Here is a 40,522-nt window from a genome sequence, read left to right as displayed (position 1 = left end):
TGCGACTATATTGCCATAAGYGCGATTAAGACGCTCACCGAGCTAGGCTATCGCATTCCAGAGGACGTGTCCATCGTCRGCTTCGACAATATTTCGGAAGCGCGGATCGTCATGCCGGAGCTGACAACCGTCCATGTCGCCAAGGAACGACTCGCTTACTTGGCAGTCGACTTGCTCGTTCAATCCATCGGCTCCAAAGATCAGATCAAGACAAAGATCACGGTGGACACGGAGTTCATCCAGAGACTCTCTTCAACCAAGCAACGGGAAAAGAGTATGGCTGGATTAGAATCATAAACGTACAAAAGAAAAAGCCCCGTTTGGGGCTTTTTCTTTTGGGGACATACCTTTACCCGCACGAATCATTTTAGACTTATTTTAGAATTGGTTTATGAATGGTTAACGGTTAACGATTACAATGGGATGGAAAGGAGTTATGCCACATGTTGATTCGAACCAAATTGCTTTTATCCTATATAGCGATGATTGTCGTACCCGTTGTGTTGATTGGCGTTACGGCCGCGCTAGCCTATGGAGCTTACATGCGAGACTTAACGCCTGGCTCGGTTGAAGAAACGTCGCAGCAGCGTTCAATTCCGTTCATTGCGCTGCGCGACCTGTTCGGTGGACGCAATGAACTCGCCTCCGGCTTGCGGTTTATCGCGAAGCATGATCCTCGCCTGTTCAGCGAACCCGCATTTATTAAGGAGACGGAATCCGAGCTTGCGAAAGTCGATGCGGGTATCCTGCTGCTCTCCGGTGATTCGCACGTGAACTATATCTCCCCCGGGTTATCGGAAGCTGACATTGTGGCACAACTGAATAAAGGGAGCAAACAATATCAGACAGCAATCCGTCACCCTGGCCCGTCTAGCGGCGGATTCAATCACAGCTTGGACCGCATTTCGTACATAGACCCAAGTGGTGAATCCGGCACACTTGTCATCGTATCGGATATGGAGCCGGTAGCCCGCTTCTTCCGAAGGTTTATGCCAACCGTTCTGATCACGCTGTTTGGGGCGCTTGTGCTGACCAACGGCGTCTTGACGTATTTTGTCTCGCGCAGCTTTATCAAGCCGCTTTACGCGCTTAAGGCAGCAGCAGGACAAATCCGTGAAGGCCATTTGGACCGACCGGTTCATCTGCGGCGGCAGGATGAGATCGGGCAGCTCGGCCTTGCATTCGAAGAGATGCGCATCCGCCTGAAGGATTCCATTGGCGATCAGGTGCAGTTGGAGACGAATCGCAAGGAGCTGCTAGCGAACATCTCCCATGATTTGAAAACACCAATTACGGCGATCCAAGGCTGCGTTGAATGTCTGCAGGATGGAATCGCGGACTCGGAGGAGAAGCGGCAGAAGTACGTTACGATGATTGCAAATAAAACAACCGACATGAACCGGATGATCGAAGAGCTGCTTCTATACTCCACGCTGGATATAGGGAAACTGCCATTCCACTTCGTAACAATGGACATTGCGGCATTCTTGCAGCAAATTGTATACGAGCTGCGGCATAACCCCCGCATGAGCGGCGTTGATGTTTCTTACAGCAGAAGTTCGAGTAGCGTTGGGAGCAGCAATGAACATCTGCTCATTCAAGCAGATCGAGAGAAGCTGCATCGCGCGATGCTCAACATTGTTGATAACAGCCTCAAACATATGGTAATTCAACCAGGGATGCTTCATTTTGAACTCACAAATGACTCAAGCGGAGCTGTCACGATCCGAGTGACAGATAACGGGTCAGGCATTCCTGAAGCTGCGCTCCCCTATGTGTTCGATCAATTTTTCCGAGCGGAGACGGCGCGCCGTTCGGAAGCAGGCAGCAGCGGTTTAGGGCTCGCCATCGTGAAGCAAATTGTTGAAGGTCACGGCGGTTCGGTTATCGCGCTTAGCACGCCAATCGCGGGAACGTCGATTGTGATGACGTTTCCGGCTCTGCAATCCGCATCAACTAAGAAAGGAGTCCAGCTATGAAACGGATATTGATTGTCGAGGATGATCCGGTTATTGCCGAAGTGCAGAAGGACTATCTAGATGCGAGCGGCTTCATATCGGATATAGCTAGCGAGGGCGAGATCGGCCTTAAGATGGCGCTTCAGCATCCATACGATCTCATTCTGCTGGACTTGATGCTCCCAGGTACGGACGGCTACGAAATTTGCCGGCGTGTGCGGGAAGCGAGCAACGTGCCCATACTGATCGTCTCGGCAAAGAATGAGGAAATTGATAAAATTCGCGGCTTTGGGCTCGGAGCCGATGACTACATCTTGAAACCATTCGGGCTTGGCGAGCTTGTCGCCAGGGTGAAAGCTCATCTTGCACGTTACGACCGGCTCGTGGGAAGCGGCGAATGGCGCAGGGACGAACTTCAGCTCCACGGTATACGCATCGATCGGCAATCGCGCAGAGTATTCGTGAACGATGTTGAAGTTCCTTTTACGGCCAAAGAATTCGAGCTGCTCCTCTTCCTCATGACGAATCCGAACCGGGTATTCCGCAAAGAGGAATTATTCGAACGGCTATGGGGCATGGACGCGCTCGGTGATTATGCAACCGTTACGGTACATATCAGCAAGCTTCGTGAGAAGATTGAACGCGACCCTTCCAGGCCGCAATACGTCGAGACGATATGGGGTATCGGCTATCGATTCAATCTCTAATTCAGCAGCACTTCAGGAGGTTCTATCACGGATGAAGAAACTAAACGCAAAACAAAGAAAAACACTGTTGCTGCTCCATCTTATATTTGCCTCCATCATGCTGGGAGGCCAAGCGACATTCATCATTCTGGCTCTAACGGCTTCCGTAACTGACACAGCTTCCGTGCTGCAGGCCTGTTACACCATTATGCATCTACTTGCTGATTCAAGCGTTCGAGCTTCTACGATCGGCACAACCGTAACCGGCATTCTCTTATCGGTCCTTACATCTTGGGGATTATTCCGCTACTATTGGCTCATCGCCAAACAACTGCTAACGCTCTTGTCGATCGGAATTGGCTTGATCGGGATCTACGAATGGACGTTGAAGGGCGTTATGCTAACCGAGACTTCGGGAATTCATGCATGGGCTGAGCCTGGTTTTACAGTGAATCACACCTGGTTATGGATCGGGATAGCGATACAAACCCTTTCATTGCTTGCGATGTTTATTCTATCGGTATGGAAACCTGGCGGTAAGCGCAAGTAGCAGCTCAGTAAACAAGCCCCCGATCGCCACCTCGGAGATCGGGGGCTTGTCGCATCACTTATTCAATATACAATTTTGAAAGTTGCGTCCCGCTTCTCCACCGTCGTCGAGATCGGATCAAGTCGCACTCTGTGACCGCGACGATCGTCGGGTGCTTCGCATTGAGCGGTTGATTGTAGTCCCGCTTATTGAACCTTTTGCTAAGCTAGGATAACGGCCACAGCAATCTCGATTAAAAAATAAAATACCACGTCCAGCGGACGTGGTATTCTCACACCTTAGCTATGAGCTTACCCAAAAAGATAGGACAGTTCATCTGCATATAAGATGACTACTGCAATAGAAATCACGAGGTTCAATAAAGCCGGTATCATTTTTCCAATCGCATGTTTAACTCTAAGATGCGAGAGTAACGCGAAGAGCATCTTAATGCCTATCATTATTGCTGCCCATGCGGCAATCTCCGGGTACCAGTAGCCGATAATGAGTCCTACACATCCAATAATTTGAACGTAACCCGTAATGACGCGAAACCATTGAGGAAGTTTAATTGAATCAAACAGTTCGACCTGATGAGCAGCTCCTGCAAGCTTGCTCCCGCCAAAAAAAGCCATGGAGAAAAGCAGCCAACTTTGAAGAACGATGGTTAGTATATGCACCGAATCAACACCCTTTTTCGTCTATTATGATCCGACACCAATCAGTGTCCTAATTCATAATATAACACCATATGGTGTCCTGTAAAGATGTATTTGATGCAAAATTTATCCATCGGTCGATTTGGATTCAATCAGATTTGAACAATCGTGTAGCTGTGGCCAGCTTCGGCCGTGAACGCGATCACTCCTTCTTCTACCTTCTCCCAATCTGCGACTTCAACCGCAATCGGCACTGAGGTGCGCACTCGGCAGCATCCAGATTGTGAAGCTCGGATAGCCGCGCTTTGAAGCTTCCCGTCTGCCCAGGCTAGATCGAGTTCGTAGCCGCCGCGGGCGCGGATGCCGATTATCCGGCCGGATGGCCAAGCCTTCGGCAGCGCAGGCAGCAAATGCAGTTCGCCGGCATGGCTCTGCATGAGCAATTCGGCAATGCCCGCCGAAGCCGCGAAGTTGGCTTCGATTGTGAGCGGATAGAACGTAATTTTTGGATGGCGGTGCGCATTGAACAGGTTCGGGAATGGATTTCCCAGCAGCTTCGTCAAATAGGAGTGCGCCATTTCCGCATCCTCTAGGCGCGCATATATGCTAATATTCCACGAATAGCACCAGCCGATTGTATCCTCGCCTTCGTACACGCGGCGGCGATCGAGGCTGACACGGGCGGCTTTAGCCAGTTCTGGCGTACCGCGAACCGTAATCTGATTTCCCGGATGCAACGGGTACAGATGGGCGGTATGTCGATGGCCCGGCTCCGCTTCGTCGAAGTCGCGATACCACTCCTGCAATTGACCGTGCCGACCGATACGCAGCGGTAGCAGCCGCAACAAAGCAGCCTGAAGCGATTGACTGAACTCAGCATCCGTTCCCAAAATACGCGCAGCCTCGATACAGTTCGTGAACAGCTCGCGCATAAGAGCGATATCCATCGTTGAACTCATACTTACCGCTGCCCGTTGTCCATCTGGCGTTAGGAATGTATTCTCCGGAGAGGTCGACGGAACCGACACGAGATTGCCTTCACCATCCGACACCAAGTAGTCGAGGCAGAACAGCGCCGCTTCTCTCATAATTGGATATGCCTTGTCCTGTAGGAAGTTCTGATCGCCGCCGTATGCGTAGTGCTCCCACAAATGCTGGCACAGCCATACGCCGCCCATCGGCCAGTAAGCCCAGCTTGCCGAGCCTTGGGAAGGACTCGTATTGCGCCACAAATCGACGTTGTGATGCGAAGCCCAGCCCCGACAACTATAGTAAGCCTCTGCCATACGCGCTCCGGCGATTCGCAGATCTTCCAGCAAATCGAATAGCGGTTCATGAAACTCCGCAAGATTGCACACCTCAGCCGGCCAATAGTTCATCTGAGTATTGATATTTGTCGTATAGTTGCAAGACCATGGCGGCTTCGTCATGTTATTCCAAATGCCCTGCAGCGTCGTCGCCTGCGTCCCCGGACGGGAAGCGCTTATCATCAGATATCGGCCGAACTGGAAAAACAGCTCAACGAGCCGCTCGTCCGCTTGGCCGGCCCGTACTGCCGCAATCCGTTCGTCGGTCGGGATGTCATCGCGGAATGGCGAATCAAGCTCCAGTGTCACGCGATCGAAGTAAGGCGTGATGTCAGCTATATGGCGTTCACGCAGCTCGGCGTAGCTCAGCTTCGCCGCATCGTTCAGCCATGCATCGCAACGCGGCCGAGGGTCCAGCCCTTCTAGTGCGGGATCATGATCGAAACCATTAAAGCTGGTCGCAGCGGTTAGCAGCAGCGTTACCGCATCCGCCCCTTTTACGACAAGCCTTCCTCCATGCGTCTCGACAATACCACCCTCAGGGAGTGCCTGAAGATGAATCTGAAACCGGATTCCTTTATTTTCCTCGTAAACGACCGTATCTTCCGATTGCTCTTTCTCGTGATCCAGCAGGCTTGGCGCTGCGCCAGTCAGAATAATGCGATCGTTTCCGGATTTATTTACACCGTAATTAAGACGGCTGGTTAGCGCCGCCTCCAGTCCGATTGCCCCTGGTCGATCGGCTTCGATTCGCACTACCATCACCTGATCGACTGCCGACACGAACACCTCCCGTGTTACGCGCATGCCGCCTGATACATATTCCGTCCGGAACAGTCCCGTGCGAAGATCAAGCTCGCACCGGTATTTTTCCGCTGTGGAGGGATGGCTCATCTCCAGTTCCAGATCGCCCATCGCCTGGAACGCATGGCCCGCCGGCCCCAGCATATGCTCTTCGATCACCGCTTGAGCATCGCTGAAGCGGCCAGCGAAGATAAGACTGCGGCTCTCCTCCAAATACCGCAACGGCTCCTCGCGCTCCGCGCCCCGCTTCGTGCCAGACCACAGCGTGTCCTCGTTGAGCGCAATCCGCTCGCGCTTGATGCCGCCATAGATCATGCCGCCCAAGCGGCCGTTACCGACCGGCAGCGCCTCGACCCATTCATCAGCCGGCTTGCGGTACCACAGCTTCATAGGTTTGCCGCCTGTATTGTCTTTCATTGGTTCAGCTCCCCTGTTGTTGTATTTGATCAACCATTCGTGCTTTACCCATTAACGGCAGCCAAAATTCGGACATCCAGCGCGGCAAGCGCCAGACTGCCTTCGTACGTCGTGCCGCTTAGCAAATCGACATAGGCGTCCTCACCTAGCTGAACTTCCGCCGCAGCTTCGTTATGATTTAACAAGAACAGGAAAGCTTTGCCGTCTTTGACTCGAACGGACACTTCTACGCCGGAAGGCGTATCCAGCAATGGCCGTATACCGCATTTGTCACACAAATAACCGATCAGTCCGCTGAGCATGGACGGCTCCGGCGAGGTCGCTACGTACCATGCCTCGCCTAATCCGCGTCGGTTGCGCGTAAGCGCAGGGAAGCCTTGGTAGAAGTCGCGTTCGAATACGGCGAACGGCTCTGCTCCTTCGGAATGAACGACATCGCACAGCACGCCGCAATCGTACGCGCCTTCCAGCTCTCCAAGCTGCGCTGTCATGACGACTCGATTTCTTTGATGCGCCATCGGCGCGTCGATCTCCTCCACCCATATGCCAAGCAGCTCGCGAAGCTCGCCCGGATAACCGCCAGGCGTAACCAGATCCGACTCGCCTACGATACCGCTGAACGTCGTGGACACAAGCGTGCCGCCCTGCTCTACGAAATGCTCCAACCGTGCTGCATAGCCCGGATGGAGCAAATACAGAACCGGTGCAACCACAATGTCGTAATCAGCCAGATCGGCTTCCACGCCGATCATATCAACCGGAATATTCCGGCTGTAGAAGGCCTCATAATACTTCTCAACTTCCTTGACATAGCGCAGATCCACGGTAAGCCCGCTGGAATGCTCTATCGCCCACCAGTTATCCCAGTCGAACACGATCGCCGCCCGCGCATCTGATCGCGCGCCAAGCAAAGTATCGCCTAGCTGCTGAAGATCGCTGCCGATCTGGGCGCATTCCCGGAAGACTCGAGTGTTCTCATGGCMGGCATGATCGATCAGGGCTCCGTGGAACTTCTCGAATGCGCCGAGCGAGCGCCGCAGCTGGAAGTACATAACCGCATCGGCGCCGCGGGCGATTGCATGATAACTCCATAGACGGTTTACGCCGGGACGCTTCAGCGCATTGCGAGGACGCCAGTTCAGCTGGGTAGGGCACGATTCCATCAGCATGAACGGGTCTCCCCCTTTCAAGCCGCGCATCAAGTCATAGCGCATCGCCATCTGGCTCGGGGTCATATCGTCTGCGGGATACATATCGAGCGCAACGACATCCAGTTCCTTTGCCCACTTGAAGTAATCAAGCGGCTTATAGGTCCCGTTGCTTTGAAAGTTCGTAGTCACTACCGCATCCGGAGTTACGTCCTTGATGGCGTCACGCTCCAGTTTGTAGCATGCTAGAATGGAATCCGAATTAAAGCGGTCATAGTCGAGCGAGATGCCTTGGAAGGYGGTATCATCCGGATTGCTCGAGCTTATGTGCTCGCTGAGCGCGCTCGGCAGCACGATTTCGTTCCAAGCGTAGAACGTATGGCCCCAGAACCTTGTATACCAGGCGCGGTTCAGCTCCTGGAGTGTGCCGTAACGATCTTGCAGCCAAACGCGAAACGCCTTCTCGCAGTTGTCGCAATAACATCTCAAACCGTATTCATTATTGACATGCCATAGCAGCAATGCAGGATGATCCTTGTAGCGCTCCGCGAGCTTGCGCGCCATCCGCTCCGAATAGAGCCGGAAAGTCGGGCTGTTCGGGCAAGAATTATGCCTGCGCCCGAACTTGCGCTTGCGGCCGTCATATTCAACCAAAGTGACATCTGGATAGCGCGTCGCCATCCATGCTGGATGAGCTGCCGTCGACGTGCCAAGGCAAACCTTGATCCCTTGTTCATGAAGCAAATCCATCATCTCGTCCAGCCAGTCGAAGCAGTACGTGTTCTCATCCGGCTGATTAAGCGCCCACGAGAATACGTTGATCGTGGCAATATCAACGCCGGCGATCTGGAACATCCGCATATCCTCATCCCATATCTCGCGCGGCCATTGCTCCGGGTTATAGTCTCCTCCGTACAATATTTTCGGCAAGTTGTCCGTAAACATCAGCTGTTCGCCCTCATGCCTTCAAGCAACTTCTTAATTTCCATCACGCTGCGGCGCGGACTCGACAGAACAGGCTTGCCGATCCGATCCGCAAGCTGCGCTTCCATGCGCGCCATCGAGCCCTGTGCAAGCACGAGCGCATCGGCGTGCTCCGCGACTCGGATCGCGGTCTCCATAAGGATGCGATCATGCTCATCGGGGCGGCCGCTAACGAGAGCGTCATAGGCTCCCGCAGCAAGGCCGTCGATCAACCGCACCGACTTGCCGCGCAACTTCGCTTGCTGCTGCAACAGCCGCATCGTCGGCTGTAGAGTCGTTGGCAGCGTCGCCAATACGCCGATTGCGCCGTACGACTCTACCGCCTCCACGGCCATGCTCTCATCGATTTTGACAAGCGGAATGTTGAAAAAAGGCCTTGCATCAGTAGCAACTTCGCCAACGGAAGAGCAAGTATTGAGAATAATCGACGCGCCCAGGTCGGCGCCGTTCTGATAATATTGCATTAGACGCCGCTTCACGCCTGGAGTCACTTCTCCCTCGCGCACAACCTCGGCGATCAAACTGTCATCGATAATGTTGACAAGCCTAACGCCCGGCAGCAGCTCATCGAATTGCTTCTTGAGCGGTTCAGCTAGCCCTTGGCCTGTATATACCGCAACGACTGTATCCATTTCCTAGTTCCCCCTTAGTAAATGCAAGGTAAGCGCTGTCTTTTCTATTCATTGTAGTCATTGACCTGCCACAATACAGCGTTCAATATTAATGAAATTGCTTTAAATTATGGACCAACTACTACTGGATTAGCGCAAAAGAGGGAGACCCGGCGCCGCAAATCCTTGATCGGCATCGTCAAGCACCAGTACCCAGTCGGTGCCCGGCGCGCTCGCCGCTGGAGGAACGAACTCATGCGTTCCCTCGTTGTCCATCTCGCCGACGAATTCACTTTCGCCTGTTCGCGGATTGAACCACCAAATCGCGGCCCGCTTCCCAGAGAATTGACCCAGCCGCAAAGTGATCGCCCGGCCCGTATAGGTGTACGCCATCATGTAGCTTCTACCCAGGTTCACGAATAAACGATCGTAACGGAATCCCGGATCGCCGCAAATCGCCTTCTCGTCAGGCGTCCGCTCATCAAAAGGCCTTGATAGAATCAGATGTTTCAAATGGACCATCTGCTTCGCGCCGTCATCATTGAGCGCATCGGTCCAACTCCGCGTGCATCCGTACGCCCCGACGCCCCGATCCTCTGTATGAAACTGCATGACCGCATTATGTCCATAAGTATGTCCGAACGCGCCTGCGAACACCGCCCAATAGGCATAACGCCTCACATCATCCGCCTTCCATCTTGGAGCGTCCAGATTATGCAAGCCATGTGGAATATCCTCGTATGAAGGCTCGCCATCTATCGTCGGCTTCGCCGGCACTTTGGCCCAATCCGTATTCACAAAACGCCAGTTGTCTTCACCGACTAACGTGTCCGGATTGGTCTCCTCCATCTGGTCATAGCTGCGATGCCCCGACTGGAACATATTAAAGTCGAGCCAATCTTCGTTATGGAACCACTTCGACGATTGTGTCCGTCCGTATGGATGGAACGTCATTAGGTGCTCCGGAGCAGCCTTGCGTAACGCTCGGCCCATCTTGAGCCATACATCCGTATTGTCACTTCCGCGGATATCGCCACCGTTCAGCCAGATCACGTTCGGACGATCCTTGTAGCGGTTGCCGAGCCAATCGCCGTAACGCTCCGCTGTCTCGGCATCGGTCCGATAATACTCCACAACGCTGCCCCATACGGGGACAAGCGCGACGTACAGCCCTTCGCGCTCCGCCATGCCAATCACCTCGTCGGCAAATGACCAATAGCTTGTATACTCAGCCGATTGTTCCGCATCGGGCTCGTCCAGATCGAGATCCCGGAACGGCGTTCTCCCGTAAGCGTTTGGAGTAGTCAGATCATGCACAAGCATAATCTGGATGACGTTGTACCCCTTGTTTTTCCGGTCATGCAGATAGGTTAGAGCCTCTTCCCTCGTCGTCCGCTTTAGAAGCAGCCATGCCGTGTCTCCAAGCCAAAAAAACGTAGTGCCGTCAGCATGCTGCAAATATCGTCCGTTCTCCGAAACAATAAGTTTTCCATTATCCCAAGGCATTGCATTACTCATTCCTATTCCCTCCCGTTTCATTGCATACAAACAAAAGCTTGACGCGCAATTACGCTCAAGCTCTCACTTCATGCCTAATGCATTTTGTAGTGTTGCCGGTATTCGCTCGGCGTGACGCCGCAATATTTTTTGAAAACGCTGAAGAAGTGTCGGACGCTTTCGTACCCGACTTGCTCGGATATGCGATGCAAGGAATCATCTGAATCGCCTAATATCAATACCTTCGCTTTCTTAATGCGATAAAGATGCAAATAATGGATCAGAGTCAGTCCTGTCTCCTTCCGAAAGAGCGAGCTGATATAATTCGGATGCAAGTATACATGCTCGGCAATTTGATCGAGTGAAATATTTTCCCTATAATGCGTTTCGATATGCCGAATAATTTTTTTGACGTTTCTGGACATTTGATCGTAGTCGACGCCCGGGACAGAGTCCTCCCAATCTGACGAAGCTTGAGAGGAATCCTCATCATCGCCGCCCAGCAGCTCAAGCGACAAATTCGACATCACATCGTAAAGCTCTGTCTTATTGATCGGCTTCAACAGATAATCGATCACTTTGCAGCGTATCGCTTGATGCAGATAGGTGGGATCATCGTATCCGGTCAAAATGATAAAGCGGTTGCACAATCCTCGCTCGCGCACTTTTCGAATCAGTTCCAGCCCGTTCATCTCCGGCATCTGAATATCCGTAATAAGCAAATCGGGACGGAAGTTCTCCAGCTTCTCAAGCGCATCGAATCCATCATGCGCACTGACGATCTCCGAGCATGGGGTCTGCCCTTTCTCAATGATATTAATCAGCCCCTTCAGCATGAAGGGCTCGTCATCTACGATCATCAGGTTAAGCATGCTAAACCCCTCCTTGAACTTTGAGCTTTAGTGTGAACATCGTGCCTTCCCCCGCCTGGCTTTCTACCATAAGAGCCGAGTGATCGCCATAAAAGATACGGATGCGTTCGCTGACATTGTATAGCCCTTGACCTGAATTCTCCTTCTGCAGCTCTTGCCGGTCGAGCACGTTGCCGAGTACGCCGCGAATGACATCAAGGCGTTCTGGCGGTATGCCCGGACCATTATCGGCTATTACAATGATCAACGCATCGTTCTCCCGTTTGACGACAATATCGATTCGGCCGTTTCTGCGGCTGCGTCCAACGCCATGATGAATGCAATTTTCCACCAATGGCTGCAAAATAAACCGAGGACAGCTTACATGTTCGATAGGAGTTAATACTTCAATCGAGTAGTGGAATCTATCCAGCAAGCGCAGCTTATGCATATCCAAGTAATGCTGGACATTCGTTAGTTCATGCTGCAGCATCGTCTCGTTGTCTTTGGAAGTTAGCGTATAACGCAACAGCTTGCCGAACGTGAACGTCGCGTCAACGACCTCCTGATCGTCATTGATTTCCGCCAGCATACGAATCGATTCCAGCGTATTGTACAAAAAGTGAGGCTTGATTTGCGCTTGAAGCACGAGGTAATCAGCCTCCTTCTTCATCAGCTCGGCCTTATGGACATTAGTCAGCAGTTCATCGATTCGGCGAATAAGAGAATTATAGGATCGGGTTAGGAAATCGATCTCGTCTCGGGAGCCGCCTCCCTCGTAATAAGTCAATTTGTTCTCGTCGACCTTTCGCATATGCTTCGCCAATCCAAGAATACGCCTGACAATCGTGGAGGCTGTCGCATAATAAATGCCTGTAAGGATAAGAAGCGATAAGAGCAGCGAGATCCCGAGAAAAACGGCTTTCTTGCGAATATCGACAAACACATCGTCCATCTGGCTGTAGAAGTAGAAGCTTGTCGACAGCTCCGGCACGGAAAGTGAATTCACGAGCAGCTTCTGACTGCGCTTATAGGCGAAGCCTTTTCCGCTCTCTTCTGCAAGCGCTTGCATCTCGATTGTTTGCTCATCGCTCAAATCATACCCGTCGCGGTAAACAGTCTCACCGTTATAAATGATCTGTACATGTATATTTTGATCGACATCGATCGCTTTCAATAAATTTCTGACCAAGGAATCGTCGACGATGATCTCCATTGCGGCTAATGACTGCGTATAGCTGTTATTAAAGATTCGCTGGTAATAGCTTAAGTACGGGAGCCCTGCGCCTTCTTTGCCGGCGGGATACGAAGCGTTCAACCATACGCCTTTATCCACATTTACAGCGTTCAGCAGCTCGATTGCTTTCGCATCAATCCGGCTCAAATCCTCCAGCTCACCGGCAACCGATTGAACGGATTGGTGGTTCTTGTACAATTTAATGGACGCAACTTCCTTATTGCCCGTTATCGCATAAACATAAATCGGCCGGATATCTTTTAGATAGGTGTACACCTGATTGAGCTCCGATGGATACATTCCGCCAAGGTAATCGATTAGCTGCTGATTATACTGAAACTGCGAATGGATAGACTCGATTTGCTTCAGTCTCGCCCGAAATCCTTCACCCGCTTGCACGACCAGCTCCTGCTTGCCTTCCGAGAACTCGGAAATGACATCCATATAGAATTGATTGTACAAGTAGACGCCAAACACAAGAATCGGCAGCAGCACTAGCATGAGATAACCTAATGCCATTTTCTGAACAATACGCATCGTTTTCATCGCATCGGCCTTTCTTCGCATTAGGCATCCTGCATGAAAGCATTTCATCCATGTTTGTTATTTCATACGATCTATACAATCATATCATTATACTGAAAATTCCATCAATATGTCTTGGTGTCTACAGCTCCGCCGGCGGCATATAACCGAACGGGACCATACAGGCCGCCAGCCGCGAACGCCGTCTCCCAATGCTCAGGCATTGTATTCGGCTGCCAGTAAGACACCTTCGGATTCGTGGATCCTCCGACATTGCTAGAAGGGCGGCCGACTTCATAATGGGTACCCAGCGTGTTCGTCACCCGAATACGAAGATGATGTGATCCCGGGCCGACATCAAGCTTGAACCGATACGGGCCCCATGCGCGCACACCGAGCGGCCTTCCGTTCAGCCATACCTCGGCCGTGCCGCGAACATGCCCCAGCTCAAGCACCGCGCCATTGTCTTCTTTCCATTCGGCCATCGATTCATATTCGACAACGCCGCTATGATGCGGCAAACCCAGCGCAGATCTCCAATCGCCAAGTTTGCCTTCTACCTTCGCCACCTCGAACCGGATCGGCGCAAGCAGGACGTCCGTTTCCGTGCTCATATCGCTTGGCACGATGCGAAGCGCAGCCACTGTCCCCGCCGGCTGCGGATCGAAGCCGGCTTGGCCGTCACGCATTAGCTGCCTCTGGCCGTCTATCCAGCATTCACATTCGCCCGCGCTGACGACCTGAAGCGCCGTGGCACCCGCCGGTAGCGGAAAGCGCAGCCAAATCGGCTTTCCAGGCTGAGACGCATCGCGAACGAACGGCAGCGGCTGGGACTTTGGCTTGGCATCCGGCATAAGCCAGTCGATGTTCGGCAGCGGATGCGTGCGGCCGGGAAGCCACATCGTCTCCGTCTCGGCGAACTGCAGCACCGCTTCATGAAGCACCTCTGAGCGCTGTCCCTGTTCATTCAACCACGATGGGCCGGTGCAGAACATTTGGCTGCTTCCATCCACACGCTCGATCACGCCGTCCACCATTGCCACCCCTTCACCCTCCGGCATGACAAGCTCGATGGTATTGTCGCCGCCCTGCCAATACGGGGTCAGTTCAATCTCTTCTTGACCTTGCCGGATATACGGATTGAAATCGCCGTGCTCGGTCATAGGTTTGCCGTTCACATAGAGCGCCACGCGCTCCTTCGCGCAGAAGATGACGCGTACGCGACTGACGTCAATGCTCTCCTGCTCAGGTATCGTATACGACAGCCGGGTTTTCAGATTGGGGCTCGGGGAATAAATCCACTTCGGAAGCTGCTCCTGTTCTTCCGCGCACACTGTAATCCCAATACGGATCATCCCTTCGGCCAGCGCCTCCGCACGCAACAGCAGCGTATTGGCTCCATCCTTCAGGTTCACGTAAGCTGTCTGCTCCTCCGGACCTCCATTCCATACGATCCGTTCTCCATTCACCCACAGACCTATTGCCGCATTGCTTTCCGTGCGCACCCAGTAAGTCCCGGCCTCCGGGGCTGCCACATTCGTCCTCGCCCATACCTTATCGCCAAGACCCGCCATTCCCAAACTCAAAAATTTGCGCGGAACTCTGCCCATCCGGCCGGCCCATGTCTTAAACGACAGATCCCCCAGCGTGTTGCTATAGACGACAGGCCATACGCTGCCTTCTTCAAACCTCTGATCCCGGGACGCTTCCCAGTATGCAGCCTCGCTCCACAGCCGCTTCATCCAGTCCGAATCGTCAAGGACGCTCGCTTGCCAGTTAGCGGCAACGCCGTCCGCTTCGGTCTCCTCTCGCGCAACTAGCAGCTCGCGGCGCTCGATCGGCGCAAAAGCCGTTTGACCGCCATGCAGATCAAAATCGCCATATCGGTTATCTAGCGTCGGTACAGCTAATACCTTCCATTCGTTAAGCTCGGCCACCGAATCTTGCTCGGCCCGAAGCACGGGTACTTCCGCCGGCTGCGCCAGACCGTCTGACGCGAGCGGGGATGTGCTTAACGCGTCAGCCTCTACCTGATTCCATGGGCATACGACGAATGCCGCCGGCCAGCTGTCGAACGTCGCCTCCAGCGTGACCCACTCACCGTCCCTGCTATAGGAAAGCGGGTAGACCCGCCCGCTCACCGGATCCCAAAGCTGCGGATGCCCAGCGGTGCGAAGCCGATAACGCGCGCTCCGCGGCGGCCGCGTCGTCTCGCCCGACGGTTCGTGCATCGGAAGCAGCTCTCCCGCTTCCGGCAGCAACAAAAATATATCTGCGTCCTCTGTTCTGCGCATTAGCGGCATATTCGGTCCTTCGGCCCGTCCCTGCAACCTCGTTTTAAGAAGCTCCAATGCTTCGCCGGAAGAGCTGACATACATAGCCCCCTCCAGCACCGGATCATCCTCACCGCACTGTACGGCGATAACCAAACCGCCGGCTGCGATCCATGATTTCACCTTCGCCAAAGCAGCATCGTCCATAATGGTGGTGCCGCACAATAGCAATGCAGAGAACGATTCCTCGCCGATTCGAAGCCTGCCGTCCGACAGCTCCGCAATCTCCAAAGCGGAATCGTCCGTCACGTCAAAGTCGATGCTGGCGGAGCGAAGCGCACCCGGTTTGTTGCGCTCCTTGCGATTCCAGCGGCCCGTCAACGATTGGTAAACCTCTTGCACATGTGCGAGACGCTCATGCGGCATCCTATTGGCGACGAGCATCGGATGGTCTAATGGTCCTCCATCGGACAGCGACATCCAGCCGCATGCCGCATGCGAAGGATAATGAACCGCGACATCGGCGACATGCGTTCCTTGCGTTAACAGCCAGCATGCGCGGCTGACCGTATCGGCGAACACGCCGTAATGCTCATAATACGGCTGGCGCCAGCCGGTGTCGGGCGGCGCCCACTCCCACCAACCGCCGCGCGTGCTGTAGTAGACGGAGTGAGGACTGTAAAGCGTCACGCCAGCCTGCAGCCAAGGCACCAGCCAGTGCATCGTCTCCTCCAGCGTTCCGCCCCAGCCGCTCGTATGGAACGACTCCAGAAACACGCGTTTGCCCCCGTGCAAATGAACCATCGAAGCATGCGGCTTGATCTCGCCGTCCATATCGCTGCCGGCCGCATTATACCAGCGATGCGTGCGCATGTAATCCAGGTAAAGCCGTTGCGCGCCGTGGAGTTCGACGCGGCGCGCAGGTCCGGCCTGGTCGCAGCATTGCAGCATATTATAGCGCTTATGCCATTCATATTGCAGCTTGAACACCGCTTCCTCCGCCAGCTCGGTCGACAGCTCATACACGCGCCTGCGGACGAGCGAAGCTCCCTCCGTATCCTCGAACAGAGCCGGCAATGCTGCGATCAAGTTCTCTCCATGGCGCTTCGCATACAACTCAGGTAGGCCATCGGTCCATAACGGCATCGAAGGAAGCTCATCCTGGAAGCTGCCGGCGATCGTTCGGCCCAGATCATTCGGAAAACGCCGCTCGAACTCCCCATAAATTCGGTCATACAGCTGCTCTGTCGCGCGCTTGTCGAGCCAGTTGAACCCTTGCCTAATGGTTATATAAAGGTAGCCGCCAGTTTCTATTAACAACTCCGCGCCTTCCGGCAGCTCCTCGCCATGCTTAAGCCTGCGAAGCTGGTAGCCGGCCAATTCCGGCTGCTCCGCGACAAGATGCGCGGGGAAGTTCGTTCCCGAAAAGCCGATTTGGTCATAGAAGAAAATGCGCATGCCCAGTCTCTCCGCTTCACGCAGAGCCACCTCGAACATAGACCACCAGCGCTCGCTAAAGTATGGCGGATCATCCGCAACGCTTCCGTATTGCGGACCAGTCGGCGCAATATTGATGATGCCGATATTGCGCAGGCCTCCGCTGCGAAATTTCTGCAATTGCCAGCGTACGCGATCCGCCGTTATTTCCTCCGCACTCCACCACCAGAATGGCACAGGACCGAAATCCGGATCCGGAGAAGCAAACTTCTCTCGCAGATTGTTGAAATTCATGTAAGTTTCCTCCTGGAATTTGAGCTTGATAGGGGATAACCGCCGCAGCCGGCGAACTTGGCCGCAGCTAAGAGCGGAGCCTGCGGTTATAGATGACGCAATAGCCGAAATGCATAAGCATTTCGGCCACGCTTATATTCATCCACTTTTGTGGGGTTTACATCAAGGTACGATTAAAAGTTTTTCTGATATTCCTTGTACTTCGCAGTAGCCCAGTCTTCCAGCTTCGCCAGTCCAAGGCTTTCGGCTTTCTTCAGCAATGCTTCGTATTCCGCTTTTGCTTCTTCTTCGGAAGCAGCCATATAAATTTTCAGTTCCTCGGTCGTGACCATGTTCTGAATTTGAGCTTCAATCGTTTGCTCCTCTGTATCCGGTTCAGTCGAAACGAGACCGAGTGCCGGGTTGAACTCAAGCACCTCCCTGGCAGCCAGACCCCATTGCGTCATTTGTGATTCAGGGGCATAGCGCTGCAATGCTTCGTTAACGCCGCTGCTGCCGATCAGGCCCCACCAAACGACACCCATTTGCGTTTGAACTTCCGTATTGTTGAAGTCATATTTCATAACCGGATATTTCTCTGCTTCATTCCATTCCCAATCTTCGCCTTCAAGCCCGTAAAGTCCGAGCTTTTGACCTTCTTCGCTGTACATGTATTGCAGGAATTTAATTGCTGCTTCCGCATTTTTGTTGTTTTTCGTAATGTACATGCCTGCCCAGCCGGAACCGCCCATCGGAATACCCGCTTGATCGCTAAGCAGCTTCGTCACTTGCGTCATTTCGAATGGCTTTCCAAGCTCTTTTAATTGCGGGTTCGTGGAATCCGCGTTGCCGGCGCCGTGAGCAAAGGCTTGACCGTTCAATACGTATTGATCGTCTTGCTGCGCATCCTTGAAGGTGAAGTTCTCGGCGATCATGTAGCCTTCGCGGTACAGACGGTTCATGTATAGGTAGTAATTCAAATAATTCTCATCCTTCAGATAGTAACGCGCAGCTCCGTCAATATCCACGAAGCCTTTGCTTTTCTTCAGACCGTAATTGATGCGCAGATTTTGGCCGATTTGATCCTTATCCCAAACGAGCGGCACCATATCCGGATACTTCGTTTTCACTTGACCCAAAATCGAAATGAGATCATCCAAGTTGTTGAGCGCTGGGTTGCCAAGCTCCTCCATAATATCTTTGCGCAAAGTCATGCCGTTCGCGCCTGGAATAGCCTTCGGATTATCTTTCCACTCTTGCTCCGTGGAGAAAGCATTGCGCACCGTATAGAAGTTGCCGTCGGGCATCATGTTGACGCCAATACGTTCTTGACTGATTTTGAAATCAGGAGCATACTTCTCGATCAATTCGTTCAACGGATAGGAAACATCGCTATCCGCCATACGCGTCAGATCGGTAGCCGTATACACCAAATCAGGCAAGTCGCCTGAGGCGATCAAAAGCGGAAGCTGCTTGTCATCGGCGGCAACCTGGATGTTCAGCTTAACGCCGGTTTTCTTAGTGATTTCTTCCGGCACTTTGCCGGTCCAGTCTTTCAGCGGCCACCATGACATATTGACGAATAAGTCAAGCTCTACGATCTCTTTCTCTGCAGGCGCATCGGTTGCCGCACTCGCATCGGTCGGCTCCACGCTGTTCTCTGTCGGTGCGTTGGTAGCCTCGTTGTTGCCTTTATTGCCGCCGGAACAGGCCGTCAGCAACAGCATCAATGCAAGCGTTATCAAACCTGTCGATTTAAAAACCTTACCCATTGAAATTGCCTCCTTTTTTATGTTGCCGCATTGCTTATATGAGAAAACGGAATAAAACTTCTGTCACTTCCGCTTTATTCCGCGATCCACCAACGTTATACGCATGTTGTCCAACCGCTGCTGCTTAACCTTTTACAGAGCCTATCATAATTCCTTGCACAAAATACTTTTGTAAAAAAGGATAGACGAGAAGGATCGGTATAACCGCGATAACCATTGCCGTGACCTGTATCGAGAAGGTTGTTACGCCAGTAACGGCTGCAGCCCGTTCCGCGGAAGCCATGTCGACCGGAATCATGCCTTGATTGATTACCTCCATCATACGGTAGGTTAAAGTTCGCAGCGAATCTTTATTGACGAAGTAGGCCGAGTCCATCCAAGAGTTCCATTGGCCTACGCCTATGAACAATCCCATTGCCGCAATCAATGGTTTGGATACCGGTATGATCATTTTGATGAAAATGGTTAAATCTGAAGCCCCGTCTATTCGTGCCGATTCCTCCATCTCCGCCGGTATTTCACGGAAGAACGAGACCGCAATAATGAGGAAGAAGATCGTCACCGAACCCGGTACAATATAGACCCAAAAGGTATTGAGCAATCCTAAGCTGCGAAGTACAACGTAGTATGGGATAAGTCCGCCCGACGTGTACATGGCAATGATGAAAAACGAGAAGTAGAACTTATGAAACACTAGATTGCGATACGCTAGACCATACGCTGTCAAACACGTAAAGAAGATCGTTACAGCCGCTCCGACAACTGTCCTTAGCCCTGAGACACCAAAGGAAATTAGCCACTTCGGATCGCTCAGAAACTTCGCGTAATTGTTAAAGGTAAAATCCCTCGGCCAAAAATAGATGCCGCCTAGCGAAGTGTCAAGCCCGTTATTGAACGAAACAATGAGCAAGTAGTAAAAGGGGTACATCGTAGCCAGCGCTATGATGATAAGCAAACTAATATTTACCGTATCCACGATGCGGTCCTCGACGGTTCTGCGATGCATAATGGACTCCTTTCCGCTGTTAGAACAAGCCGTTTTTCGTTATTTTTTTGGACAAGAAGTTGCTTCCGAATACAAGGATGATCGCGATAATCGACTGAAGCAAGTCAATTGCCGTCGCATAGGCGTATCGGCCCTGAGCCAAGCCCATCTTAAACGCATACGTTTGCAAAATCTCCGAGCGTTCGTTATTCATCGCGTTACCGAGCAAGTACGATTGCTCGAAGTTGGATCCAACTAGACCACCGCCGAGCAGGCTTCCGACTGCCAGAATGAGTACGACTACGATCGTGCCGCGGATGCCAGGCAAAGTGATATGCCAGATACGGCGCAATCGACCGGCGCCATCCATCTCGGCCGCATCATACAGCGTCGGACTGAGTCCGCTGATCGCTGCGAGGAATATAATGGCCCACCAGCCTGCCTCTTTCCACATGGCCGTCGAAACGGCTAGTCCCCAGAAATAATTTTTACTAGACAGGAAAGGAAGCGACTTGTCAATAATGCCTATTCCCTTTAAGAAATCGTTTACGATTCCAGCATTGCTTGACAAGAAGATAACGAGCAACCCGGAAACCACGATCCACGAAATAAAATGAGGAAAGTAGCTGACGGTCTGAGCGAAACGCTTGAAGAGCTGATGCCGTACCTCGTTAAACATAATGGCCAATAAAATCGGCATCGGGAAGGTAAAGAACAACTTCAAAAGACTGATTGCCAGCGTATTCGTTACAAGAAGCTTGAAATTGTAAGCGCCGACAAATTCTTCGAAATATTTGAGCCCTACCCAATCGCTGGTAAAGATCCCTTTAATGCCGCTCGATATGGAATAATCTTTAAACGCCATCAAAATGCCGAACATCGGCAAATAATGGAAGACGAAGACGATCAGCATTCCCGTTAACACGAACACATGCGCATATTTCTGTTTTATAATTTCACGCCAGATGGATCGTTTTACCGCCGGGAGCTGCTGCGTCCGTTGTAATGTGCTTATCTTCGTTTGCTGTTCCAAGCTTTCCTCATTCCTCCCTCTTCCCTTAGGCTCAAGCTGCCGTTTGGAGAATATGACTAAATTGTATAGTCGATAGCATGACATGAATAGTGTTGAAAACTTAAAATGCAGCGATCAATTTTAAGGTTTTTGAAAGCGCAATCATTATCAAAACCAAGAAGTGATTATTCTTAACTTATTTGCTTAATATTTTGATGTAAATGATTACAAAAGCAGATCGCCAGTATCGAAGGGAGTTCCTTCAATACTGGCGATCATGTTCATATCGTCACACTTCAACAGTCACTTTTTGCCGGCAAAATGTAAAGCTTCCTGATTCCGTCTCAAAAATAATATAGTCCTTTTCGTCATGCCGTTTCCTGATTCCTGTCGGCAATGCCTCATTCTCCTCTTGCCCGCAGACGGTTCGAGGTACGTATACGATCCCCTTAGCATTGGGCGGTATCGTTATGTTCATCGAGGGCTTACCCTCCTCGTCTCTCTCCCAGCGCACTCTCGCATAACCCGGACGCAGCTGCTGCCATGCTTCAGCCCATTTCATGTCCTCCGGCATATAAGGCTTAATCATGATGTTGTAACGATCCGTTTCCGTATCATAGCGGTAATCCATGCCCGCCAAACCTTGATACAGCCATTCCTCCAGATGTCCCAGCATGAAGTGGTTTTGCGACTTTCCGACTGTCGGGCCGTCCCAGGCTTCGGTAAGCGTCGTGGCCCCATGCTCGATTTGATACCCGTAGCTTGGCTTATCCGTAATTTGCGACATACGGTAAATGACATCCGATCTGCCGGCCCGGCTAAGAGCAAGCAGCAGATAACGATAGCCTACATCGCCGGCTGTCGTCTGGTAGCCGCGTTCGGCAATTTGCCGCACGAGCTTCTCGATTAGCACACCGTAATACTGCTTCGGGGCAAGTCCAATCACGATCGGCATAGCAAGCGCGGTATCACTTCCCGTTGCGTAGCTGGTTGCTTGTTCGTCCCAGTATTTCAGATGAAACGCCGATTGGATGGATGCGCTTAATTGCTCATACTGCTGCACATCCGCTTGCTCGTTCAGCAATGCCGCTATTTTTCGCATGACGACGGACAGGCCGTAATAGATCGCTGTTTCCGTGAATGGAACAGGCGTATTTTGCGAATATCCAGGCCCTGCCGGACCGATGTCATACCAGTCGCCAAGCCCTTCCGTTATGATGTATCCGTCCGACTTCTCGGTGAGATACGACATATATCGTTTCATGCCTGCATAGTGTTTCCGAATCAAATTCATGTTGCCGTATCGCTGCACGACTTCCCATGCGGTTAATATATACGTTCCGCCCCAAGCCGTAGCGTCGCGGAATATTCGCAGGGTATCGTCGAACACGACATACTCCGGCGCCGTCGTCGGCACCATGCCGTCCCGTAATTGGGCATCAGAGATGTCTTGAAGCACCTTCCGCAGCATCGCCTCCACATCGTAATTGAACATAATCGAAGGTCCCATCAGATGAACCTGCTCCAGCCAGCCAAGCTTTTCCCGATGCGGGCAATCCGTGAATACGCTCTTCGTATTGCTTAGAATCGCCCCATTGATGATTTCGTGGATCCGATTAAGCAGCGGATTGGAGCACTTGAATCCGCCTGCGGTTTCCAGCTCAGGGTACAGCATCTGCCCTTCGATACCATGCAGCACCGGCAAGGAAGATTGTGCTCCAGCGGTGAACGCTTCAGGAACTGCTCCTTCGATCATCACGTAGCGGAAGCCGGTATACGTGAATTTTGGACGCCATTCCTCTATGCCCTTGCCGTTTAATGTATAACAGAACTCGCTCGGAGACCCTGTCCACTTCTGATTGACCAAGCCCTCTTCCGTCAGCAGCTCCGCACAAGTCAATACAACCCTCGAGCCAGCAGCCCCGCTGACGCTAATCTTCGGCCAACCCGAGAAGTTTTGACCTAGATCCGCCACGTATATTCCGGGCTTCGGATTCATGATGGACTTGGTGCCGAATGTGCGCATCACCTTAACCGGCGGGGCCGATGCCGCCGTAAGTTTGCCGGAAGGGCCCTCGATCTCTACGGCAGGACGCCACGAAGCAGCTTTCTCATCTTCTCTTGTTGCGTCGTACTCTTCGCCCCCATATATGCAATTGAAGAGCAACGGGCTTTCTCCGGCTTGCCAATTGCCGTCGGTACCGATCGTTTCGCGCGTACCGTTGGCATATTCAATAACGATATCGGCCAAGCATGTAGGCGTACCGTAAGAATTCTTAAACTTCGTATATTTGCCGCCCGGCACGTGGTAGAAGCCGTTGCCCAGCTCAATATGAACGATATGCTCACCGTACCCCAGCTGCGACGTAATGTCATAAGTCGTATACAGAACCGTCTTATCATAGTCCGTCCAGCCGGGATCAAGCTCATGATCGCCAACCTTCTCGCCGTTCAGCCGCAATTCATAATGGCCAAGCCCGCTAATATACACTCTCGCGCGCGTGACCTCATGCCTAGCATCGAAACGGCGACGGAAGCGGAACGCTCGTTTCGATTCCTTCTTCGCGTCAGGATGCGCGATCCACTTTCCTTGCCAGCCAGCGCTGTTCAGCTGTCCCATTTCCCACCAAGCTGCCACGCTGTTATAAAACGTGCCCTGTTCATCTTGGATGGTAACCTTCCAATAATACCGCTGCCTTGGCTGCAGCGGGACGCCGGAATAAAGAATGGCCGTATGATCGCAGCTAGCGACGAATCCGCTGTCCCATGTATCCGCATTTCCCTCCAGCAGTCGCTCATAGCTTGTTGCAACCTGAATCCGATAAGCCTTTTGGCGAAACCCCGGCGGCAATTGATCAAGAAACGACCATCTGAGACGGGGAGTCGTCTCATCAAGGCCGATCGGACGAGGCCTGCCTTCCGCCCGCAGCGAACCGATCGCGATCGGCAAGGACGTCGCGACCGCAATCGTGCGGAACTCGGGAAAGACATTGCATGTCGYGTCGCCTTCCATCGGACGCCTGCATGCTGTATAGAAGTGATACAATATCCCGTTATGCGTAATAACCGACGGTTTATGGGCAAAAACGGAATCGATCATATTGCTTTCGCCAATCGTAATAATCGGCTCTTCATATTTGCGCCAGTCCAGCAAATTATCCGAGAGCGCAATCCCTTCCTGAGCCGCTTTATAGTTAAAGCCAAAATAAAACATCGCCCAGCGAGCGCCGTCCCGCAGCACGCAAGGATCGCTGACGAACCCGCTGTCCCATGCGTCCGGCGTCACTTGAACAACCGGATTTTGCTCATGCCGCGTCCATTGTACAAGATCCTTCGAAGTCGCTAGGCCAGTCTGCTCGATCCAACGGCCTTCATCTTTATCCTTCGCATTGTAAAACAAATAAAAAGTGCCTTCATGCTCCACCAAACATTCTTTATACAGCCCGCCTTTCTCCCATTCCCCGCCATCCTCAGGCACGAGAATCGGATTCTCCAGGCGATTCCAGCTTCTCAGGCTTTCATCTTCTGTCCAGGCAAGCCCGATTTTGGCAGATCCTGCTTCATAACCGTCACCCGGATAGGAATGATAGGCCAACCAGTACTTGCCGTTCCATTTCTTCAGATGGCCTGGACCATGCAAATCATTGTCGCGCAACATCCATGTACCGGCAATATTGCGCGAATCCCAGGCGTTTCCTTCCTCATCTCTAGTCAATATCGTCGACAGATGCTGCCAATTCAACAGGTCGTCGCTTGTAGCGAGTGCCGTCTGATATCCCTTTCCATCAAAGCCGACATACATCATGTAAAAAAGGTCATTGTGCCTGAATACGAACGGGCAATCTACCGCGCGGCTGTCAAATGCGCCTTCCGCACCTGATCCGACTAGCACGGGCTTCTTCCATTTGTACGGTGTCAAACAAGTGGCGATATCCATTATGCATGACCTGCCTCATCCTATTTTTACTGGTAGCTCTCGGGTTCAAATTTCGTGCTGCGCGCGGACAAAGTACGATTCCCCGCCCACTTGACCGCCTTTTAATATAAGCTTCAGCCCGTCTATTGCCCGGCCTTTGGCATGAACTTGGCATATTGGACTGCCTGTCTCGAACAAGGAGTCGCATCCCAGCGCATCCACATCAAGCTCCTTCACGATATAACCGGATGTATCGCCGCCGGCAATGACCAGCTTGTTCAAACCACAGGCTTCGATAAGCCAGGTGGCCAGCATGCCCAGCACAGGTCCGAGCCTTCTGCTGCTTTCTTCCGACTTGATGCCGAGCTGAGCGAGTCTCTCCCTCGTACTGGCTACATCCGGATCGTCGGGTCCGCTCGCCGTATACATAATCACGCTTTTTCCCGTTTTCAGCAGATTCATTGCCTGTTCACGCACGGCGGCGATCGCAGTCTCGCCCGAAGAAGGATCGATAAGCTGGGATACAGGCAGACGAATTCCGCAAAAACCGTGTGCAAACGCATAGCTTAATTGCTTGGCAGTCACGGGCGAGCAGCTTCCCGACAGGACAAGCACTTGTCCTTGTCCTTGTCCTTCTGCATCCTGTGCTTCATATTGCGTATCCTGTTCAGTCTTCACGATTCCGGCTGTTTGCCAATGCGCGGCAAGAGCCTGCTCCACCCCGGATGAGCCTATGACGAACAGCGGCTCTTCCGATGCTTCGGCTTCTTCCCAAATAAGGCGACCGACGGTTTCCATCCGCTTGGCATCAAACGCGTCGAATATAATAATATCCGGCCGCTCCTCCCGAAGCAGCTGCTCCAAATTCGTACGCACCGTTTCATAGGAACCTTCAAGCGCTACAATATCCATCAGCGATATCCGAAGCGAGGTCTGCTTCTGCAGATGCAAGCGCAGATCGGATTCCTCCATTGGTGTAATCGGATGCCTCGACATCGTTGGATGGCGGTCAAGCCGGTGAATCTGCTCTCGGGCCGCAGCGAAATGATGGCCGAATAGAGTGAAACGCCGCAAATGCGGAGCCCCAGCAAGCAGTGGAATAAAACGTCCTCCGAATAGGCCGCGGCCAAGCTCGGCCGCCTTGCCGATGCTTCCTATTTGGGGAGATGAATCAAATGTGGAACATATTTTGTAATGGACAATAGCCGTGTTGGCGGCATGAAGCTGCTTGAAGATGGGAGTTAATTGAAGTTCCATTTCCTCCGGCGACAACGATCTGCTGATTCCGGCTACCCCAAATGCGGCCAAATCCGAAAACTGGCCATTAAGCTGCTCTGAAGTCGGAGGGAGTAAAAATAAACCGGCATCGACACCTGCTTGAAACAGCGTTTCCAGCACGTCCGTCGAGCCTGTGAAATCGTCGCCGTAATAGCTAAGTAAAGGTCTGCGTTCCGATCGCTGCTTCATGCGCTTATTGACCTGCTCTTCCGAATTTGTCGATTGCCCGCTGCACGACTTGGTGCTGCTCCGCGCATTGTTCCAATGGTACATTGGCCACAGCCGCTTCCCATGCCAGCTTCATGCTCTCGAAGCCTGCAGCCGCGCCATCCGGATGTGCCAGCATTCCGCCCCCGGCCAAATGCATCACGTCCACCGTTCTTGTAGCGTCATAAGTAGCATGGGCCGTTCCCGCCCATTGCCCTGAAGAAATGACCGGCATCGCCTTGTACCCGCCTAGAAGCGGCGCAGTGCAAGCCTTGATCGAGCGCGTGACCGATTCGTTGCTTTCGTAGAACTTGCCATCCAGGCCGTTCACATGAAGATGATCAGCGCCCGCCAGGCGGCATAGCTTCTGGTATGCTGTGAATTCCATGCCCAGATGCGGCGAGCGGGTCATCATTCCCCACTGGTTGCGGTGTCCGTGAATCGGCACCTCGCTGTAGCTGTTCAGATGAGCGAGACCGGCCAGGCCTACACTCAATATGCTGACCATCACGCAATTGCCGCCGCACCCGACGACAAGATCATGATTCCTGCGAAGCTCATCCCAGTCGCCTGTAATATTGAAGGCGTACATGAGCTTCTTGCCTGTCGCATCTGCCGCCCGCTCGATCGCTGCCGTCACGGCTGCAACTTTCTGGCGGAGCGGAGCATATGGCGGATCGGCGTTAAGCTCATCGTCTTTGATGAAGTCCAATCCTGCTCTAGCAAGATTCTCTACCATTTGCGCCAGCTCTTCGATAGTCAACCCGATGCTAGGCTTCACAATGGTGCCTAGAATCGGACGATCGTACACATCGAGCAGCCTGCGCGTTCCTTCTATGCCGAATTTGGGTCCCGCATAACGTGTTGCGAACGCTTCCGGCAATTGGATGTCAAGCAAGCGCAATCCGGACAGTTGCTGCAATTCATACAAGTTGCCCGCGATCGCCGACATTAAATTAGGAATGGACGGTCCGAAGTTATGAAGCGGAAATGAAATAACAATACGTCCGCGATGATAGTTGCCGTTATGATTGGAAGGCAGCACCACTCCCGGCAAGCCCGGCGTGTCATGGTCTTCCAGCCATTCAATATGCTCTACGATGGCGCCATGCTCTTTCTTCAAACGATCCGTTTCGCCCGGTACATGCGTGAAAGTTCCCGTGGATTGCTCGCCTGCAATGATCATCGCAGCTTGTTCCAATGGAAATGGCGTTTCTACCATATATGTTGCAGTAACACGCTGTTGATCCATACGGTTTCACTCCCGTCTTCATAATGAAAGAAATTCTACTAAACACCTGCTGCAAGGGGAATGAATGCGCTTGTAAATACGAATCGGCCGGAGCCGACGCGGAACTGGAAGCCTTCGGCTTGCTCTCCAAGTAATTCGCAGCCTTCACCCGGGGCTAAAGCTGATGGATCGTTGCCGTCTACGCGCGCACTGCTTCCCGGAACGTGAACGGTCGCGGTCGTATTCGCAGGCACTTCGATCTCTAGACGCAGCTCTGCTCCGTCTATTAGCTCCCAACCGACATGTATGATGCCGTAAAGTGACTCATAGGAGGCTTTGACATGCGTCAGCTGTCCGCCCGGTCTAGGCTTGATTAACATATGGCGGAAGCCCGGCTCCGTCCTATCCGCTTCGATGCCCGCCATGTAACGGAACATCCACTCCCCCACCGAGCCGAGCGAATAGTGATTGAATGAATTCATCGAAGGCGTCTGGAAACCATTATCCTCCGTCCAACCGTCCCAACGTTCCCAGATCGTTGTCGCGCCGTGCTTGATCGAATACATCCATGACGGGAACGCCTCTTGAGTAAGCAGCTTATAGGCGACACCAAGCTCTCCGCTGTCGGTAAGTGCCGGCAGCAGGTAACCTACGCCGAGAAAGCCGGTGGACAAGCGGTCTCCCCGCTCGCTGATATTGTCAGTCAGACGGCGTATCGCTTTGGCCTTCAACTCTTCCGTCAACAAGCCGAACTGAAGCGCAAGCACATAAACGGTCTGCGTATCTCCCTTGATAACTCCTTCATTCGACACGAACGCGTTACGGAATGCCACCGCGATATCGCCGAACAATGATTCGTAACGAAGTTGATCCTCGGTTTTGTTAAGCGTTCCGGCGATCAACCCCATCAGCTTCGTGCTGTATGCAAAATAAGCAGTCGCTAGCACCTCGTTCGGCGTATCCGCCTGGATCGACAACCAATCCCCATAGTTGGCGTAATCGGGACGAATCAATTCATTGCTGTTATGCTTCAGATAGTCCACCCATCGCGCCATCGCATCGTAGTGAGTTTCAAGAATACGCATATCCCCGTACATGAGGTACAGCGTCCATGGGATGATCACTCCCGCGTCGCCCCAGCCGGCGTTGTCCGGCGCAAACCAGTTCAGCCGCGTGTTCCACATCTTATGGCGAATCCATCCGGCATCGGGGGCAACGTCCGTGAAAGCGCCCGACGGCTGCTGGCAGTCGATCATATCCCACATGAATTTCGTGAAGAAACGTGATACGTCCATGTTATAAGAGGCCGTCCTAGCGAATATTTGGGCATCTCCGGTCCAGCCAAGCCTTTCGTCCCGCTGCGGGCAATCCGTCGGAACGGATAGAAAATTACCGCGCTGCCCCCAAGTAATATTAGAATACAGCTGGTTGACCATAGGGTCGGACGTTTCCAAACTTCCCGTCACCGGGGTGTCGGAGTGAATCACTTTCCCCATGATGGTCGTCAGATCCGGTTCTCCCGGATAGCCGACCAGCTCTACGTAACGAAAGCCGTGGAATGTAAAGTGCGGTTCGTACCGCTCCTCGCCCTCGCCCTTCAACACGTAATGATCCTGCTGAACGGCCAGCCTGAGGTTATCCAGATACAGCGTGCCGTCCGGATTCAATATCTCCGCATGACTTAGCGTAATTCGTGTGCCTCGCGCGCCTTGGACGCTCACTTCGGTCCAGCCGACCATGTTCTGGCCCATATCGAAGATGTACGAACCGGTTTCCGTTCTTCGAACGGATATCGGCTTAACGGTCTGTGTGATGCGAATCGGTGGTTCCATCGTCGCTGTGAGCTGACCATTGTAGCCCGAACGGATGTCCGGAGCCTCCCATGAAGCGGCGTTGAAGTTCGGCCGATCCCATCCGTCCATCTCCAGCCTCGCGTCATACGATTCGCCCATTATCATATCGGAATAGCGGATAGGTCCTGCCGTCGTTTGCCAGGAGCCATCCGAAACCACAAGCTCCCTGCTGCCATCCTCATATTCGATGCTTGCCTGCAAGAGAAGAAACGGCCGCTCGCCATAAACACGGTTGCCGAGAAATCCGACGGTTCCCGCATACCAGCCGTCACCGAGGATGACGCCGAACGCGTTCTCTCCCGGTTGCAAGCTGTCCGTAATATCATAGGTCTGAACTTGAACACGTGTATCGTAATCTGTCCAACCCGGAGCGAATAGATGTCCAACTTCCTCTCCGTTGACCGTCAGCCGGAACACGCCCAGCGCCGTAGCATACACAACGGCGCGGCGGACAGCAGAACGAATTGCAAATGATTTGCGCAAAAACGGTGAGGGCTGCAAATCCGGCGCAGTTCCGGGTCCAAGCTGCGGCTTTCTGCCGATCCACTTCGCCTTCCACTCCCCGCGAGACAACAGTCCCATCGTCCAGTAAGAAGGCTCGCTCCATTCTGATATATGATCCCGGTTATCCCAAACTCGAACCTTCCACCAATACTCTCTCTCCGATTGAAGCGATTGTCCGGCGTAAACAACGTGCACCGAGCTGCGAGACTCCACCTTGCCGCTGTCCCACCTATCCGCTTCGCCGCGATCGAGCTTGTCGCGGGAGGACGAGACCAGCACTTGATACGCCTGCTGCTTCGCGCCCCGCTCATCCGATTCCAGCCGCCAGAAAAGGCGGGGAGCCAGCACATCTATACCGATTGGATTATGTTCGTATTCGGTTTTACAATTTGTAATTCGCATGGCCACATTGACCTCCTTCTTCTATTAAAGATGTAGATGTCCGATTGCGTTCGCTCGAGACTCGTCGTCTAGGAACGGCTTCAGTCGAACCGTAAATTCCGTCGATTCCGAGGCAAGCAGATAAGACGGCAAGGTCGGAGCATAACCGCAGCTATGATTGCCAATACCCGATTGTTTCCAATCCGCATTGATTTCCACTTCGCCCAGATCGATCAGGTCAGAATGATGTTTGGCCTCGCTCAAGGCTTTGGTCCCGTATCGGTTTGCGCCAACTTGCCCGAGCGGCATCCCCGCTCCCGCAATAAGCAGTCCAACGCCGTCGACGTCCGCGATTGCGGCCCAGCGTACGTCAGCCTTGCTTCCGCTCTCTTGCGGCTTGATATAGGGCACGAACTGCTCATCGATTGTCCCTTCGTACACGCCAAGCTTCCCGCTGACTTTGCGGTCGGCGTAACATTCATGCGGACCTCGGCCGAACCAGGAGAAACGGTCGAATCGCTTCGGCATCGTGAACCGAATACCGGCTCGCGGCAGAGGCGGCAGCCCTTCCTTCAGAGGTTGAAGCTCGTTCTCCATCATCACTTCCCCGTTGCTGTATATCGTATATAGCTGCTCCACTTGAAATAGTGGCCGTGAACCTTGAACGCCGAGCATGGACTCCGTCTTGATCTGAACCGCTGAGTCGTCTTCTAGCGGCCATGACTCGACTCTGCGGACATAGGCGTTGAGCTCATGATAACCTGCATCACGCCACTGCTTAGCCAAATGGACATCGTTGTCGATCGGCGCCCTCCACAGATTGACGCGAGGTCCTTGCGCGAGCACAGATACGCCTTTATAATTCCAGGCGGTTATTTCGCCGATCAGCTTGTCGAACGTCAATGTGAAGCCATCGCCGTCGACGCGAATAATTCGATCGTTCTCCGTCGCGAACAGTCCGGCGGGTGTATGCGTATCGGCATCAGCAGACTCCGAACAAGCCGAATGGTTCAGCGGCACGTCGGCCCACGCCACCTCGTGGCCTGCCTGCGCCCAAGCCGTTCGCTCGCGCAGGATGAAGCTGACATGCAGCCAATATTCGCCGCACCCATCCGCCGGCCGCGTCCGGTAAGGGATCGTGACGAGTTCCTCGCCGCCGGCCGGAATATGCAGAGGCGCAAGCTCCCCCTCCTCCAGCGCAATGCCGTCGCAATACATACGCCAATGGACGKCAAGATGCGAAAGCGCTACCATATCGTAACGATTGCCGATCCGTAAAACGCCATGCTCCGGCAGCACCGGATGAACGGTGACCGGTTCAATCGCCTTCTTGAATTCGATTAAGGCCGGCTTAGGGCTGCGGTCAGGGAACAACAAGCCGTCGATGCAGAAGTGGCCGCTATGAGGCATATCTCCGAAGTCGCCGCCATAAGCGTATTGGAGGCTGCCGTCACTTACTCGGCGGCGAATCGAGAGATCCGTCCATTCCCAAATCAAACCGCCGCATAGCCGAGGGTAACGGTAAACGGTATCCCAGTATTCCTTCTGATTGCCGAGAGCATTGCCCATCGCATGCCCGAATTCGACCATGAGATACGGTCGCGTCTCCTCTTTCTCCCCTTCAGCAACCAGCATATCTACCGAAGGATACATGGAGCTGATGATGTCGACAATCGACGCATCCTTAGCCCGTTCGTAATGAATCGGACGTGTCGGATCCGCCGCTCTCGTCCATGCAGCCATGGCGTCGTGATTGCCCCCATAGCCCGACTCGTTTCCAAGAGACCAGACGATGACGGAAGGGTGGTTCTTATCCCGCTCCACCAGCCGAACCATCCGATCCAGGAACGCCTCCTTCCACTCGGGATCCTCAGCCAGAGCGCTTTCGTAGGCGGTCTTCTCGTCGGGATTGTTGATCCAGCGGCTGATCTCTCCGAGAAATACGCAGCCGTGCGTCTCCAAATCCGCTTCGTCGATGACGTACAGCCCATATTGATCGCACAGATCGAGCCAGCGCTCGTCGTTCGGATAATGAGAGCAACGAACAGTATTAATGTTATGCTGCTTCATCAGCGTAATGTCGCGAACCATCGCCTCCATCGTCGTCACATGGCCGAGCTCAGGATCGAACTCATTGCGGTTCACTCCGCGAAGGATGACCGGCTTGCCATTGACGAGCAGCCGACCGCCCTTCACGTTCACGTCCCGGAAGCCGACCGTGTAACGATGCACTTCAGCTACCTTCCCCTCCGCATCGGTCAATGTCAGCAGGAGCGAGTAAAGAGCAGGCTGCTCAGCCGTCCACAACTCTGGGGCGCTGACCGGAAGCTCTGCATGGACGACAACTTCCTCACGAGGACCGGGCGATGCGGCGGCAAGCGATCTGCTGTCAAGCTGTTCCTGCGACGGTCCGAACAAAACCGCATGAAGGCCGTAATCCTCTCCCAATTGGTCGGATCGATTCGTTAAGGTGATGTCAAGCTCAAGCACCCCTTCTCGGTACGTCTCGTCGAGCTTGGTCCTAATGCGGACGTCTACCATATGCACGATGGGAACGGATAGCAGATAAACATCCCGGAATATCCCGCTCAGCCGCCATTTGTCTTGATCCTCCAGATAGCTGCCTGTCGACCATTGATAAACGCGAACCGCCAGCTTGTTCTCCCCAGGGCGGACATAAGGCGTAATATCGAATTCCATCCGATTATGGCTGCCTTGACCGAATCCGACTTCCGCTCCATTTACCCACAAATGAAAAGCGGCATCCACGCCGTCGAACGCGAGAATAACGGATCTGTCGATCCAACTGCTCGGGAAATGAAACCATTGCGCATAACAGCCCGTCGGATTCATTTTCGGAATGAACGGCGGGTCAACCGGGAACGGATACTTGCTGCTGCTGTACAAGGGCACGCCGTAGCCGTGCAACTGCCAATTCGACGGAACCGGGAGCGTATCCCACGCCTCGCAGGAAAATGTTTCTTCGTAAAACCGCTCTGGCGCATCGAATGGGTTCTCCGAATAGTTAAACTTCCAGTCTCCGTTCAGACTCCGATAAAAGGGGGAGGCTGAACGATCATTCGCCAAAGCCGCCTGTTCATTCTCGAACGGAATCGCAGCGGCCCTAGCACGAACGGTATTCAGCTGCAGCACGTTCAAATTTTCATAATCATGCAAATCTACCATACGAATTCTTTATCCAATCGACGATAATCACCCTCGCGCATCGGCGCCTGTTCGAACACCTTGCGTCCGCTATACAAAGGCTTCTTCGTTCCCGTTGGCGTTATGCCCACGACATCGTCGCCGCGCCACTGCGTCTCGAACGTTTGGCCGACCGCATTCTCCAATGTCTTGCGATAGCTCAGAGGGAATGTGACCGTAATGGTTTCCCCTGCGGCAGCCGGGCCCAGCGCGAGGAAGTGACGGTTGACCCAACTGCTCGCTTCGCTGCCTTTGCCCTCGGTCACGGCCCCGTCCCGCTCGCGACTGTACCTGATCTTCGTAAATCCGGCCCACTCCGGAATCCGGATCAGAAGACGTGAAATGTCTGAACGAACGTTAAGCACGACTTTGCCTTCATGAGGCATATAGCTGCTAACGTCGAGCCACTTCGAGCCGCGATTCAGCAGAAAGTTGACACTGACGGTACCGTTCTTCTCCGTAATGGTGTTGCTCCATCCCATGAACAAGCCGCGCGTGCCCGAGCCGAGACAGCAAATTTGCAGGTCGCTCGTATGCCCCCGTCCTTCGATGACATCGCTTACGAAATCATTCGGTGCGGAATAACCCGCGAATGAACCTCGAGTACGATCGGCCACTTTATAGAAAGATTTGTCCGCAGCAATATCATTCGACTTATCGTCCGTCTGCTCTACCCAGTCGAGATCGAGCAGCTGCGATTCAGCAAGATGGTTGCGCAGAAACCGCTCGACAATACCCCAATACTCGACATAGCCGCTCTTCGCCAGCGTAATGCCGCAAGCGATCAAGTCGACAAGCGAGCACGTCTCATGCTCGTAGGCCTGCTCGTGCAGATCGCCCGGCGTCCAGCCGAACGCCGTGCATTTGGTTAGCGCCCAATCGTAACACTTCTTCACCCAAGCGATCATCGCCGCATTGCCCGAATGCATGCCGAAGCGCGCAATCGCGTCCAGCGTCCCAAGCCGGGTATGGAAGTGCCCGCTCCGATAGGCCAGCGAATCGTTAAAGCTGCCGTCCTCGTTGAAGACGCCGCTCCGCTCCATAATGAGCGCGGTGAAGAACTGACAAAGCTCATAAGCATCCTCGTTGCCCGTCAGCTCGTAGTATTTCAGCAGCGGCATGACGAGCCTTCCGCAGAAGGCAGCCGGATCCGGCGCCAGTCTAAGCTGTACGCCGTTCGCCGACGGCCAGCCCGACTCCTTGTATTCGGAGGCGGGATAATACCAGACGTCCCGTTCCTTCACAGCGATCTGCTTCAGCGCGGCCACGTGCTTATCCGCCGCTTCCTTCACCTTCGGATCTCCCGACTCCATGTACCAGCTCGTCAGCGACAGTATAACGGCACGTTGGTCGATCAGATTCGCGTTCGGCTCCCAATTATGGTTCGGATTCTTTTGCCGGTAGTTCATGCCGTCCTCCTTGAAGAACGACAGCAGGTTCGCGCGATACCGTTCCTCAACCTCCTTGCCGAACGTCTCGCCGGACATATGTCTTGCCAGAATCAATCCGTCCACCATTCTCCCGTGAGAGGAGCCGTAATCCCAATCGCCATGAACCATATAGGCGGGCTTATGCGTCAAGTCCGCGCTGAAAAATGGAATATAGCCATGGTCCTGGTCAGCCATGCCGATTATCGCGTTGATCGCATGAGCCGCCCGTTCCTCCAGCATTAACGTATCCGGTATAAGGTTTCTTTGATGTTGTTCCATCCCTTTTCCCACTCCTTTATTAGATATCTCCACGGACGATGATTCCGCTAACCTCATCTCTCCGGTTCTGTAAGCTTCAAGGTATATACCGTGCCTTCTCCTTCGCGGCTATCGATATGCAGACTCGTATGACCGCCGTAGAACGCGCGAATGCGTTCGCTGACATTGTATAAGCCATAACCGGAGTTCTCGGTCTGCAGAGCTTGACGATCCAATTCATTTCCAAGCACTCCTCGAATCACGGCCAGACGTTCCTCCGGCATGCCAGGGCCGTTGTCGGCGATCATGATCACGAGCTCCGCTTCTTCTCGTCTGATGACGATATCGATCACCCCGCGCTTGCGGCTGCGCCCAATGCCGTGTTGGATGCAGTTCTCCACGAGCGGCTGCAGAATGAACCGCGGACAGCGGATATGGTCGATATTCGCCAAAACTTGAATGGAGAACTGCAGCCGATCCAACATGCGCAGCTTATGCATATCCAAATAATGCCGAACATTATCGATTTCGTGCTGCAGCATCGTCTCGTTTTCTCCTGAGTTCAGCGTATATCGAAGCAGCCTGCCAAACGTGTATGTCGCGTCGACCACTTCCTGATCGTTATTGATCTCTGCCAGCATTCGGATCGATTCAAGCGTATTGTAAAGAAAATGAGGCTTGATCTGAGCTTGCAGCACAAGATAGTCCGCCTCCTTCTTCATTAGCTCGGCTTTATGCACCGTATTCAACAATTCGTCAATGCGATGGACAAGAGAATTGTATGATCGCGTCAGAAAGTCGATTTCATCGTTGGACTTTCCAACCTCGTAATAGGTTAGCTTGCTTTCGTCCACCTGTCGCATATGTTTTGCCAAACCAAGAATTCGGCGAACGAGAGAGGATGCCATCGCGTAATAGACCCCCGTCAACACGACCAGCGATACCACTAGCGAGAGTGCGAGAATGAACATCTTGGTCCGGATGTTGACGAATACTTCGTCCATTTGACTGAAGAAGTAGAACGTCGTGGACAGCTCAGGAATGGACAACGTGTTGACGAGCGTCCTCTGCTTGCGCAAATAGGCGTAGCCTCGATCGCTTTCTTCGGCCATAGCCAGCAAGCTTGCCGTCTGTTCATCGTCCAGCTCTATCCCATCGCTATGGTACACCGCTTCGCCTTCTTGCATAATCAGCACTAGCATGTTCTGATTGACATCGACCGCCTTGAGAAAATTGCGCAGCAGCGAATCAGTCGTCACAATCTCCAGCACGGCCAGCGGCTTCGTATAGCTGTTATTGTAAACACGCTGGTAGTAGCTCAAGTTCGGAAGCGCAGAGGTTTCGGCTTCGCTTCGGCGCAGCCAGACGCCTTCATCTACGTTAACTTCGTTCAGTTGAGCTAGCGGCTTATCATCCAGTTGGTCCAGATCCTCAAGCTCGCCGACCACTGAGTGGACCTCGGGCATCGTTTTGTACAGTTTAATTGACGAAATCTCGTTATCGCGCGATTGCGCATACATAAACAGCGGACGAATATCTTTGAGATAGTTATAGACATGTTGCAATTCAGAATGGTAAAAGCCGCTAAGATAATCGATCAACTGCTGGTTGTTCAGGAACAGAGCATGAATCGATTCCACTTGGTTCAGACTTGACCGGAACCCATCGCCAGCTTGAATGACCAGCTTCTGCTTACCTTCCGAATATTCTGACATTACATCCATGTAGAACTGATTGTACAAGTAACCGCCGAACACAATAATCGGCAATAGTACGAGCAACAGGTAGCCAAGCGCCATTTTCTGTACGATCCTCAAATTCTTCATTGCAACGGCCTTCCTTCGCATCCGGCAGCCTCATTTGAAGCGCTTTCAATCGTTTTACAACTATTATACGAGTGATCTTCAATAGCAGACAACATACCTTTCGCTAGATTAGCTTGCTTCGGTGCCAACAATAGGAGAACTTATTTTTATTGTATAGACGCAGCTTTAAGATGAATAGTGATGAAAACTTAAAAACGAGCGAACATTTTTAAGAAGTGTGTAAGCGTAATCATTACGCACCACTTTTTACATTCCATTTACTTTCCAATAATACTGGTCATACTAACCACATCTATACTGTAGAAAACTGGGCTTGAATAGGGAGAGGAAAACATGACTTCGAATCAGATAGCGCAATTTGAAAAGAAAGTCATCATTCGCAACATTGAACCAGAGGATTTCGAGAAAATAATCGCACTTCAGCATATCTGTTTTCCGAACATGGATCCTTGGAAAATAGAGCAATTGGAAAGCCATGTCCGCATTTTCCCTGAAGGACAAATTTGCGTGGAGCTCGATGGCGATATTATTGGCTCTTGCTCCAGCCTTATCGTCAATTTTGACGATTATTTAGAGCAGCATACGTATTCGGAGATTACGGACAAAGGCTACATTCGCAACCATAATCCGCGCGGGGCGAATCTGTACGGCATGGAGGTTATGGTTCATCCCGACTATCGCCGGATGAAAATTGGCAGGCGGTTGTATGAGGCGCGCAAACGGTTGGCCGAGATGCTGAACCTGCGCAGTATTATCGTCGGCGGACGAATTCCCGGATATCACAAGTATAGCGATGCAATGATGCCAAGAGAGTATGCGGAAGAAGTGCTGCAGCAGAACATTTATGATCCTGTGCTCACCTTCCAAATGATGAACGGTTTCACGTTGAAGCGGATTATTACGAACTATTTGTCCGATGACAAAGATTCAAAAAACTTTGCAGCTTTGCTCGAATGGAACAATATCGACTATAAACCCAGCAACAGCAAGACACACTATAAGCTGTCTTTTCCCGTGCGAATTTGCGTCATCCAGTACATGATGAAAAAAATCGACTCCTTCGAAGAGTTTGCGATGCAATGCGAGCATTACGTCGATGTTTCTGCCGATTACAAATCAGATTTTGCCGTGTTCCCGGAAAATGTGACCATGCAGCTGCTCTCCTTCCTGGATGAACGTTCGCCCAGCCTTGCCGTTCGGAAGCTCAGCACGTTCACGGAGCAATATATCGAATTGTTCACTGAACTGGCCGTTAAGTATAATGTAAATATTATCGGCGGTTCTCATTTTGTGGAAAAAAACAATCGTATTTATAACGTCGGCCACTTGTTCCGCCGTGACGGTACGATTGAGCAGCAGTACAAACTGCATATTTCGCCGAACGAGCGGAAATGGTGGGGAATTAACGGCGGATCGGAGCTGGAAGTATTCGATACCGACTGCGGTAAAATATCCATTCAGCTCAGCAGCGACATCGAGTACCCGGAAATTTCGCGGATCGTTGCCGAAGAAGGCGCCCAAATCATATTTGTTCCTTTTTGTGCGGAAGATAGGCAAGCCTTCCTTCGCGTCAAATATTGCGCGCAAGCCCGTGCTGTAGAAAATCAAGTGTTTACGGTTACTTCCGGTACTGTTGGAAATCTCACGCACGTAGATAACGTAGACATTCAATATGCGCAATCAGGCGTATACACGCCTGCTGACTTCTCCTTCCCGCGAGACGGGATCGCAGGCGAATGCAGCGAGAACACGGAAACGGTTATTATGGCTGAGCTGGATATGGAAATTTTGCAACGGCATCGCAAATCGACGGACATCCTTACGTTCAAGGATCGTCGGACGGATATCTATACGTTGCAAATTCGTTCCTAGATCGAGGAGGCCCTATGAAATTACTAACTGTTGCAACCGCTCAGTACAGTCTCGCTGATATCCAATCGGATGAAGCTTTTTGGTTCCGAATAGGAACGGGAAAGAAGCACCACAACCAGAAGGTTGTAGTGCTTCTTTTTCATTATGGGGCTTAGGGAATACGACTTCGCCTAGCCCAAAAAGCCTTTCTGCCGAAGAATGTTGCTTGTGTCCTCCCATAATCTACTTTGCATCGCCAGTTCTCCCCCAGGGTGCACGGGTTTTATGGGATCACCGGTACCAACATTGTAATATCCCCCTGAACTTTCCTCATACTTCGGATCGGTCATTAGACGAATTATAATATCAGCACCTCTTCGGGGATCGCCAATACGGAAGAAATTCAATAAACGCTCAAGCAGAGAGGCAAACCAAAGCTCTCTCCCTAGACCAGTAACGTTAAATCCCGGGTTCAAGGCATGAACGGATATTCCCGTTCCTTCCCATTGACGCGCAAGTTCGGCAGTAAACATTATATTTAACAGCTTGGTTTTTCCGTATATTTCTGACGAACCTCTATGTGAAAAAGGAGATGTTTCAAGTAGATCCTCCGATAGTTGAAGTACACCGTGACGGCGAGAAGCTTCTGAAGCAACATTAACAATTTTTGCGTTTCCCGCTTTTTGCAGAGATTGTCGTAAGGAATGAGTCAATAACCATGGTGCAAAATAGTTCACAGCCATCATTTCAGCAAATCCGTCTGTAGTTACCCGCTGTTCAAAAGCATGGAGGCCTGCGTTGTTCAATAACACGTCTATCTTGGGAAATTCATCAGATATTTCTTGGCCTAATCGTCTGACATCCTTCATTGAGGACAAGTCCCCGTAGAAAAAATTCATTTCGGCTGCAGGTACACGCTCTTTTATCATTTTTTCAGTTGCTTCCGCCCGACTCTTACTTCTCGCTGTTAGGATAAGATGAGCCCCTCGATTAGCCATTTCAAGTGCAACGAGTTGCCCCAAACCACTTGTAGCGCCTGTAATTACTATTTTCGGATTTACGTATACCGTCATCTTCATTCTCCTTTATTATGGGATACTTGTGTTGCTTAGCATTTTGACATCTCATAACCGGATTTATATAATTGATATATATCAACTATAGATAGATGATTGATATATGTCAACTATATAACGAATGGAATCTCTATGAAAATTCTAAGTTAGGTGGTAACGATAATGAATGTTGAACGCAAAGATACGGTAAGAGGACAACTGGAGCTTAGGCTTGGCGAACAAATTAATGCCCTCATTAGCGCCTCACATGCGCTAAATGTCAGAACTTCTGCCTTTTTCGATTCCTCAATACAACCTGCGGCTTTCCATATCATCCGTTGGCTATACTCCCACGGACCAACTAGCGCCTCTTCATTGGCAGACTCAACTGCAATGGACCGTAGCTCGGTCAGCCGTCTCGTCAAACAACTAGAGATTCTAGGTTATGTTACTAGGGAAGGCTCTCCCAATGACCGTCGAGCGGTACTTCTTACACTCACGGATCTGACCGAGCTACGGTCCATTGCAGTTGAGTCTGCCAATGAAGAGGCGCTAGTTGGTCC

At 52.3% G+C, this 40,522-nt stretch carries 25 protein-coding genes; 6 read left to right on the top strand and 19 right to left on the bottom strand.

The window, feature by feature from the left end; translation table 11 throughout:
- The 4 genes from AB4Z33_RS22980 to AB4Z33_RS22965 form a co-directional block, all read left to right on the top strand.
- On the top strand, window positions 1–297 hold a 297-nt coding region (locus AB4Z33_RS22980), incomplete at its 5' end, for a substrate-binding domain-containing protein (RefSeq protein ID WP_442052125.1).
- Window positions 298–443: 146 nt separating this feature from the next.
- Window positions 444–1,979: a sensor histidine kinase gene (locus tag AB4Z33_RS22975; protein WP_442052124.1), complete on the top strand. Its 1,536-nt coding sequence runs from the start codon at window positions 444–446 to the stop codon at window positions 1,977–1,979.
- Window positions 1,976–2,665 carry a response regulator transcription factor gene (locus tag AB4Z33_RS22970; RefSeq protein WP_442052123.1) on the top strand — a complete coding sequence of 230 codons (690 nt, stop codon included), beginning with the start codon at window positions 1,976–1,978 and terminating at the stop codon, window positions 2,663–2,665. Before AB4Z33_RS22975 ends, AB4Z33_RS22970 begins: the two co-directional genes overlap by 4 nt.
- Window positions 2,666–2,696: 31 nt before the next feature.
- Complete coding sequence (locus AB4Z33_RS22965; protein ID WP_442052122.1) at window positions 2,697–3,194, top strand: hypothetical protein; 498 nt, start codon at window positions 2,697–2,699, stop codon at window positions 3,192–3,194.
- Window positions 3,195–3,484: 290 nt separating this feature from the next.
- Here AB4Z33_RS22965 and AB4Z33_RS22960 read toward each other — a convergent pair whose 3' ends face one another.
- From AB4Z33_RS22960 to AB4Z33_RS22875, 18 genes are all read right to left on the bottom strand, one after another.
- Complete coding sequence (locus AB4Z33_RS22960) at window positions 3,485–3,853, bottom strand: DoxX family protein (RefSeq protein WP_442052121.1); 369 nt, start codon at window positions 3,851–3,853, stop codon at window positions 3,485–3,487.
- Window positions 3,854–3,984: 131 nt separating this feature from the next.
- Entirely contained in the window at window positions 3,985–6,360 is a 2,376-nt protein-coding gene (locus AB4Z33_RS22955) for a glycoside hydrolase family 95 protein (RefSeq protein WP_442052120.1), read from the bottom strand.
- A gap of 44 nt (window positions 6,361–6,404) precedes the next feature.
- Window positions 6,405–8,453 (bottom strand): beta-galactosidase, encoded by a 2,049-nt coding sequence (locus tag AB4Z33_RS22950; RefSeq protein ID WP_442052119.1) that lies wholly within the window; start codon window positions 8,451–8,453, stop codon window positions 6,405–6,407.
- On the bottom strand, window positions 8,453–9,124 hold the full coding sequence (locus tag AB4Z33_RS22945; RefSeq protein WP_442052118.1) for an aspartate/glutamate racemase family protein: 672 nt from the start codon (window positions 9,122–9,124) through the stop codon (window positions 8,453–8,455). Before AB4Z33_RS22945 ends, AB4Z33_RS22950 begins: the two co-directional genes overlap by 1 nt.
- Before the next feature lie 129 nt (window positions 9,125–9,253).
- Complete coding sequence (locus AB4Z33_RS22940) at window positions 9,254–10,621, bottom strand: glycoside hydrolase family 140 protein (protein ID WP_442052117.1); 1,368 nt, start codon at window positions 10,619–10,621, stop codon at window positions 9,254–9,256.
- A 74-nt stretch (window positions 10,622–10,695) separates the two neighbouring features.
- On the bottom strand, window positions 10,696–11,472 hold the full coding sequence (locus AB4Z33_RS22935; RefSeq protein ID WP_442052116.1) for a response regulator transcription factor: 777 nt from the start codon (window positions 11,470–11,472) through the stop codon (window positions 10,696–10,698).
- 1 nt (window position 11,473) lies between these two features.
- Window positions 11,474–13,234: a sensor histidine kinase gene (locus AB4Z33_RS22930; protein WP_442052115.1), complete on the bottom strand. Its 1,761-nt coding sequence runs from the start codon at window positions 13,232–13,234 to the stop codon at window positions 11,474–11,476.
- Between the two features lie 104 nt (window positions 13,235–13,338).
- Entirely contained in the window at window positions 13,339–17,217 is a 3,879-nt protein-coding gene (locus AB4Z33_RS22925; RefSeq protein ID WP_442052114.1) for a hypothetical protein, read from the bottom strand.
- Window positions 17,218–17,390: 173 nt separating this feature from the next.
- Window positions 17,391–18,968: an extracellular solute-binding protein gene (locus tag AB4Z33_RS22920; RefSeq protein WP_442052113.1), complete on the bottom strand. Its 1,578-nt coding sequence runs from the start codon at window positions 18,966–18,968 to the stop codon at window positions 17,391–17,393.
- A gap of 124 nt (window positions 18,969–19,092) precedes the next feature.
- The gene (locus tag AB4Z33_RS22915) at window positions 19,093–19,974 is read right to left on the bottom strand and encodes a carbohydrate ABC transporter permease (protein WP_442052112.1); all 882 of its coding nucleotides are present in this window, start codon (window positions 19,972–19,974) and stop codon (window positions 19,093–19,095) included.
- 19 nt (window positions 19,975–19,993) lie between these two features.
- Window positions 19,994–20,986: an ABC transporter permease gene (locus tag AB4Z33_RS22910; RefSeq protein WP_442052111.1), complete on the bottom strand. Its 993-nt coding sequence runs from the start codon at window positions 20,984–20,986 to the stop codon at window positions 19,994–19,996.
- A 268-nt stretch (window positions 20,987–21,254) separates the two neighbouring features.
- Window positions 21,255–24,902, bottom strand: a complete 3,648-nt coding sequence (locus AB4Z33_RS22905; protein WP_442052110.1) for a family 78 glycoside hydrolase catalytic domain — start codon at window positions 24,900–24,902, stop codon at window positions 21,255–21,257.
- A 45-nt stretch (window positions 24,903–24,947) separates the two neighbouring features.
- The gene (locus AB4Z33_RS22900; RefSeq protein ID WP_442052109.1) at window positions 24,948–26,432 is read right to left on the bottom strand and encodes a four-carbon acid sugar kinase family protein; all 1,485 of its coding nucleotides are present in this window, start codon (window positions 26,430–26,432) and stop codon (window positions 24,948–24,950) included.
- Entirely contained in the window at window positions 26,353–27,618 is a 1,266-nt protein-coding gene (locus AB4Z33_RS22895) for a ribulose-bisphosphate carboxylase large subunit family protein (RefSeq protein ID WP_442052108.1), read from the bottom strand. Before AB4Z33_RS22895 ends, AB4Z33_RS22900 begins: the two co-directional genes overlap by 80 nt.
- Window positions 27,619–27,656: 38 nt before the next feature.
- Window positions 27,657–30,356 carry a family 78 glycoside hydrolase catalytic domain gene (locus tag AB4Z33_RS22890; protein ID WP_442052107.1) on the bottom strand — a complete coding sequence of 900 codons (2,700 nt, stop codon included), beginning with the start codon at window positions 30,354–30,356 and terminating at the stop codon, window positions 27,657–27,659.
- 24 nt (window positions 30,357–30,380) lie between these two features.
- Window positions 30,381–33,521: a glycoside hydrolase family 2 TIM barrel-domain containing protein gene (locus AB4Z33_RS22885; protein ID WP_442052106.1), complete on the bottom strand. Its 3,141-nt coding sequence runs from the start codon at window positions 33,519–33,521 to the stop codon at window positions 30,381–30,383.
- Window positions 33,515–35,248, bottom strand: a complete 1,734-nt coding sequence (locus AB4Z33_RS22880) for a hypothetical protein (protein WP_442052105.1) — start codon at window positions 35,246–35,248, stop codon at window positions 33,515–33,517. Before AB4Z33_RS22880 ends, AB4Z33_RS22885 begins: the two co-directional genes overlap by 7 nt.
- Window positions 35,249–35,301: 53 nt before the next feature.
- Window positions 35,302–37,053 carry a sensor histidine kinase gene (locus AB4Z33_RS22875; protein WP_442052104.1) on the bottom strand — a complete coding sequence of 584 codons (1,752 nt, stop codon included), beginning with the start codon at window positions 37,051–37,053 and terminating at the stop codon, window positions 35,302–35,304.
- A gap of 333 nt (window positions 37,054–37,386) precedes the next feature.
- Here AB4Z33_RS22875 and AB4Z33_RS22870 point away from each other — a divergent pair, with 333 nt between their 5' ends.
- Complete coding sequence (locus AB4Z33_RS22870) at window positions 37,387–38,925, top strand: GNAT family N-acetyltransferase (protein WP_442052103.1); 1,539 nt, start codon at window positions 37,387–37,389, stop codon at window positions 38,923–38,925.
- 170 nt (window positions 38,926–39,095) lie between these two features.
- Here the strand turns inward: AB4Z33_RS22870 and AB4Z33_RS22865 are convergent, their stop codons facing one another.
- Entirely contained in the window at window positions 39,096–39,977 is an 882-nt protein-coding gene (locus AB4Z33_RS22865) for an SDR family NAD(P)-dependent oxidoreductase (protein WP_442052102.1), read from the bottom strand.
- Window positions 39,978–40,142: 165 nt separating this feature from the next.
- On the opposite strand from AB4Z33_RS22865, the gene AB4Z33_RS22860 reads away from it, so the two are divergent.
- On the top strand, window positions 40,143–40,522 hold a 380-nt coding region (locus tag AB4Z33_RS22860), incomplete at its 3' end, for a MarR family winged helix-turn-helix transcriptional regulator (RefSeq protein WP_442052101.1).

Source organism: Paenibacillus sp. 2TAB19, assembly GCF_052115185.1.
Classification (GTDB): domain Bacteria; phylum Bacillota; class Bacilli; order Paenibacillales; family Paenibacillaceae; genus Pristimantibacillus.
This window is presented reverse-complemented; position numbering and strand designations above follow the sequence as displayed.

Bases quoted from the DNA above. Each gene is read 5' to 3' on its own strand.
- AB4Z33_RS22890 (WP_442052107.1), bottom strand. From the start codon at position 30,356: ATGCGAATTACAAATTGTAAAACCGAATACGAACATAATCCAATCGGT.
- AB4Z33_RS22915 (WP_442052112.1), bottom strand. From the start codon at position 19,974: ATGCATCGCAGAACCGTCGAGGACCGCATCGTGGATACGGTAAATATT.
- AB4Z33_RS22940 (WP_442052117.1), bottom strand. From the start codon at position 10,621: ATGAGTAATGCAATGCCTTGGGATAATGGAAAACTTATTGTTTCGGAG.
- AB4Z33_RS22945 (WP_442052118.1), bottom strand. From the start codon at position 9,124: ATGGATACAGTCGTTGCGGTATATACAGGCCAAGGGCTAGCTGAACCG.
- AB4Z33_RS22865 (WP_442052102.1), bottom strand. From the start codon at position 39,977: ATGACGGTATACGTAAATCCGAAAATAGTAATTACAGGCGCTACAAGT.
- AB4Z33_RS22875 (WP_442052104.1), bottom strand. From the start codon at position 37,053: ATGAAGAATTTGAGGATCGTACAGAAAATGGCGCTTGGCTACCTGTTG.
- AB4Z33_RS22965 (WP_442052122.1), top strand. From the start codon at position 2,697: ATGAAGAAACTAAACGCAAAACAAAGAAAAACACTGTTGCTGCTCCAT.
- AB4Z33_RS22880 (WP_442052105.1), bottom strand. From the start codon at position 35,248: ATGGAACAACATCAAAGAAACCTTATACCGGATACGTTAATGCTGGAG.
- AB4Z33_RS22935 (WP_442052116.1), bottom strand. From the start codon at position 11,472: ATGCTTAACCTGATGATCGTAGATGACGAGCCCTTCATGCTGAAGGGG.
- AB4Z33_RS22895 (WP_442052108.1), bottom strand. From the start codon at position 27,618: ATGGATCAACAGCGTGTTACTGCAACATATATGGTAGAAACGCCATTT.
- AB4Z33_RS22900 (WP_442052109.1), bottom strand. From the start codon at position 26,432: ATGTACCATTGGAACAATGCGCGGAGCAGCACCAAGTCGTGCAGCGGG.
- AB4Z33_RS22870 (WP_442052103.1), top strand. From the start codon at position 37,387: ATGACTTCGAATCAGATAGCGCAATTTGAAAAGAAAGTCATCATTCGC.
- AB4Z33_RS22920 (WP_442052113.1), bottom strand. From the start codon at position 18,968: ATGGGTAAGGTTTTTAAATCGACAGGTTTGATAACGCTTGCATTGATG.
- AB4Z33_RS22930 (WP_442052115.1), bottom strand. From the start codon at position 13,234: ATGAAAACGATGCGTATTGTTCAGAAAATGGCATTAGGTTATCTCATG.
- AB4Z33_RS22925 (WP_442052114.1), bottom strand. From the start codon at position 17,217: ATGAATTTCAACAATCTGCGAGAGAAGTTTGCTTCTCCGGATCCGGAT.
- AB4Z33_RS22975 (WP_442052124.1), top strand. From the start codon at position 444: ATGTTGATTCGAACCAAATTGCTTTTATCCTATATAGCGATGATTGTC.
- AB4Z33_RS22970 (WP_442052123.1), top strand. From the start codon at position 1,976: ATGAAACGGATATTGATTGTCGAGGATGATCCGGTTATTGCCGAAGTG.
- AB4Z33_RS22955 (WP_442052120.1), bottom strand. From the start codon at position 6,360: ATGAAAGACAATACAGGCGGCAAACCTATGAAGCTGTGGTACCGCAAG.